The organism is Streptomyces sp. NPDC001920 (assembly GCF_053594495.1).
The window spans coordinates 283,775-341,445 of record NZ_JBSFEP010000011.1; the positions used below are offsets into that span (position 1 = coordinate 283,775).

51 protein-coding genes and 1 tRNA gene (2 of these 52 running past the window's edge) are annotated in these 57,671 nt (G+C 70.2%); 18 read left to right on the forward strand and 34 right to left on the reverse strand.

All coding sequences use genetic code 11. The features are described 5' to 3' along the window. From ACWCPI_RS20900 to ACWCPI_RS20950, 11 genes are all read right to left on the reverse strand, one after another. Positions 1–1,746, reverse strand: the 5' portion of a protein-coding gene (locus tag ACWCPI_RS20900) for a DEAD/DEAH box helicase (RefSeq protein WP_451039513.1). 1,107 nt of this gene lie to the left of the window's left edge; 1,746 of the gene's 2,853 nt are visible here — the first part of the coding sequence; it begins with the start codon at positions 1,744–1,746; its stop codon lies beyond the left edge, outside the window. A gap of 124 nt (positions 1,747–1,870) precedes the next feature. Then, complete coding sequence (tatC, locus tag ACWCPI_RS20905) at positions 1,871–2,818, reverse strand: twin-arginine translocase subunit TatC (RefSeq protein ID WP_388806861.1); 948 nt, start codon at positions 2,816–2,818, stop codon at positions 1,871–1,873. Positions 2,819–2,865: 47 nt separating this feature from the next. After that, on the reverse strand, positions 2,866–3,150 hold the full coding sequence (gene tatA, locus ACWCPI_RS20910; RefSeq protein WP_451039514.1) for a Sec-independent protein translocase subunit TatA: 285 nt from the start codon (positions 3,148–3,150) through the stop codon (positions 2,866–2,868). A 261-nt stretch (positions 3,151–3,411) separates the two neighbouring features. Beyond that, positions 3,412–3,606 (reverse strand): hypothetical protein, encoded by a 195-nt coding sequence (locus tag ACWCPI_RS20915; protein WP_388806859.1) that lies wholly within the window; start codon positions 3,604–3,606, stop codon positions 3,412–3,414. Positions 3,607–3,626: 20 nt separating this feature from the next. After that, a complete protein-coding gene (locus ACWCPI_RS20920) occupies positions 3,627–3,917 on the reverse strand; it encodes a hypothetical protein (protein ID WP_451039515.1) in 291 nt (96 codons plus the stop codon). 52 nt (positions 3,918–3,969) lie between these two features. Then, on the reverse strand, positions 3,970–5,007 hold the full coding sequence (locus ACWCPI_RS20925; protein ID WP_451039516.1) for a helix-turn-helix transcriptional regulator: 1,038 nt from the start codon (positions 5,005–5,007) through the stop codon (positions 3,970–3,972). A gap of 19 nt (positions 5,008–5,026) precedes the next feature. After that, positions 5,027–5,980: a helix-turn-helix transcriptional regulator gene (locus ACWCPI_RS20930; protein WP_451039517.1), complete on the reverse strand. Its 954-nt coding sequence runs from the start codon at positions 5,978–5,980 to the stop codon at positions 5,027–5,029. 170 nt (positions 5,981–6,150) lie between these two features. Next, positions 6,151–6,522: an FKBP-type peptidyl-prolyl cis-trans isomerase gene (locus ACWCPI_RS20935; RefSeq protein WP_451039518.1), complete on the reverse strand. Its 372-nt coding sequence runs from the start codon at positions 6,520–6,522 to the stop codon at positions 6,151–6,153. Positions 6,523–6,578: 56 nt separating this feature from the next. Continuing rightward, a complete protein-coding gene (locus tag ACWCPI_RS20940; protein ID WP_451039519.1) occupies positions 6,579–7,559 on the reverse strand; it encodes an FKBP-type peptidyl-prolyl cis-trans isomerase in 981 nt (326 codons plus the stop codon). 204 nt (positions 7,560–7,763) lie between these two features. Further along, a complete protein-coding gene (pafA, locus tag ACWCPI_RS20945) occupies positions 7,764–9,125 on the reverse strand; it encodes a Pup--protein ligase (protein ID WP_031486669.1) in 1,362 nt (453 codons plus the stop codon). Between the two features lie 9 nt (positions 9,126–9,134). Further along, a complete protein-coding gene (locus ACWCPI_RS20950; protein ID WP_451039520.1) occupies positions 9,135–10,394 on the reverse strand; it encodes an MFS transporter in 1,260 nt (419 codons plus the stop codon). 147 nt (positions 10,395–10,541) lie between these two features. On the opposite strand from ACWCPI_RS20950, the gene ACWCPI_RS20955 reads away from it, so the two are divergent. Further along, positions 10,542–11,558, forward strand: a complete 1,017-nt coding sequence (locus ACWCPI_RS20955) for a LacI family DNA-binding transcriptional regulator (RefSeq protein ID WP_451039521.1) — start codon at positions 10,542–10,544, stop codon at positions 11,556–11,558. 73 nt (positions 11,559–11,631) lie between these two features. Here ACWCPI_RS20955 and prcA read toward each other — a convergent pair whose 3' ends face one another. The 6 genes from prcA to arc all read right to left on the reverse strand — a co-directional run bounded on the left by prcA (position 11,632) and on the right by arc (position 17,829). Continuing rightward, complete coding sequence (gene prcA / locus ACWCPI_RS20960) at positions 11,632–12,393, reverse strand: proteasome subunit alpha (RefSeq protein WP_388806844.1); 762 nt, start codon at positions 12,391–12,393, stop codon at positions 11,632–11,634. 63 nt (positions 12,394–12,456) lie between these two features. Continuing rightward, the gene (prcB, locus tag ACWCPI_RS20965; RefSeq protein WP_451039522.1) at positions 12,457–13,302 is read right to left on the reverse strand and encodes a proteasome subunit beta; all 846 of its coding nucleotides are present in this window, start codon (positions 13,300–13,302) and stop codon (positions 12,457–12,459) included. Further along, complete coding sequence (locus ACWCPI_RS20970) at positions 13,254–13,859, reverse strand: endonuclease VII domain-containing protein (protein ID WP_451039523.1); 606 nt, start codon at positions 13,857–13,859, stop codon at positions 13,254–13,256. Before ACWCPI_RS20970 ends, prcB begins: the two co-directional genes overlap by 49 nt. A gap of 50 nt (positions 13,860–13,909) precedes the next feature. Beyond that, positions 13,910–14,128, reverse strand: a complete 219-nt coding sequence (locus ACWCPI_RS20975) for a ubiquitin-like protein Pup (RefSeq protein ID WP_019757212.1) — start codon at positions 14,126–14,128, stop codon at positions 13,910–13,912. Positions 14,129–14,328: 200 nt separating this feature from the next. Next, entirely contained in the window at positions 14,329–15,840 is a 1,512-nt protein-coding gene (gene dop, locus ACWCPI_RS20980) for a depupylase/deamidase Dop (protein ID WP_451039524.1), read from the reverse strand. Positions 15,841–16,062: 222 nt separating this feature from the next. Then, complete coding sequence (gene arc / locus ACWCPI_RS20985; RefSeq protein ID WP_451039525.1) at positions 16,063–17,829, reverse strand: proteasome ATPase; 1,767 nt, start codon at positions 17,827–17,829, stop codon at positions 16,063–16,065. A 245-nt stretch (positions 17,830–18,074) separates the two neighbouring features. Between arc and ACWCPI_RS20990 the strand changes: the two genes are divergently transcribed. Further along, entirely contained in the window at positions 18,075–18,380 is a 306-nt protein-coding gene (locus tag ACWCPI_RS20990) for a ferredoxin (RefSeq protein WP_451039526.1), read from the forward strand. Positions 18,381–18,438: 58 nt separating this feature from the next. Here the strand turns inward: ACWCPI_RS20990 and ACWCPI_RS20995 are convergent, their stop codons facing one another. From ACWCPI_RS20995 to ACWCPI_RS21005, 3 genes are all read right to left on the reverse strand, one after another. Next, a complete protein-coding gene (locus tag ACWCPI_RS20995; RefSeq protein WP_451039527.1) occupies positions 18,439–19,017 on the reverse strand; it encodes a hypothetical protein in 579 nt (192 codons plus the stop codon). Positions 19,018–19,290: 273 nt separating this feature from the next. Further along, a complete protein-coding gene (locus ACWCPI_RS21000; RefSeq protein ID WP_302001929.1) occupies positions 19,291–20,193 on the reverse strand; it encodes a tRNA (adenine-N1)-methyltransferase in 903 nt (300 codons plus the stop codon). 59 nt (positions 20,194–20,252) lie between these two features. Then, positions 20,253–21,938, reverse strand: coding sequence for a site-2 protease family protein (locus ACWCPI_RS21005; protein ID WP_451039557.1), 1,686 nt, complete (start codon positions 21,936–21,938; stop codon positions 20,253–20,255). Between the two features lie 336 nt (positions 21,939–22,274). On the opposite strand from ACWCPI_RS21005, the gene ACWCPI_RS21010 reads away from it, so the two are divergent. Together ACWCPI_RS21010 and ACWCPI_RS21015 are read left to right on the forward strand one after the other, a co-directional pair. Next, complete coding sequence (locus tag ACWCPI_RS21010) at positions 22,275–23,276, forward strand: RecB family exonuclease (RefSeq protein ID WP_451039528.1); 1,002 nt, start codon at positions 22,275–22,277, stop codon at positions 23,274–23,276. 14 nt (positions 23,277–23,290) lie between these two features. Next, positions 23,291–23,962: a response regulator gene (locus tag ACWCPI_RS21015; protein ID WP_020141342.1), complete on the forward strand. Its 672-nt coding sequence runs from the start codon at positions 23,291–23,293 to the stop codon at positions 23,960–23,962. A gap of 121 nt (positions 23,963–24,083) precedes the next feature. On the opposite strand, the gene ACWCPI_RS21020 is transcribed toward ACWCPI_RS21015, so the two are convergent. The 4 genes from ACWCPI_RS21020 to metH form a co-directional block, all read right to left on the reverse strand. Then, the gene (locus ACWCPI_RS21020) at positions 24,084–25,664 is read right to left on the reverse strand and encodes an ABC transporter substrate-binding protein (RefSeq protein ID WP_451039529.1); all 1,581 of its coding nucleotides are present in this window, start codon (positions 25,662–25,664) and stop codon (positions 24,084–24,086) included. A 99-nt stretch (positions 25,665–25,763) separates the two neighbouring features. Then, entirely contained in the window at positions 25,764–27,368 is a 1,605-nt protein-coding gene (locus ACWCPI_RS21025) for an ABC transporter substrate-binding protein (RefSeq protein ID WP_451039530.1), read from the reverse strand. A 444-nt stretch (positions 27,369–27,812) separates the two neighbouring features. Continuing rightward, on the reverse strand, positions 27,813–28,508 hold the full coding sequence (locus ACWCPI_RS21030) for an HAD family hydrolase (RefSeq protein WP_451039531.1): 696 nt from the start codon (positions 28,506–28,508) through the stop codon (positions 27,813–27,815). 182 nt (positions 28,509–28,690) lie between these two features. Then, positions 28,691–32,206 carry a methionine synthase gene (metH, locus tag ACWCPI_RS21035; protein WP_451039532.1) on the reverse strand — a complete coding sequence of 1,172 codons (3,516 nt, stop codon included), beginning with the start codon at positions 32,204–32,206 and terminating at the stop codon, positions 28,691–28,693. A gap of 294 nt (positions 32,207–32,500) precedes the next feature. Here metH and ACWCPI_RS21040 point away from each other — a divergent pair, with 294 nt between their 5' ends. From ACWCPI_RS21040 to ACWCPI_RS21070, 7 genes are all read left to right on the forward strand, one after another. Then, complete coding sequence (locus ACWCPI_RS21040; RefSeq protein WP_451039533.1) at positions 32,501–33,265, forward strand: IclR family transcriptional regulator; 765 nt, start codon at positions 32,501–32,503, stop codon at positions 33,263–33,265. A gap of 481 nt (positions 33,266–33,746) precedes the next feature. Then, complete coding sequence (locus ACWCPI_RS21045; protein WP_451039534.1) at positions 33,747–34,541, forward strand: MIP/aquaporin family protein; 795 nt, start codon at positions 33,747–33,749, stop codon at positions 34,539–34,541. A gap of 98 nt (positions 34,542–34,639) precedes the next feature. Further along, positions 34,640–36,181 carry a glycerol kinase GlpK gene (gene glpK, locus ACWCPI_RS21050; protein ID WP_451039535.1) on the forward strand — a complete coding sequence of 514 codons (1,542 nt, stop codon included), beginning with the start codon at positions 34,640–34,642 and terminating at the stop codon, positions 36,179–36,181. A 46-nt stretch (positions 36,182–36,227) separates the two neighbouring features. Next, positions 36,228–37,844, forward strand: coding sequence for an FAD-dependent oxidoreductase (locus tag ACWCPI_RS21055; protein ID WP_451039536.1), 1,617 nt, complete (start codon positions 36,228–36,230; stop codon positions 37,842–37,844). A gap of 488 nt (positions 37,845–38,332) precedes the next feature. Continuing rightward, on the forward strand, positions 38,333–38,548 hold the full coding sequence (locus ACWCPI_RS21060) for a hypothetical protein (RefSeq protein WP_451039537.1): 216 nt from the start codon (positions 38,333–38,335) through the stop codon (positions 38,546–38,548). A 136-nt stretch (positions 38,549–38,684) separates the two neighbouring features. Then, entirely contained in the window at positions 38,685–39,356 is a 672-nt protein-coding gene (locus ACWCPI_RS21065; RefSeq protein WP_451039538.1) for a FadR/GntR family transcriptional regulator, read from the forward strand. A 183-nt stretch (positions 39,357–39,539) separates the two neighbouring features. Next, positions 39,540–40,520 (forward strand): PAC2 family protein, encoded by a 981-nt coding sequence (locus tag ACWCPI_RS21070; RefSeq protein ID WP_388806806.1) that lies wholly within the window; start codon positions 39,540–39,542, stop codon positions 40,518–40,520. 359 nt (positions 40,521–40,879) lie between these two features. Here ACWCPI_RS21070 and mshC read toward each other — a convergent pair whose 3' ends face one another. From mshC to ACWCPI_RS21090, 4 genes are all read right to left on the reverse strand, one after another. Beyond that, positions 40,880–42,109, reverse strand: coding sequence for a cysteine--1-D-myo-inosityl 2-amino-2-deoxy-alpha-D-glucopyranoside ligase (gene mshC / locus ACWCPI_RS21075; protein ID WP_451039539.1), 1,230 nt, complete (start codon positions 42,107–42,109; stop codon positions 40,880–40,882). A 232-nt stretch (positions 42,110–42,341) separates the two neighbouring features. Further along, complete coding sequence (locus tag ACWCPI_RS21080; RefSeq protein WP_451039540.1) at positions 42,342–43,160, reverse strand: SCO1664 family protein; 819 nt, start codon at positions 43,158–43,160, stop codon at positions 42,342–42,344. Continuing rightward, on the reverse strand, positions 43,124–43,714 hold the full coding sequence (locus ACWCPI_RS21085) for a DUF3090 domain-containing protein (protein WP_451039541.1): 591 nt from the start codon (positions 43,712–43,714) through the stop codon (positions 43,124–43,126). The genes ACWCPI_RS21080 and ACWCPI_RS21085 overlap by 37 nt, the downstream gene beginning before the upstream one ends. A 106-nt stretch (positions 43,715–43,820) precedes the next feature. After that, positions 43,821–44,507 carry a histidine phosphatase family protein gene (locus ACWCPI_RS21090; protein ID WP_451039542.1) on the reverse strand — a complete coding sequence of 229 codons (687 nt, stop codon included), beginning with the start codon at positions 44,505–44,507 and terminating at the stop codon, positions 43,821–43,823. A 62-nt stretch (positions 44,508–44,569) separates the two neighbouring features. On the opposite strand from ACWCPI_RS21090, the gene corA reads away from it, so the two are divergent. Continuing rightward, entirely contained in the window at positions 44,570–45,568 is a 999-nt protein-coding gene (gene corA, locus ACWCPI_RS21095; RefSeq protein WP_451039543.1) for a magnesium/cobalt transporter CorA, read from the forward strand. Positions 45,569–45,584: 16 nt separating this feature from the next. Here corA and ACWCPI_RS21100 read toward each other — a convergent pair whose 3' ends face one another. Next, a complete protein-coding gene (locus ACWCPI_RS21100) occupies positions 45,585–46,373 on the reverse strand; it encodes a ferritin-like domain-containing protein (protein ID WP_451039544.1) in 789 nt (262 codons plus the stop codon). 267 nt (positions 46,374–46,640) lie between these two features. Beyond that, entirely contained in the window at positions 46,641–47,696 is a 1,056-nt protein-coding gene (locus ACWCPI_RS21105; protein WP_451039545.1) for an LLM class F420-dependent oxidoreductase, read from the reverse strand. A gap of 186 nt (positions 47,697–47,882) precedes the next feature. Between ACWCPI_RS21105 and ACWCPI_RS21110 the strand changes: the two genes are divergently transcribed. Both ACWCPI_RS21110 and ACWCPI_RS21115 read left to right on the forward strand, forming a co-directional pair. After that, positions 47,883–48,866 (forward strand): aldo/keto reductase, encoded by a 984-nt coding sequence (locus tag ACWCPI_RS21110; protein ID WP_388806792.1) that lies wholly within the window; start codon positions 47,883–47,885, stop codon positions 48,864–48,866. After that, positions 48,863–51,163, forward strand: coding sequence for a helix-hairpin-helix domain-containing protein (locus ACWCPI_RS21115; RefSeq protein WP_451039546.1), 2,301 nt, complete (start codon positions 48,863–48,865; stop codon positions 51,161–51,163). The genes ACWCPI_RS21110 and ACWCPI_RS21115 overlap by 4 nt, the downstream gene beginning before the upstream one ends. A 109-nt stretch (positions 51,164–51,272) precedes the next feature. Here ACWCPI_RS21115 and ACWCPI_RS21120 read toward each other — a convergent pair whose 3' ends face one another. Then, entirely contained in the window at positions 51,273–51,959 is a 687-nt protein-coding gene (locus ACWCPI_RS21120) for a hypothetical protein (RefSeq protein WP_451039547.1), read from the reverse strand. A 47-nt stretch (positions 51,960–52,006) separates the two neighbouring features. On the opposite strand from ACWCPI_RS21120, the gene ACWCPI_RS21125 reads away from it, so the two are divergent. Beyond that, a complete protein-coding gene (locus tag ACWCPI_RS21125) occupies positions 52,007–52,195 on the forward strand; it encodes a DUF5703 family protein (protein WP_388806787.1) in 189 nt (62 codons plus the stop codon). An 82-nt stretch (positions 52,196–52,277) separates the two neighbouring features. Here the strand turns inward: ACWCPI_RS21125 and ACWCPI_RS21130 are convergent, their stop codons facing one another. From ACWCPI_RS21130 to ACWCPI_RS21140, 3 genes are all read right to left on the reverse strand, one after another. Continuing rightward, positions 52,278–53,111, reverse strand: a complete 834-nt coding sequence (locus ACWCPI_RS21130; RefSeq protein WP_451039548.1) for a chaplin — start codon at positions 53,109–53,111, stop codon at positions 52,278–52,280. Between the two features lie 144 nt (positions 53,112–53,255). Next, positions 53,256–53,489 carry a chaplin ChpH gene (chpH, locus tag ACWCPI_RS21135; RefSeq protein ID WP_388806783.1) on the reverse strand — a complete coding sequence of 78 codons (234 nt, stop codon included), beginning with the start codon at positions 53,487–53,489 and terminating at the stop codon, positions 53,256–53,258. A 157-nt stretch (positions 53,490–53,646) separates the two neighbouring features. Beyond that, positions 53,647–54,972, reverse strand: coding sequence for a M20/M25/M40 family metallo-hydrolase (locus ACWCPI_RS21140; RefSeq protein ID WP_388806781.1), 1,326 nt, complete (start codon positions 54,970–54,972; stop codon positions 53,647–53,649). A 190-nt stretch (positions 54,973–55,162) separates the two neighbouring features. On the opposite strand from ACWCPI_RS21140, the gene ACWCPI_RS21145 reads away from it, so the two are divergent. The 3 genes from ACWCPI_RS21145 to ACWCPI_RS21155 form a co-directional block, all read left to right on the forward strand. Then, positions 55,163–55,250: transfer RNA gene (locus tag ACWCPI_RS21145), tRNA-Leu, on the forward strand. Between the two features lie 83 nt (positions 55,251–55,333). Further along, positions 55,334–57,442: an McrB family protein gene (locus ACWCPI_RS21150; RefSeq protein ID WP_451039549.1), complete on the forward strand. Its 2,109-nt coding sequence runs from the start codon at positions 55,334–55,336 to the stop codon at positions 57,440–57,442. Beyond that, positions 57,426–57,671: the start of an McrC family protein gene (locus tag ACWCPI_RS21155; RefSeq protein WP_451039550.1), read on the forward strand. The gene runs 1,035 nt beyond the window's last position; the window shows 246 of its 1,281 coding nt (coding positions 1–246); it begins with the start codon at positions 57,426–57,428; the stop codon falls past the right edge of the window. Before ACWCPI_RS21150 ends, ACWCPI_RS21155 begins: the two co-directional genes overlap by 17 nt.

Genomic DNA, 57,671 nt, shown 5'->3' on the forward strand with positions numbered 1-57,671 from the left:
GGCCTCCGCGCGCCGCTGCGCCGCGCCCTGCCGGGCCAGCTCGTTCTCCCGGTCCTTGAGTTCGCGGCGCAGGCGCGCGTACTCCTCGAAGTCCCCGAGGTGGCAGGTCATCGACTCCTTGTACCCGGCCAGCCCCTCCTCGTTGCGCTGCACCTGCCGGGAGATCCCGACGACCGACTTGTCGGCCTGGAACTGCGCGAAGGACGTCTCCAGCAGTTCACGGGAGCGGTGCCGGCCGAACTGCTCGACGAGGTTGACCGCCATGTTGTACGAGGGCTTGAAGCTGGACCGCAGCGGATAGGTGCGGGTGCCGGCCAGTCCCGCCAGGTGCTCGGGGCTCATACCGCGCTGCCACAGCACGACGGCGTGCCCCTCGACGTCGATACCGCGCCGCCCCGCACGCCCCGTCAGCTGCGTGTACTCGCCGGGTGTGATGTCGGCGTGCTGCTCGCCGTTCCACTTGACGAGCTTCTCCAACACCACCGAGCGGGCGGGCATATTGATGCCCAGCGCCAGCGTCTCCGTGGCGAACACGGCCTTCACCAGGCCGCGGACGAACAACTCCTCGACGACCTCCTTGAAGGTCGGCAGCATGCCCGCGTGGTGGGCCGCTATACCGCGTTCCAGGCCCTCCAGCCACTCGTAGTAGCCCAGGACGTGCAGATCCTCGGTGGGGATGGAGGCGGTGCGCTCCTCGACGAGCGCGCGCACCTTCTCCCGCGCCTCCTCGTCGTTCAGCCGGAGTCCCGCGTAAAGGCACTGCTGTACGGCGGCCTCACAGGCGGCACGGCTGAAGATGAAGGTGATCGCGGGCAGCAGCCCCTCGGCGTCGAGGCGTTCGATGACCTCGGGCCGGCCGGGTGTCCACACCCGGGACCGCTGTCTGCGCTCCCGCTCGCGATCGGCCTCCCGCATCGCGCGCCCGCGTCTGCGGTCCTGGTACGACGGCCTGGTCGCCTCCATCCGCGCCAGCCGCGTGAGATCGGGGTTGACGGCCTTCTTGTGGCCCTCGCCCTCCTCGAACAGGTCGTACATCCGGCGCCCGGCGAGCACGTGCTGGAACAGCGGCACGGGCCGGTGCTCGGAGACGATCACCTCGGTGTCGCCGCGGACGGTGTCGAGCCAGTCGCCGAACTCCTCGGCGTTCGACACGGTCGCCGACAGGGAGACGAGCGTGACCGACTCGGGAAGGTGGATGATCACTTCCTCCCACACGGCGCCGCGGAAGCGGTCGGAGAGGTAGTGCACCTCGTCCATCACCACGTAGCCGAGGCCGAGGAGGGTCTGCGAGCCCGCGTACAGCATGTTCCGCAGCACCTCCGTGGTCATCACGACCACGGCGGCGTCGGGGTTGACGCTGTTGTCACCGGTGAGCAGACCGACCATGCCGTTGCCGTAACGGCGGCACAGGTCGGCGTACTTCTGGTTGGACAGCGCCTTGATGGGCGTCGTGTAGAAGCACTTCTTGCCCTGCATCAGGGCGAGGTGGACGGCGAACTCGCCCACGATCGTCTTGCCGGAGCCGGTGGGCGCGGCCACCAGCACGCCCTTCCCCCCTTCGAGCGCCTGGCAGGCCTCGATCTGGAAGGGGTCGAGGCCGAAGTCGTACATCTCGCGGAAGGAGGCGAGCGCGGTGGCCTGCTCGACAGCGCGCCTGCGCGCTGCCGCATACCGCTCGGCCGGAGAGAGATCCTCTGTCATCGTGCTTTCGAGCGTACCGGGCCCCACTGACAACAGGACGATCATTATCGGGATCCGCACTGCGCGAACCCGTGGGTCCGCGCAGCTCACGGCGCTGACGGTGGCGCAACGCAAGCGGCCGGGCGCGCCCCGTGGGCGCCCCGGCCGTGGTGTTCCTGCGAGTGAGCGGTCAGGTCACGTCGTCGTAGCCGTTGACCCGCTCCGTGCTCGCCTGCTCGGGCAGTGCCCTGGCGGCCGGGACGGCCTCGACCTCGCCGATGTCGTCGGGGGTCAGATCCAGGTCGGAGGCCTCGTCGTCGGCGGGCCCTTCCGCGTCGCGGCGGGCGCGGCGCCGGTCGTTGAGGAGTGCGATGCCCGTAGCGCCGAAGTACAGGATCCAGATGGGGCCCGCGAGCGCCAGCATGGAGATCGGGTCGGTGCTGGGAGTGGCGATCGCCGCGAAGAGCGTGATGCCCATGATCATGCCGCGCCACCAGCCGGCCATCTTCTTGCCGGAGAGCACGCCGCTGAAGTTGAGCATGACCAGCAGCAGGGGCAGCTCGAAGGAGAGACCGAAGACGACGATCATCCGCATGATCAGCTGCAGGAGGTCGTCGAGGGGGAGCTGGTTGTCACTGCCGATGATGGCGAACTCGAGCATGACCGAGGCCATCTTGGGCAGCGACCAGTAGGCGAAGTAGGCACCCGTGACGAACAGCGGGAAGCCGGCGCCGACGAACGCGTAGGCGTACTTGCGCTCGTGCCGGTGCAGGCCCGGGGCGACGAACGCCCAGAGCTGGTACAGCCAGACCGGGGAGGCCAGCACGACACCGGACGACAGCGAGACCGTGAGGGCGAGCGTGAACGGACTCAGCAGACCGTTCTGCACGATGCGCGCGCACTTCTGCTCGCTCGTGTTCTTCGCCAGCTCGGCGAAGCTGTAGTCGCATCCCACCGCCTCGAGGATGGGATTGGTGAAGAACTCGATGATGTCTTTGTAGAAGAAGGCTGCGACGATCGTCGTGACGAGGACCGCCAGCAGGCTCTTGACGAGCCGGTTGCGGAGTTCACGCAAGTGCTCCGCGAGGGGCATCCGCCCCTCGGGATCCTTCTCCTGCTTGCGGGCAGACTTCAGCAACCCACGTTCCCATCTCGTGCATCGGGCCGGAGGTCACCGGCCCTGCGTCAGCGCTTGGTCGTGTCCGTCGGCTCGTTGACCGGGCGCGAGCTGGTCACGTCGCCGGGGGCGGCCTGGATGATGCGCTGAGCCTGGGGCTGCTCGTCGTTGTTCGGCGGGTCGGCCGGCGCGGGGGACTTGCCGTCGTCCTTCATCGCCTTGGCCTCGCTCTTCAGGATGCGGGCGGACTTGCCGAGCGAGCGCGCCATGTCCGGAAGCTTCTTCGCGCCGAACAGCAGGATGATGACGACGAGGATGAGAATGATCTCGGGGGCTCCGAGCCTTCCGAACATAAGTCTTTACCTTCTCACCGAGGCGGCTGGGGTGGGGAAGCTGTCCGACCGGTCGGACATATGTCCGAACGATCGTGTAGACAGCGATCGTAGCGCTCAGGGGTGAACGTCAGGCAATCCCCGTGCGTACTCCCTGTCCGCGGACCGGGCCTCGTTCTCCGACCCGCGACCAGCAGCGTACCTGGCCCACACGGCAAGTTGACAGGGCGAAGTGGCCCAAAACGCATGCGACGCAGGACTCACACCCATTCCTCGGCGACGTCACAGAGAGTCCGCGGCTCGGGCCGCGCTCAGGCTCGCCCGCTCCAGGTCCTCGGCCGCCCTGCTGATCCGGCGCGCCGAATCCGCCACCTGGCGGCCCAGGCGCTGCGCCTCCAGGAAGACCCGCACGGCGAGAACACCGAGCACCACAAGACCCAGAAAACCCACGGCTACCGCGAACATCGGCCAGAACATGACGCCGAGCCTAGACCGTCCTACACCGTGGAGTGCAGCCGCAGGGTCCTGACCCCACCGCCCGTGAGCAGCTCGACGATCCGCTCCCCGGCCGGCTTGCGGACGGCGGCGCCGCACTCGGGGCAGGTGAAGGAGTAGAACGTCGTGCGGCTGGTCGCACCGATGGCGAGGCGCAGGGCGCCCGCGGCGAGTTCGAAGGAGCCGCGGCAGTCCGGGCAGCCCGCCCTGAACATCACCGGGGCGACGCTTCTCATTCCGGCGAACGCGGACGCCACCGTCATCTCCCGCACCCCGGACATCGACTCGCTCAAAGCCCCTGCTCCCGCCTGTCGCCCTGCCTGCCCGACACCGTCGAACCTCGTCCTACTGTCCGTCGTGAACCGGATGCGCCATGTGAGCGCCCTGCACCTCGATCCCCTCGGTCCCGTCGTACGCGGCCAGCGCCTCGCGGGCCGCCTGCCGGGCGCTGTCCGCCAGCTCCGGCGGCGACACGATGCGCCCGTCGCGCCCGAGTCGCAGCGCCAGGCGCCGCAGCGACGCCGGGTCGGGGGTCCGCAGAGTGATACGCAGACCGCCGTCCGCAAGCTCATCGGCACTGTCGTGCGGGTAGTACTCGGCGACCCAGCGGCCGCCCGGGCCGACCTCGACGACGACCTCCGGGTCCTCCGCCGCGGGCTGGACCAGCCCCTCGGACAGGTCCCGCAGCTCGATCTCGGGCGGCGCGGACGGCTCGTCCAGGATCTTGATCTCGGCGACCCGGTCGAGCCGGAAGGTGCGTCGCGCCTCGGAGCGGCGGCACCAGGCCTCGACATAGGTGTGACCGACGCTGACGAGGCGGATGGGGTCGATCTCGCGCTCGGTGACCTCGTCGCGGGCCGGCGAGTAGTAGCGGATCCACAGCCGGCGCCGCTCGGAGATCGCGCGGTCGACGTCGGCGAAGACACCGCCCTCGGACTCGAAGGTCACCGACAGCCGGGAGCTGGCACCGGCCGCCTCACCGGCCGCGGCCTCCACCTTGGCGGTCGCCCGCAGCAGCGCCTGCCGGTCGCTCTCGCGCAGTCCGGGCAGCGTGGCCACGGCCCGGGCGGCCACCAGCAGCGCGGTCGCCTCGTCGGCGGCGATCCGCAGCGGCTCGGCCGCTTCCGCACCCAGGGCGGCGGGGTTGTGCCACCAGATGCGCTCGCCGTCGGTGTCGATGTCGAGCAGGTCGCCGCCGCGGAAGCTGGTGCCGCACATGGGCAGCACATCCAGGTCGGAGACCAGCTCCTCCTCGGAGATGCCGAAGGCGCGCGCCACGTCCTCGACGCGGGCACCGGGGCGCTCCCTGAGATACGTCACCAGGGAGAGCATCCGTCTGGTCTGGTCGATGGCGTTGACGGGCCTGACCGGTTTGCCTGCCACTGTGTCGCTCCGCTCCCCCTCAGCCCTTGGCCACGGCACGCAGCCGGTCCACCACGTCGGCCCGCAGCTCCGCGGGCTCCACGACCACCACGTCCGGCCCGAACTCCACCAGCCAGGCATCCAGCCCGTGGCCGTACGGAATCTCCAACTCGTCCCAGCCGTCGCCGAGTTCCCGCACCGCCGTGGCCTTCGCCCGAAGGGGGTACCCGGCGTCCGCACGCAGCCGGATCAGCGCGGACCGGTCGGCGGTCTCCCCCGCCCAACTCGCCACGGTCTCGCGCACGGTGACGACATCGGGCACGGGGGCGGTGAAGCGGCCACTACGGCTGCGGACCTTGCCGGTGATCCGCGACAGCCGGAAGACGCGCTCCGCGCCGCGGTCCCGGTCCCAGCCCGCCAGGTACCAGTGACCGCGCCAGCACTCCAGCGCCCACGGCTCGACGTGCCGGGGCTCGGGGCGGGCGGCGGTGGCCTTGCGGTACTCGAAGACGACCGGACGGCGGTCGCGGCAGGCCAGCATCAGCGGCTCGAACGCGGCCTCGTGCACCGGGATGCGGGGCTCCAGGGCGCCGTGCGCCCCGTACGGGTCGACGTCCTCGGGCAGCCCGGCCGCCCGCAGCTTCTGCAGGGCGCCGCTGGCCGCGCCCGCCAGACGTGCCTGCTGCCACACCTTGGCGGCCAGCCCCAGCGCGGCCGCCTCTTCGGCGTCGAGCGTGATGGGCGGCAGGCGGTTGCTGTCCCGGCGGGCGAGGTAGCCGACCTCGCCGTCGAGGTTCTCGACGGTCTCGATGACCAGGCCGAGCTCGCGCAGATCGTCCTTGTCGCGCTCGAACATCCGGTTGAAGGAGTCGTCGCTGCCCGCTTCGAGATAGGCCTCGATGGACTCACGCAGCTCGCGCTTGCTCAGCGGACGCCGCGTCCCGAGCAGACACAGCGCCAGATTCATGAGCCGCTCGGCCTTGGCAATGGCCATCGACGCCCTTCGCTTCCCTATGGTGCTTACGACCGATGACCGTACCGCCCCGAAGTGGCGTGGCAAAAGCCGAGGGCCCACGCCCGGACAGGCATGGGCCCCAGGTAGTCGGGTCCGGTCGCACGCCGATCAGCCATTCGCCGATCGGGAGGGGCACCGGGACGCGACGATCAGACGCCGAGCAGGTCGACCACGAAGATCAGCGTCTCGCCCGGCTTGATCGCCGGGGTCGGGCTCTGGTTGCCGTAGGCGAGGTGGGCCGGGATGGTCAGCTGGCGGCGGCCGCCGACCTTCATGCCCTGCACACCCTGGTCCCAGCCCTTGATGACGCGGCCGCCGCCCAGCGGGAAGCGGAACGGCGTACCGCGGTTCCAGCTGGCGTCGAACTCCTCACCCGTACTGAAGGCGACACCCACGTAGTGGACGGTGACGGTCTGGCCCGCCTGGGCCACCGGGCCGTCGCCCTCCCAGATGTCCTTGATCTCGAGGTCCTTCGGGGGCTCGCCGCCCGGGAAGTCGATCTCGGGCTTGTCGATGCTCACTTCATCACTCCTATTTGCGTGACCTGAGTCGCGAAACGGTCGCACAGACACCTCGGTCAGGCGACGTCGAGGATATCCACCACGAAGACCAGTGTGTTCTTGGCCAGCTCGCTGCCGGGGTTGTTGCCGTAGGCGAGGGAGGGCGGGATCACCAGCAGCACCCGGTCGCCGACGTTCTTGCCGACGAGGCCCTTGTCCCAGCCCTGCACCACCGAGCCGGTGCCGATCTGGAAGGCGGTCGCGCCACCGTGGTCCCAGGAGGAGTCGAACTTCTTGCCGTCCTCCCACTTGACCCCGGTGTACTGGGCCACGAGGCCCTGACCGGCCTCGACCTTCTTGCCGTCGCCCTTGATCAGCACCTGCTGCTTGAGGTCCTTGGGGGCCTTGGTGTTCTCGGGGATGGTGATCTTCGCCGCCTTCTGCGACGGAGCCTCCACCTCGGGCATGCCCGGCGCCGGGGCCGCCTGCTCACCCTTGACCTCGGCCTTGGGGTCGACCGTGGCGGCGCCGGCCACGTCGAGCACCCAGATCAGCACGTCCTTCTCCTTGATGCCGGAGGAGGGGTTCAGCGCCTCGCCGATCAGGTCACCCGCGGTGCCCTGCACGAGGACCCGGCTGCCCGGCTGCTTGCCCTTGACGGCGTCGAGGACCTTCGCGGGCAGCTGCCGGCTCGGCTTGCCGACCTGTTCCACCGACTGCTGCCGGGGCGCGCTGCCGCCGGTCGCCGGGCCCTGCCAGGTGCCGCCGAGCTCCTTGTCCTCGCCCCACTTCTGAACGGTCCAGTCCAGCCGGACGTAGTCGGAGGCCTTGATCGCGGTTCCGCTGCCCTTCGAGACCGTCTCGACCACGGTCTTCGTGGCCGGCTCACCGTCCTTGGGCGTGGAGATCTCGGGCTTCTCCCCGGCCTTCCCGTCGACCTCGGCGACCGCCGCTGTCTGTGCCTCGTCGCTGTCGCCGTCCGATCCGCACGCGGCGGTGAGCAGCAGGGCGGGCACGGCCAGCAGCGCCGCGACGCGGCGTTTCGTGTTGAAGTTCATCAGTCCCACTGGGCTAGGGGGTGGCGGGCAATGGCCGCCACTTTACGACGTACGCGCTCCCGGCACCGCTCGCCGCCCTGATCGGCGCCTCGGCATGTCCCCGCCGGCCCGGCCGGAAAACGGGGAACGCCCGGTGACCGGAGGTGCACCACCCCCGGTCACCGGGCGTCCCGCACGGGACGGCGCCGGAGCGACCGCGCCCTGTCACATACCGGCGATCAGCTTCTCCACCCGGTCGTCCACCGAGCGGAACGGGTCCTTGCACAACACGGTGCGCTGTGCCTGGTCGTTGAGCTTGAGATGGACCCAGTCGACGGTGAAGTCGCGGCGCTGTTCCTGTGCCCTGCGGATGAAGTCACCGCGCAGCCGGGCGCGAGTGGTCTGCGGCGGGACGGACTTGCCCTCGAAGATCTTCAAGTCGTTGCAGATGCGCGCGGCTTGCCCCTTCTTCTCCAGCAGGTAGTACAGGCCGCGGCGGCGGTGGATGTCGTGGTAGGCGAGGTCTATCTGCGCGACCCGGGGGTGCGACATGGTCATGTTGTGCTTGGCCCGGTACCGCTCGATGAGCTTGTACTTCATCACCCAGTCGATCTCGGTGCCGATGCGGTCGAGGTCCTCGGACTCGATCGCCTCCAGCGTGCGGCCCCACAGCTCCAGGACCTGCTCGACGGTGCCGGTGCGGATACCGCGGCGCTCGCAGAAGTCCACGGCCTTCTCGTAGTACTCCCGCTGCACCTCCAGTGCCGAGGCCTCCCGGCCGCTGGCCAGGCGGACCTTGCGGCGGCCCGTGATGTCGTGGCTGACCTCGCGGATCGCCCGGATCGGGTTCTCCAGGGTCAGGTCGCGCATCACCGTGCCCGCCTCGATCATGCGCAGCACCAGGTCGGTCGCGCCGACCTTGAGCAGCATGGTCGTCTCGGACATGTTCGAGTCGCCCACGATGACGTGCAGGCGGCGATAGCGCTCGGCGTCCGCGTGCGGCTCGTCGCGGGTGTTGATGATCGGCCGGGAACGGGTCGTCGCCGAGGAGACGCCCTCCCAGATGTGCTCCGCCCGCTGGCTGACGCAGTACACGGCGCCTCGCGGCGTCTGCAGGACCTTGCCCGCGCCGCACAGCAGCTGGCGCGTGACGAGGAACGGGATGAGGATGTCCGCGAGCCGGGAGAACTCCCCGTGCCGCGCCACGAGATAGTTCTCGTGGCAACCGTAGGAGTTGCCCGCCGAGTCGGTGTTGTTCTTGAAGAGGTAGACGTCGCCCGCGATTCCCTCCTCGTGCAGGCGTCGTTCCGCGTCTACCAGGAGTCCTTCCAGAATGCGCTCGCCGGCCTTGTCGTGGGTGACCAGTTCGGTCACGTTGTCACATTCGGGTGTCGCGTATTCCGGATGTGACCCCACGTCGAGATAGAGCCGGGCGCCGTTCCGCAGAAAGACATTGCTGCTACGGCCCCATGACACGACACGGCGGAAGAGGTACCGCGCCACCTCGTCAGGCGACAGGCGGCGCTGTCCCCTGAACGTGCACGTGACGCCGTACTCGTTCTCCAGCCCGAAAATGCGGCGGTCCATGACTGAACATTACGCCCGATCCCCTGAGCTGAAACGGGGTTCGACAGCACGGTTTGGATCATTTTCCGATGAAGCCGCAACAACCGCGCCCCTGCCGGGAGCTGCGAGGACCCGCCCCGTGCCCAGCAGGACCAGCAGCGACACCGCCCCCGCGGCACCCGGCACCGCGAACCCCCACAGGGCCCCGCCCTCCTCGACGACCGGCCCCGCCAGTCCCGTTCCGACCGAGGCACCCACGGTGAACGTGGTGACCAGCCACGAGAAGGCCTCGGTGACCGTGCCGCGCGGCGCGTGCCGGTCGACCAGCACGAACGCACAGGCGATGCAGGGGGCGAGGAACACACCGGCGAGCACGCTCAGCAACGTCATGGCCACGGGCCCGGGTACCAGCATCAGGGGCAGGTAACACACCGCCAGAAGCGCCACCAGCACCCGCAGTCGCCGCGCCGGCTCCCCGGCCCACTGCCGCGCCCCGTACACCGTGCCGCCGATCAGCGCACCCAGACCCACGCCCGCCATCAGCCAGCCGTACACCGTGTCACCGCCGTTGTCGTCCGCGTACGACATGGCCGCGACCGCGATCGAGCCCAGCGCCATCCCGATGAACAGGAACGACGCGAGCAGCGCGAGCAGCCCGGCCGACCGCAGCGCCCCGAGCCAGTGCGCCTCACGCGGTGCCGAGCGCCACGCGCGCGAGGGCGGCGACACGACCACCGACAGCGCGCCCAGCACCCCGAGGACGTTCAGGACCAGCAGCGCCGCCTGCGCCGACCACAAGGAAGCGCACAGCGTCAGCAGCAACGGTCCGACGGTGAACATGACTTCCTGCGCCACCGCGTCCATCGCGTACGCGGCATGCACCTGACCCTCCTTGTGGAGGACCGACGACCACAGCGCCCGCAGACCGCCTTCCAGGGGCGGCGTGAACAGCCCGGCGGCCGCCACGGCGGCGTAGGCGAGCGGCAGCGGGCCGATGCCCACGAAGGCGAACACGGCCGCCGCGAGGGCGGAGGCCACGGCGGCGGGCAGCTGCACCCGCGGCTGCCCGTACAGGTCCACCAGCCGCCCCAGTACCGGCTGCCCCACGGCGTTGGCGATCCCGTACACCGCCGCCAGAGCGCCGGCGAGGCTGTAGGAACCGCCCTCCTCCCGCACGAAGAGCACGATCGCGATCGCCGCCACCGCGTTCGGCAGCCGCCCCATGAGCGTGCCGGCGAGCAGCCGGGCGGCGTGCCTCACCCTGAGGATCTCCCCGTATGCGCCCGTCATCCGCCGTGCCGCCCTCCGCCAAGTTTTACGTATAACGTCTTCACTCATACGTACCATGAGCGCTGTTCACGAGTCCAGACGGGGAGCGGGCCGAAGACGGCCGGGGCGACGGCGTCGGACGACCACACGAAGAGGAGCAGGCGGACGGTGGCACACGGCAGCACCCGACCCACCAGCCGGGACGTCGCCCAGGCCGCGGGCGTCTCGCAGGCGGCGGTCTCACTGGTGCTCGGCGACAAATGGCGCGGCCGGGTCTCCGAAGCCACGGCCGAGCGCGTCCGGGAAGCCGCCCGCCGACTGGACTACCGGCCCAACCTCGCCGCCCGCAACCTCCGCCTCGGACGCACCCGGACCGTCCTCCTCGTGGTCCCCGCCCTGACCACCGAGTTCTTCGCCGGTGTCTACACCGGCGCCGCCCGCATCGCCGCCGAACACGGCTTCGGCGTCGTCCTCTACCCCTCCCCCGAAGGCATCGGCCCGGCCCGCGACCCCTTCGCCTCCGCCCAGGCCGCCCTGGACGGCGTCATCGCCTCCTCCATGGCCGCCGACGCCCTCACCGCCATCCGCGGCGACCAGCTCCCGCTCGTCATGCTCGACAGCGACCCCGAGGGCAGCCTCGGCGCGGCCACCGTGAACCTGGACATCGCGGACGGCGTCCGCCAGGTCGCCCGGTACCTGCTGGGTCTCGGCCACCGCCGCTTCCTGCACCTGGCGGCGGACGTCGCCTCCTGGACCTTCGAGGTACGCGCACAGGAACTCGTCACCCGGCTCGCCGCCGTCCCCGGCACCTCCCTGCTCACCGTCCGCGCCCCCATCTCCATCGACGGCGCCCTCGCCGCCGCCACCGCGGCGCTCTCCGCCGAGGGCCCCCGCCCCACCGCGATCGTCTGCGACGACGACAAACTCGCCGCCGGCGCGTACAAGGCCGTACGCCGACTGGGACTGCGCATCCCCGACGACGTCTCCGTGACCGGCCTCGACGACCTCGCCCTCGCCACCGCCCTCGACCCCGAGCTCACCACCGTCCGCCTCGACGCCGAGCTCTTCGGGGAACGGGGCATGCAGGCCCTGCTGGCAGTCCTGGAAGGCCGGGTACCCGTGGACGGCGACATCCCCGTCGAACTCGTCGTACGCGGCTCCACAGCGCCGCCCAGCGCGCCCTGAGCGCCTCCTGAACGCCTTGTGCCCCGGCCGAAGGGCTCGGACCGGGGCACAGCAAGGACAGGACGAAGCAGAACTACTCCTCGGACCCCTCGGAGTCCTCCGCCCCGTCGGCGCTCTCGGCCTCCGTCGAGGCTCCGTCCGCCTCCAGCAACCGCGCCAGCTGACGACCGACGATGCGCTTGAACTTGCGGGACTGCGGACGCGTACGATCCAGCACCGCGACCTCCAGCCGCTCCGCGGGGATCTCCCGCTGCGTGCCGTTCGTGTCACGGGACAGAGCCTGCACGGCGAGCTTGAGGGCGTCGGCCAGACTCATACCGTCCTGATGACGCTGGTCCAGGTAGCTGCTGATCTGCTCGGCGTTACCACCCACCGCGACCGAACCGTGCTCGTCCACGATCGAGCCGTCGTGCGGCAGCCGGTAGATCTGGTCGCCCTCCGGCGTCTCGCCGACCTCCGCGACGACCAGCTCCACCTCGTACGGCTTCTCACCCGCCGACGAGAAGATCGTGCCCAGCGTCTGGGCGTAGACGTTGGCCAGACCACGGGCGGTGACATCATCGCGGTCATAGGTGTAGCCACGAAGATCGGCGTACCGCACTCCACCGATCCGCAAATTCTCGTACTCGTTGTACTTGCCGGCCGCCGCGAAGCCGATCCGGTCGTAGATCTCGCTGAACTTGTGCAGCGCACGGGACGGATTCTCGCCGATGAAGACAATGCCATCGGCGTACTGCAGCACGACCAGGCTGCGGCCGCGCGCGATGCCCTTGCGGGCGAACTCCGCGCGGTCGGTCATCGCCTGCTGAGGTGAGACATAGAACGGCGTCGACACCGGTTATCCGTCCCTTTCTGTCGAAGTCAAAGGATCACCTTGATAAGGCCGAACCGTCGCCGCCTACAGCAGCGCGGCCCGCGGGCCGTCGGGCTGCTCCAGGCGCCGCTCCAGGATCGAACGGGCGATCTCGGAGGACTCGTCGTCGCCGAGCCGGCGGAAACCGTCCTCGGTGATCACGGTGACGATCGGGTAGATCCGGCGGGCGACATCGGGACCGGCGGTCGCCGAGTCGTCGTCAGCCGCGTCGTACAGGGCCTGCACCACGAGCGTCGTGGCCTCGGCCTCGCTCAGGTCCGCACGGAACAGCTTCTTCATCGCGCCGCGCGCGAAGATCGAACCGGAACCGGTGGCCGCATAACCGTGCTCCTCGGAACGACCACCCGTGACGTCGTAGGAGAAGATCCGACCCTTGTCGCGGTCCACGTCGTACCCGGCGAACAACGGCACCACCGCCAGCCCCTGCATCGCCATGCCCAGGTTCGACCTGATCATGGTCGACAACCGGTTCGCCTTGCCCTCCAGCGACAGCTGCGCGCCCTCGACCTTCTCGAAGTGCTCCAGCTCCAGCTGGAAGAGCTTCACCATCTCGATGGCGAGACCGGCGGTGCCGGCGATACCGACGGCCGAGTACTCGTCCGCCGGGAAGACCTTCTCCATGTCGCGCTGCGCGATGACGTTGCCCATGGTGGCCCGCCGGTCACCGGCCAGCACGACGCCTCCGGGGAACGTCACCGCCACGATGGTCGTGCCGTGCGGCGCCTCGATCACCCCCTGCACCGGCGGCAGTTGGCGATTCCCCGGCAGCAGCCGAGGCTGGTGCTCGGAGAGGAAGTCCATGAACGAGGACGACCCAGGCGTCAGGAAGGCAGCTGGTAGACGCCCGGTGCTACGAGTGTTGGCTTCCACGCGATTCCTTCCACATAAGCAGCAGCCCGCCTTGTGACATCGGGCCGATCCTTGAACTGCCCCAGTGCGGCGTTGCAGCTGAAGCACAGTACGCCACGGACCCTACCCGTCTCGTGGCAGTGATCCACATGCGCGGGCACAGCCGCCAAACATATGCAGCGGACGCCGCCTTGAGAGGCAACCAATTCGTCGCGCTCCGCTTCGGTGATGCCGTACTGGCGCTTCAGATGGTCCTGCCGACCCTGGATGGCCCGGCACGCCTTGCACCGCGTCGACAGACCGTCGGATGCAGTGGCGTTGCGATGCCACTCGCTGTGCGGCTTGACCTCACCGCACGTCCGACAGAGCTTGTGCCCGGCCGGCACGTCCACCTTCTCCCGTACCGACTTCCCCACGGCTTCCCGGCGGCGCCGGTAGTGCGCTGCGCTGTACTCCGCCACGCACTCCCGGCACCGCACCTGAAGGCCATCACGCCGGTTCTTGTCCCGTGCGAATGCCTGGGGAGGCAGGTCGCGCGTGCAGCCCGTGCACTGCTTCGCGCTCGGATCCCCAGCCACCCTCGCCCCCCGCTACCTTCGATTCGAAGCAAAAAGTGGCTCGAATTCCTTTACTGGCCACCCTTTTGCACGAATGAGCGCACGAAATCCTCGGCATTTTCCTCGAGTACGTCGTCGATCTCGTCCAGCACCGAGTCGACGTCGTCGCTCAGCTTCTCCTGCCGCTCCTTGAGGTCCTCCGAAGCCTGCGTCTCCGCCGCCTGCTCCTCGACCTCCTCCGTAGAGCGCGTGGCCTTCTGCTGTCCGCCGCCGGTGTCCTTGGTTGCCATATCCCTCACCCCGCTCAGTTCGCCCCGACATGGTCGACAGGTCGGCTTTCCTGCCGATCGGTGATGATCAGACCCTACAAGCCGGGTCTGACATCGGCCCCGCAGTTTCGGCAACGTACGGGGGCCATCTCGATGATTCCCGGACGCCGGGTTTTCCACCCTGCCGGGCCGGCGTCCGCCTCGCCCGGCACGAGTACCCCTCAGTTGCCCGACAGGACCCTGACCAGGTCTTCCGCGGTGCGGCAGCGGTCCAAGAGCTCCTTGACGTGATTTCGCGTTCCGCGAAGCGGTTCGAGGGTTGGGACCCGCTGGAGGGAGTCCCGGCCGGGCAGGTCGAAGATGACCGAGTCCCAGGAGGCCGCGGCGACGTCGTCGGCGTACTGCTCCAGGCAGCGTCCGCGGAAGTACGCGCGTGTGTCCTCCGGCGGCTTGGCCTTGGCCCGCTCGACCTCGTCCTCGCCCAGGAGCCGCTTCATACGGCCGCGGGCCGCCAGACGGTTGTACAGGCCCTTCTCGGGACGTACGTCGGCGTACTGGAGGTCGAGCAGGTGGAGCTTCGCGGCGTCCCAGTCGAGGTTGTCGCGGCGCCGGTAGCCCTCCATGAGCTCCCGCTTGGCGACCCAGTCCAGCTCGCCTGCGAGGCTCATCGGGTCGCGTTCGAGACGGTTGAGGGTGTCCTCCCAGCGGGACAGGATGTCCTTGGTCTGGTCGTCCGCGTCCGCGCCGAAGCGCTCCTCGACGTATTTGCGGGACAGCTCGAAGTACTCCATCTGGAGCTGGACCGCGGTGAGTGTGCGGCCGCTGCGCAGCGTGATCAGGCGCTGGAGCGACGGGTCGTGCGAGACCTGGTGCAGGGTGCGAACGGGCTGGTCGACGGCCAGGTCGACGGCGATGAAGCCGTCCTCGATCATCGACAGGACCAGGGCCGTGGTGCCGAGCTTGAGGTAGGTCGAGATCTCCGAGAGGTTCGCGTCGCCGATGATCACGTGCAGGCGGCGGTACTTCTCGGCGTCGGCGTGCGGCTCGTCGCGGGTGTTGATGATGGGGCGCTTGAGGGTCGTCTCAAGGCCCACCTCGACCTCGAAGTAGTCCGCTCGCTGGCTGAGCTGGAAGCCGTGCTCATGGCCGTCCTGGCCGATGCCTACGCGGCCGGCCCCGGCGAAGACCTGGCGGGAGACGAAGAAGGGCGTCAGGTGGCGCACGATGTCCGAGAAGGGGGTCTCCCGCTTCATCAGGTAGTTCTCGTGCGTGCCGTAGGAGGCGCCCTTGTTGTCGGTGTTGTTCTTGTAGAGATGGATGGGCTGGGCACCGGGGAGCTGGGCGGCGCGTTCGGCGGCCTCGGCCATGATCCGCTCGCCGGCCTTGTCCCACAGCACGGCGTCTCGTGGATTGGTGACCTCGGGCGCGCTGTATTCGGGGTGCGCGTGATCGACGTAGAGTCGCGCCCCGTTGGTGAGGATGACGTTGGCCAGGCCGATGTCCTCGTCGGTGAGCTGGCTGGCGTCGGCGGCCTCGCGGGCGAGGTCGAAGCCTCGCGCGTCGCGCAGCGGGTTCTCCTCCTCGAAGTCCCAGCGGGCCCGGCGGGCCCGGTGCATCGCCGCCGCGTAGGCGTTGACGATCTGGGATGAGGTGAGCATGGCATTGGCGTTGGGGTGGCCGGGGACGGAGATCCCGTACTCCGTCTCGATGCCCATTACTCGCCGTACGGTCATGCGGCCCTCCTTGCCCGGCGGCACCCTCGGTCGTGGGCGCCGCGCAGATACCGCTGGCGCTCGGTTGCGTGTGCGGTGCCCGTCCCCGCACTGCGCGACTCGGCGGTATGGAAGAGCCTAGAACGCCTCTGCGCTGGTGGGGAGATCATTTGCGTCATTGCCTCGCCTGAAAAACAGTGGGCTGCGGGTACCCGTCGAGGGCACCCGCAGCCGCCCTGTCTTTTACAGGTACTGACCGGTGTTGGCCACCGTGTCGATGGAGCGTCCGGTGTCCGCGCCCTGCTTTCCGGTGATGAGGGTGCGGATGTAGACGATCCGCTCGCCCTTCTTTCCGGAGATCCGGGCCCAGTCGTCCGGGTTGGTGGTGTTGGGCAGGTCCTCGTTCTCCTTGAACTCGTCCACGCAGGCCTGGAGGAGGTGGGAGACGCGCAGACCCTTCTGGTTGTGCTCCAGGAAGTCCTTGATCGCCATCTTCTTGGCGCGGCCCACGATGTTCTCGATCATGGCGCCGGAGTTGAAGTCCTTAAAGTAGAGGACTTCCTTGTCGCCGTTGGCGTAGGTGACTTCCAGGAAGCGGTTCTCCTCGGATTCGGCGTACATCTGCTCGACGGCGGTCTGGATCATGCTCTGGACCGTCATCGCCCTGTCGCCGCTGTGCTCCCCGAGGTCCTCGGAGTGCAGGGGCAGGCGCTCGGTGAGGTACTTGCCGAAGATGTCCTTGGCGGCCTCGGCGTCCGGACGCTCGATCTTGATCTTCACGTCCAGGCGGCCGGGGCGCAGGATGGCCGGGTCGATCATGTCCTCGCGGTTGGAGGCGCCGATGACGACCACGTTCTGCAGGCCTTCGACGCCGTCGATCTCGGCGAGCAGCTGGGGGACGATGGTGTTCTCCACGTCCGAGCTGACGCCGGAGCCCCGGGTACGGAAGAGGGATTCCATCTCGTCGAAGAAGACGATGACGGGTGTGCCTTCGCTGGCCTTCTCGCGTGCGCGCTGGAAGACCAGGCGAATCTGCCGCTCGGTCTCGCCGACGTACTTGTTGAGGAGCTCGGGGCCCTTGATGTTGAGGAAGAAGCTCTTGCCCTGGGCCTGGCCGGTGACCTCGGCGACCTTCTTGGCCAGCGAGTTGGCGACGGCCTTGGCGATGAGTGTCTTGCCGCATCCGGGGGGCCCGTACAGGAGGACGCCCTTGGGCGGCCGCAGTTCGTGCTCCTTGAACAGGTCGGGGTAGAGGTACGGGAGCTCGACGGCGTCGCGGATCATCTCGATCTGGTTGCCGAGGCCGCCGATGGATTCGTAGCCGATGTCCGGTACTTCTTCGAGAACGAGTTCCTCGACCTCGCTCTTGGGAACGATCTCGTAGACGTAGCCGGAGCGGGGTTCGAGCAGCAGGGCGTCTCCGGGACGGATGGTGACGCCCAGCAGCGGCTCGGCGAGCCGTACCACCCGTTCCTCGTCGGTGTGCCCGAGCACCAGCGCGCGTTCGCCGTCCTCAAGGATCTCCTTGAGGGTGACGATGTCGCCGACGCTCTCGAACTCCATGGCCTCGACCACGTTGAGCGCTTCGTTGAGCATGACTTCCTGGCCGCGCCTGAGGTCGTCGAGTTCGACGCTCGGGCTGACGTTCACGCGGAGTTTGCGGCCTCCGGTGAAGATGTCGGCGGTGCCGTCCTCGTTGGCCTGCAGGAAGACACCGAAGCCGGCCGGCGGCTGTGCGAGCCGGTCGACCTCCTCCTTGAGGGCCACGATCTGGTCGCGGGCCTCACGGAGCGTGTTGGCGAGTCGCTCGTTCTGGGCGGACACGCCGGCCAGGTTCGTCTGCAGCTCGACGATCCGCTCTTCGAGAATCCTCGTGTGTCGCGGAGAGTCGGCGAGCTTGCGTCGCAGGACGGCGATCTCCTGCTCAAGGTAGGCGATCTGCCCGGCCGGGTCGTCGGACCCTCGTCCCGGGCGGATGCCGCGGTTCATGTCGTCGTCGTGGGCTGCCACGGTCCTCACCTCCTCCAAGGGGAGCTGGACGCTTCCAGACCCTACCTGGGTGGGTGTCGATTGAAACCCCTAGATCACAAAGACTGTCGGGGTGTGTCCGATCTTCACCCTTGCGCTCTCCCTCACGCCAGGGGAATACCCACCGCACATGATTGGAACCCAGGCGGAGGTAGGGTCGAAGCGTTCAACACCCGTCAGAGCTGGCCAAATTCCCGTACGGCTCGGCGTAGGAAACGGCAGGAGAGATGAGCGTGGAGCAGACGGCCGGGGTCGAGGGTGAGGCACTGGAGGTCTGGATCGACCAGGATCTCTGTACTGGTGACGGCATCTGCGCCCAGTACGCGCCCGAGGTGTTCGAGCTGGACATCGACGGTCTGGCCTACGTGAAGAGCTCGACGGACGAGCTGCTGCAGGCCAAGGGGGCGACAACGCCCGTACCGTTGCCGCTTCTCACGGATGTGGTGGACTCGGCGAAGGAGTGTCCGGGCGAGTGCATCCACGTACGTCGTGTTTCGGACAAGGTCGAGGTGTACGGTCCGGACGCGGAGTGACCTTGCCTATACGGGGTGTTACTACTGTCTGATTTCTCACATGTGCCGGTGGCATGGGTCACACGCGTTGGGCGCCGGCGGGTGTGGACCGGACGAACGCGCCGTTCTCCCACTGCCATTTCGCGCTGTCCTTCACGTCCGGGCAGCAGCGGGGTACGTCGTCCGAGGAGTAGCTGAGCAGGCCGGCGAGGACGGCTCCGTCCCGGACCGTGAGGTCACTGACGGTGATGCTGTCCTTCGGGTTGACGAGGGTCGCGACGACGCGTGGGGTGGCCGTCTCGGCGCCCTGGGTGAGGACGTACACGCCGTCGGGCGGGGTGCCCATGGGCGCGTCGCAGTGCACGACCGCGACCGTCTCCGGGTTGCCGTCGCCGTCGAGGTCGCCGGTCGCCTTCTTCACCACGACCGCCTTCACCGGGCCGCATTCGAGACGGAAGTCGACGCGTGCGGGGTCGGGGGGTGCCGCCGCCGCGGGGTTGTTCTTCGCGTCGGTGGCGGGCGCTTGGGCCGCTGTCGCCGCATCGGGCTGCAGGACGGAGGAGAGGGCCACGACTCCGGCGAGGGCTGTGGCGGTGGCGAGCCAGTGGATCGGGCGGGCGTGCGTGTGCGCCAGTTCCGGGACGGCGGGTTGCTGCACTAGGAGCGTCTCCTGTGAGGGCTGTGCCGGTGGGGTGCCCAGCATCGTGCCACACGTCACAGTGCGGGGGAACGGCGGGGTGTGGAGTTGCGGTGCCGAATATCCGTGGTCAGGGCGTACGGCGGTCGTACCGGTAGGCATGTCGTACCGGTGCGCGCGTGGTTGGGCCGGCTGTTGTTGCGGCGTCAACAGAAAGGCGCTGTGGTCGAGTTCCCGGGTGTCCCGGGGAACTCGACCACAGCGCTTGTACGTTGAACGTGGGACGAGACCGTCTCAGCGGCCGGCGCCACCGTCGGCGTTGGGGCCCTCGTAGTCCTCGCCGTAGGCACCCTTGGCGGGGCGGCGGCGGCGCATGGGCGGCTCGACGCCGTCCGCGAGGCGGCGGGCGGTGAGCAGGAAGCCGGTATGGCCGATCATCCGGTGGTCCGGGCGGACGGCGAGGCCCTCGATGTGCCAGTTGCGGATCATCGTCTCCCAGGCGGTCGGCTCGTTGAAGCAGCCGATCTCGCGGATGGACTCGACGGTCCGGGCGAGCTGGGTGGTGGTGGCGACGTAGCAGCAGACGATGCCGCCGGGGACGAGCGCCTTGGAGACGGCCTCCAGGCATTCCCAGGGGGCGAGCATGTCGAGGATGACGCGGTCGACGTCGGTGTCGCTCAGGTTGTCCTGGAGGTCGCCGACGGTGAGCTGCCAGGCGGGGTGGGGGCCGCCGAAGTAGCGCTCCACGTTCTGGCGGGCGATGTCGGCGAAGTCCTCGCGGCGCTCGTACGAGTGCAGCATGCCCTGGTCGCCGATGGCGCGCAGCAGGAAGCTGCTGAGCGAGCCGGAGCCGACGCCGGCCTCGACGACGCGTGCGCCGGGGAAGATGTCGGCGAAGGCGAGGATCTGCCCCGCGTCCTTCGGGTAGACGACGGCTGCCCCGCGGGGCATGGACAGGACGTAGTCGGGGAGCAGGGGGCGCAGCGCGAGGTAGGCGACGTTCCCGGTGGTGCGGACAACGCTGCCCTCGGGAGCGCCGATCAGTTCGTCGTGCGGGAAGGAACCCTTGTGGGTGTGGAAGTTCTTCCCGGCTTCGAGCGTGAACGTGTAGTGGCGGCCCTTGGGGTCGGTCAGCTGAACCTGGTCCCCGACCTTGAAGGGCCCGCGCCTGCGGGCGGCACCGGTCGGTTCGGACATGTGACCAGCCTACCGGGGTTTGTGGGGGCCGCCGACCACGTGTGGGTGCCCGCTGCTCGTCAGCTGGGGCGGGCCATGGCCTTCACGAAGGCCCGCTCCACGTCGGCCGCGGACAGGACGCCGTAGATCTCGCCGGTCTCCTCGACCACCAGGTACTCGGTGGCCGGGGTCGCCCGCAGGGCGTCGAGGAGTTCCTCGCCCGAGAGCTCCGCGGAGACCCGCATGCCGTCCGTGAGTTCCTGGGCGAGGCCGCTGACGGCGACCCAGGGGCGCCGGTGTTCCGGTACGCCGACGATGGCGGCCTCGCGGACGAGGGAGAGCGGGTGGCCGTCGGCGTCGACGACGACCAGGGCGCGGGCACCGGCGGCGTTGGCGCGGCGCAGGGCCTCGGAGAGGGGGGTGTCGCTCTCCACGGGGACGGCGCGGCGGGTGAGGGTGCGGGCGCGCAGCTCGGGGAGGTGTTCGCGCAGGCGGGCCACGCGCAGGCTGTTGCCGGCGCCGGTCCAGATGATCGCGGCGAGGATGGCGGCGAGCAGGGCGTCCATCACGGTGTCCATGCCGACGTTGTCCACGGCGTCGGCGCCGAGCGCGCCGGACTGGGTGAGCCACGGCAGCCCGATGAGGACGGAGACGGCGAGGGCCCGGCCGACCCAGGCGGCGGCGATGGTGCCGGCCATCGGTTTGCCGGTGACCTTCCAGACGACGGCGCGCAGCATGCGGCCGCCGTCGAGGGGCAGGCCGGGGAGCAGGTTGAACACGGCCACGATCAGGTTGGAGATCATCAGGCCGGCCAGCAGGACGCCGGGGACGGTGCCGGGTTCGACGGCCTGCATGGCGCCGTAGAAGACGCCGGCCAGGACGAGGGAGAGGAGCGGGCCGACGAAGGCGAGGACGAACTCGCGTCCGGGGGTCTCGGCTTCCTTCTCGATCTCCGAGACACCGCCGAAGAACTGCAGCTGGATGCGGCGCACGGGCAGCTTGAAGCGGAGGGCGGCGACCGTGTGGGCCAGCTCGTGGACCAGGACGGAGGCGTAGAAGGCGACCGCGAAGAACAGCGAGACGAGGTAGCGGGCGGCACCGAGTTCGGGCAGCACGCGGTCGAGTTGTCCGCCGAATACCCAGGTGATCAGGGCGGCCACGAGGAACCAGCTGGGCGCGACGTAGACGGGTACGCCGAAGGGCCGTCCCATCAGCAGACCGCCACGCGGCTCCGGGGGCCGGGGCGGCTGGCCCTGGGGGCCACCGTGCGCGAAGGTGCGGTCGGTGGGGGTGGGCTCTGGGTCGGTCGGGGCAGGCCCGGGCTCGGTGGGGGCTCGGCGGTCGGTGGCGGCGGCCCGGGGGTCGGCGACGGGGGCGGTCTCGTGGCTGTCGGCCGGCGTGCCCGGGCTCTGCGGCTGCTGCGCGGCGGGACGGTCGGCGGTGCCCTCGGACGGGGCCGGGCCGGGGGTGTGGGCCGGGCGGCCGGTGTCCTGGGCGACCGCGCGCGTGGCCGGTGAGTGGGCTTCGGCGGGTTCGTCTGCGTCCTGCCGGCCGGCGTCCGGCGTCTGCGGGTGGGAACCGTCGGCAGTGGATGCGGGGTGGTCGGCGGGCGAGGTGCCGGCCGGCGTACGGCGGCCGGCGGCGTCCGGGGTGTGCGCCGGGCCGTCGGTGTCGGCACGCCGCGCCTCGGCCGAGCCGTCCTCGGGGCGTGCGGGGGCGTCCGCGGCGGTGTCCTCGCCGGGCAGGTCCGGGCGCCGTACGACCATGGTGGGTTCGTCGGCCGGCGGTGTGGGGGCCTGGTCGGTGCCCGTGACCCGTCGGGGCGAGCCGGAGCGTGTGGGGCCGGGGGCCGGGGTCGCAGGTGTTGCGTGGCGCTCGGCCGATTCCTCGTCGCCGGACCGCGGCTGCCCGCTGCCGCTCTCGTCCACGGTGTCCCCTCGTTCGAAGCGTCTTCCGCACCTGCCGGGCGGAAGGGTCTCGGGTCGATGGTATGCGGCCGTCGCCACGCCTTTCTCCCCGGCACCCCTCTGTTTCCCCAGCTGCCGCGGCCGTAACGGCCACGGTTGGGTCACTGTCAGTGGCGGGCCGTATGGTCTGTGGTCATGGAGACGAGCACGGAGGGGGCCGCGGCGGACCGCGGCAGCGATGCCGCGCCGGCGGCGGACGAGTACCCGGCGGGGGCGGACGGCGCGGTGGCGACGGTCACGGCGGGTGAGGGCGGGGGCAAGGCGGCCGACGTGGCCGCTCCCCGGGTGATACCGCCGGCGTCGCTGTCCCCCTCTCGTGCCAGTGATTTCATGCAGTGTCCGCTGCTCTACCGGTTCCGGGTGATCGACCGGCTGCCCGAGAAGCCGAGCGCGGCGGCGACGAAGGGCACTCTGGTGCACGCGGTGCTGGAGCGGCTCTTCGACGCCCCGGCGGCCGAGCGGACCGCTCCGCGTGCCAAGTCGCTCATCCCCGGCCAGTGGGACCGGCTGCGGGAGAGCCGGCCGGAGCTGCTGGAGCTGTTCGCGGACGATCCCGAGGGCGAGCGGCTGGCGGCGTGGCTGGGTGAGGCGGAACGGCTCGTCGAGCGGTGGTTCGGTCTGGAGGACCCGACCCGGCTGGAGCCCGCCGAGCGCGAGCTGTTCGTCGAGGCCGAGCTGGATTCCGGGCTGCGGCTGCGCGGCATCATCGACCGGGTCGACGTGGCGTCGACGGGCGAGGTGCGGATCGTCGACTACAAGACGGGCAAGGCGCCGCGGCCTGAGTACGCCGAGGGCGCGCTGTTCCAGATGAAGTTCTACGCGCTGGTCGTGTGGCGGCTGAAGAACGTGATCCCGCGCCGCCTCCAGCTCGTCTACCTCGGCAGCGGTGACGTGCTGACGTACGACCCCGTGCTCGCGGACCTGGAGCGGGTCGAGCGCAAGCTGCTCGCGCTGTGGGAGGCGATCCGGCTGGCGACGGAGACGGGTGACTGGCGGCCCAGGCCGACCAAGCTGTGCGGCTGGTGCGACCACCAGGCGCACTGCCCGGAATTCGGCGGCACTCCCCCGCCCTATCCCCTGCCGGTGAGGGCGGCCGAGTCCGGTGGCGGCTCGCAGGGCAGAATGGGGCCGGACTAGCTAAGGAGACTTACGTGGCCATCCGCGTCCTATTGGTCGACGACCAGCCGCTGCTGCGTACCGGCTTCCGGATGATCCTGGAGGCGGAGCAGGACATCGCGGTCGTGGGCGAGGCCGGAGACGGCCTCCAGGCCCTCGACCAGGTGCGGGCCCTGCAGCCCGATGTGGTTCTGATGGACATCCGCATGCCCCGGATGGACGGTGTCGAGGCGACGCGGCAGATCACCGGGCCCGGGCGGGACGGTCCGGCGAAGGTGCTGGTGCTGACCACCTTCGATCTCGACGAGTACGTGGTGGAGGCGCTGAGGGCGGGTGCCAGCGGCTTCCTGCTGAAGGACGCCCCGGCCAACGAGCTGGTGCAGGCGATCCGTGTGGTCGCCGCCGGCGAGGCGATGCTCGCGCCGAGCATCACCCGTCGGCTGCTCGACAAGTACGCGACCCATCTGCCCTCCGGCGACGAGCCCGTGCCGGACACCCTGCACACGCTGACCGACCGCGAGGTGGAGGTGCTGAAGCTGGTGGCGCGGGGCCTGTCCAACGCGGAGATCGCAGCGGACCTGTTCGTCAGCGAGACCACCGTCAAGACGCATGTGGGGCATGTGCTGACCAAGTTGGGGCTGCGTGACCGGGTGCAGGCGGCGGTGTACGCGTACGAGAGCGGGCTGGTGCGCCCGGGCGCGCAGTAGGAGCGTGCGGCCGCTGCGCCTGGCCGGCGCCGGGTGACGGTGTCCACGACGAGACGAAGAGGGCGCCCCCTTCAGGAGAAGGGGGCGCCCTGTGTGCGTGTGGGGCCGGTTCGCCGGTCCGTCAGTCCTTGTCGAGCTCCCAGAAGCGGAACACGGTGGAGGCGTCGAGGCAGTACTCCAGGCCGTAGACGTTCTCGTGGACGACCGCGTACTGCTTGGCCTGCCAGACGGGCAGGACGGGCAGTTCCTTGGCCACGATGTCCTGGAGCTCGCCGAACTCGTCGTCCGTGGCGGAGCGGTCGCTCTCGGCGGCGGTGGTCGGGATGAGCGTGCCGGTGATCGAGTTGTTGCTGTAGTTGTTGCTCAGCACGTTGCCCTTGCCGAAGAAGGGGGCCGTGAAGTTGTCGGCGTCCGGGTAGTCCGGGATCCAGCCCTTCACGTACACGCCGTACTTGCCGGCGGCTATGTCCTTCTCGTACTGGTCGAACGCGACGGACTGCACGTCGGCGTCGAACAGGCCGCTGGCGTTGAGCTGCTCAGCGATCGTCTTCAGGGCCTGGTCGGTGGCGGGGCCGTAGCGGGACGGGGTGGACCAGAGGGTCAGCTTGACCTTGTCGGTGATGCCCTCGTCCCGCAGTGCCGCGGCGGCCTTGGCCTTGGAGGGCCGGGCGCCGTAGGTGTCGAAGAAGGCCGTGTTGTGACCGCCGATGCCCGCCGGGATGATCGAGTACAGCGGGGTCGCCGTGCCCTGGTAGACGTCCCGGATGACGGCGTCCCGGTCGATGAGGTGGGCGATCGCCTTGCGGACGCCGAGCTGGCCGGCGACCGGGTCGTCCATGTTGAAGACGAGGTGCTGGACCTCGGCGCTGCTGCCCTCGACGACCTCGACGCCGGCGTCACTGCCGGCCCTCTCGATGTCGGCGATGTCGCCGGCGGTGAGGCCTCGGTAGGCGATGTCGACCTCGTTGTCGAGGAGCGCCTTCTTCAGGGCTCCCTGGTCGCCGTGGAAGAACTTCAGCGTCACGCCGTCGTTCTGGACCTCGGCGGTGCCCTTGTAGTTCTCGTTGACGGAGAAGACGGCCTCGTCGTCGTCGAACTTGTCGAGCTTGTACGGGCCGGAGCCGACCGCGGCTCCGTCCTTGCGCAGGCCCTCCGCGTCGTACTGGTCCTCGTCGACGATGGAGCCGGCGCCGGAGGCGATCTTGCTGGGGAAGGTGGCGTCGGGGGTGTTGAGCCGGAAGACGACCGTCTTGTCGTCCGGCGTCTCCACCTTCTCCAGGGTGGGGAACATGACCGCGGGGCCGTCGGGGTCGTTGATCTTCAGCACGCGGTCGAAGGAGAACTTGACGTCCGCGGAGGTGAGTGCGTCACCGTTGCTGAACTTCAGGCCGTCCTTGAGGGTGCATTTGTAGACCGTGGCCTTCGCGTCGGAGAAGGCGCACTGCTCGGCGGCCTCGGGCTGCGGCTCGGTGGCTCCCTTGGGGAAGCTGAGCAGCGACTGGAAGACGTTGTTGAACAACAGCCAGGAGCCGGGGTCGTAGCCGGAGGCGGGGTCGGTGGCCAGGACGTCGTCGGACATCCCCATGACCACCGAGGTGCCGGAGCCCCCGGTATCGCCTGTCTCCGTTCCGCAGCCGGTCAGCAGGCCGGAGGCCAGCCCTGCCACGACGGGCAGAACTGGCCACTGGTTGCGCATGTTCACGTACGAGTGCCTTGTCGTCGGTTGTGAGGAACCCGGGTCTGGTCGTGGGCCCGGGCCAGTCCCGGCGCCCAGGGCCTGGGTGCCGGGATCGGAGAGACGTCAGCCGCTCACGCCACGGCCGAGCTCCCACAGCTGAAGAGAGGAGGACGAGTTGAGCACGTACGCCGTGCCCGTGACGTCGTCGCCCGCGGCGACGTACTGCTTGCCCTGCCACAGGGGCAGCACGGGCACGTCGTTCGCGACGATGTCCTGGATGTCCGTCAGGCTGTCGGCCGCGGCCAGGCGGTCGGCCGCGCGGCGGGACTCCGGGATGAGGGTGTTGCGGATCGCGCTGTTGGTGTACGGCGAGCCGAGGAAGTTGTCCTTGTCGAGGAAGGGCGCGAGGTAGTTGTCGGCGTCCGGGAAGTCCGGGAACCAGCCCATCCCGTAGACCTCGTACGCGCCCTTCTGCTCGGCGGGGCGGAACGTGGCCCAGGGGGTGCCCTTGATGCTCACGTCGAACAGGCCGCTGTCGTTGAGCTGCTTGCGCAGCAGCTCGAACTCCTTCTTCGTGGCGGGGCCGTAGTGGTCGGTGGTGTAGTGCAGCGTCAGCTTCACGGGAGTGGTGACTCCGGCCTTCTCCAGCATGGCCTTGGCCTTGGCGACGCTCGGGTCGCCGTACCTGTTGAAGAACGCGTTGGAATGGCCCGTGATGCTGGCGGGGACCAGCGAGTACAGCGGTTCGGCCTGGGAGCCGTAGACCTTGGAGACGAGTTCGCCGCGGTTGACGACCTGGGCCATGGCCTGGCGGACGGCCTTGGTGCGCACGGACGGGTCGTTGGTGTTGAAGGCCAGGTAGCGGATCTCCAGGCCGGACATGTCGACGAGGTCCACGCTGTCGTCGGAGTCGGACGAGAGCTTGTCGATCTGCTCGGGCGACATGGTGCGGGTCATCAGGTCGATGTCGCCGTTGTCCAGGGCGGCGCCCATGGCGTCGGCGTCCGCGAAGTTGCGCAGCTCCACCTTGTCGTTGTTCACCTCCAGACTCCCCTTGTACTCGGGGTTCTTGGTGAACACGGCGGAGACGAGCCGGTCGTCCTCGACCTCGGCCTTGAGGGTGTACGGGCCGGAGCCGTCGACCTCGAAGCCGTCGCGCAGCCTGTCCTTGGCGTAGGTGTCCGGGTCGACGATGCCCGCGACCGGGGTGGACAGCTTGAACGGGAAGGTGGCGTCGGCGGTCCTGAGGTGGAAGATGACCTCGCGGTCGCCCTTGGTCTCGACGGTGTCGATGGTGGACAGCAGGGCGAAGACGCCGCTGTCGGCCTTGAGGGAGCGGGCGCGGTCGATGGAGTACTTCACGTCGGCCGCGGTCACGGGGTCGCCGTTCGCGAACTTCAGGCCCTCGCGCAGGGTGCAGGCGTAACGTTCGTTGCCGCTGTCGGTGAAGCCGCAGCTCTGGGCCGCCTCGGGCACGGGGTTGCCCTCGCCGCGCGGCTGGATCATCAGGGTCTGCACGGTCTGGCGCAGGATGTTCCAGGTGCCGACGTCGTAGGCGTAGGCGGGGTCGAGGGGCGCGGGAGCGTCCTTCGAGACAGTGAACGCGTCCGTGGTGCCGACGACGATCGCGTCGCCGCTGTCGCCGCCGCCGTCGGTTCCGCCGCAGGCGGCGAGAACCGGCGCGAGCAGGCCGATGACGGCCGGCAGCACCAAGGTCTTGCGGTTCATGCTCGGGTTTCTCCAGCTGTCGACTCCGTGTACCCGGCATGCAGGGGTGGCGCAGCGGATCACGGGGTAAGTGCGATGTTCTCGCGACGAGGTTAGTCCGCGCGCACAGGAGGGTTCACAACCACCGGAGTTGAGGTCCCCTCACGGAGCGGAACCGGTCGCGGACTCAACGAAAAACTGACAGTGGAAGGATTAGTGCACCGGTCCATCAATCGGGACACAAAGGAGCACGGGAAGCCCCTCCGGGAGGGGTGGAAGCCCGTCTCGGAGGATCCGGCGAGCCCGATTCGAGTGGTGAACGTCACAAACTGAACGTTCTTGGTACCGCCGGAATTCAGCCACGCCGGTCGTTCGAATTCCTTTCGGAATTTCCCGCGCTATCGATGTTGCACGCTGCGTGAACATCGGGCGCATTTCCGTGGTGGCGGCGTTGCTCGGAGCTTGTCATGCCGCCATCAGGCCGCGCAGAAAAGCAAGATCGACCTCCTCCAGCGAGGTCACCACGGTGCGCCGGGCGGCCGGGGTGATGGGCGCCACCGACGGCACCGCCACCACATGACAGCCCGCGGCCTCGGCCGCCGCCACACCGGTCGCCGTGTCCTCGACGACGGCGCAGCGCGCCGGCTCCGCACCGAGACCGGCCGCGGCCAGCAGGTACGGGTCCGGGTGCGGCTTGGTGCGCGGCACCTCGTCGCCGGCCACGGTGAGCGCGAAGTGCTGCGGGCCGAGCGAGGTGAGCACACGGTCGATGATGCGCCGGTGCGAGGCGGAGACCAGGGCCGTCGGGATCTCGTACGCGGCCAGCTCGGCCAGCAGCCGGGCGGCCCCCGGCATCAGCGGCAGGGTGCGGTCGATGCGGTCCTCGAAGCCCTGGTTGAGCAGTACCGTCAGCTCGGCGAGGGAGATGTCGGCGCCGGTCGCCTCGATCAGGAACCCCGCGCTGCGGGTCATGGGGCCGCCGACCACGACATGGCGCCAGGAGTCGTCCAGGGCGTGCCCGAGGCCGGCGAACACCTCGACCTCGACGTCCCACCAGAAACCCTCGGTGTCCACCAGGGTTCCGTCCATGTCGAGCAGCACGGCTTGCAGGGCCGAGCCCTCGGCCGTGCGGGTTACGGGCGCGGGGACCGTGCTGGTCATCCACATACCTCCTTGAAGGGACGATCAGGCCGGTTCCCCAGAGAGGAACCGGCCTGCGGTGGACCGACCAGTGTACGTCCGTCCCGGGCGAAGCGCCTCGTTTATCCGGCGTGGCCCGGGGCACATCCTCTGTACCGCCAGGGGCCGCTGCGACGTGCGCCGATACGGCCCGGGAAGGTCCGTCAGCGGGCGTTGAAGTACTTCGCCTCGGGGTGGTGGATCACGATCGCGTCGGTGGACTGCTCCGGGTGCAGCTGGAACTCCTCCGACAGGTGGACGCCGATGCGCTCCGGCTGGAGCAGGTCGGCGATCTTGGACCGGTCCTCCAGGTTCGGGCAGGCGCCGTAGCCGAGGGAGAAGCGGGCCCCCCGGTACTTCAGGGCGAACATGTCCTCGATCTCGGACGGGTCCTCCCCGGCGAAGCCCAGTTCCGAGCGCACGCGCGCGTGCCAGTACTCGGCGAGCGCCTCCGCCAGCTGCACGGACAGGCCGTGCAGCTCCAGGTAGTCGCGGTAGGAGTTCGACTCGAACAGCCGGGCCGTCTCCTCACCGATCCGGGAGCCCACGGTGACCACCTGGAGGCCGACGACGTCGGTCTCGCCCGACTCCTGCGGCCGGAAGAAGTCGGCGAGGCACAGGCGGCGCCCGCGGCGCTGGCGCGGGAAGGTGAAGCGGGTGCGTTCGTTGCCGTGCTCGTCCAGGAGGATCAGGTCGTCGTCCTTGGAGACACACGGGAAGTAGCCGTAGACGACGGCAGCTTCGAGCAGGTTCTCCGTCTGGAGCCGGTCGAGCAGGCCGCGCAGTCGCGGGCGGCCCTCGGTCTCGACGAGTTCCTGGTACGACGGGCCGTCTCCGGTGCGGGCCTCCTTCAGGCCCCACTGGCCCTTGAAGAGGGCGCCCTCGTCGAGCCAGGACGCGTACTCCTTGAGCTGGATGCCCTTGATGACGCGGGTGCCCCAGAACGGCGGCTCGGGGACCGGGTTGTCGGTGGCGACGTCGGAACGGACGCCGCCCTCCTCGGGCCGCTCCTCGACCACGGCAGCCGAAGTGGCCCGCACCCGGCGCTGTTTGAGCTCGGGCAGCTTGGCGCCGGGCACGCCCCGCTTGACCCCGATCAGGGCGTCCATCAGGCGCAGACCCTCGAAGGCGTCGCGGGCGTAGCGGACTTCGCCCTCGTAGATCTCGTGCAGATCCTGCTCGACGTACGCGCGCGTGAGGGCGGCGCCGCCGAGGATGACCGGGAAGTTCGCCGCCAGGCCGCGCTGGTTGAGCTCCTCCAGGTTCTCCTTCATGATCACCGTGGACTTCACCAGGAGCCCGGACATGCCGATGACGTCGGCCTTGTGCTCCTCGGCGGCCTCCAGGATCGCCGAGACGGGCTGCTTGATGCCCAGATTGACCACGTTGTAGCCGTTGTTGGACAGGATGATGTCCACGAGGTTCTTGCCGATGTCGTGCACGTCGCCGCGCACGGTGGCCAGCACGATGGTGCCCTTGCCGTCGGCGTCGGACTTCTCCATGTGCGGTTCGAGGTAGGCCACGGCGGCCTTCATCACCTCGGCGGACTGGAGCACGAACGGCAGCTGCATCTGGCCGGAGCCGAACAGCTCGCCGACGACCTTCATGCCGTCCAGGAGGGTGTTGTTGACGATGTCGAGCGCGGGGGTGTCCTGGAGCGCCTCGTCCAGGTCGGCCTCCAGGCCGTTGCGCTCGCCGTCGATGATGCGACGCTTGAGACGCTCCTGAAGCGGCAGCGCGGCCAGTTCCTCGGCCTTGCCCGCCTTCAGCGACTTGGCGGTGGCGCCCTCGAACAGGGCCATCAGCTTCTGCAGCGGGTCGTAACCCTCGCTGCGGCGGTCGTAGATGAGGTCGAGGGCGGTGGTCACCTCCTCCTCGCTGAAGCGGGCGATGGGCAGGATCTTCGACGCGTGGACGATCGCCGAGTCCAGGCCCGCCTTGACGCACTCGTCGAGGAAGACGGAGTTGAGCAGGATGCGGGCGGCCGGGTTGAGGCCGAAGGAGATGTTCGACAGGCCCAGGGTGGTCTGGACGTCCGGGTGGCGGCGCTTGAGTTCGCGGATCGCCTCGATGGTGGCGATGCCGTCCTTGCGGGACTCCTCCTGACCGGTGCAGATGGTGAAGGTCAGGGTGTCGATGAGGATGTCCGACTCGTGGATGCCCCAGTTGGTCGTCAGGTCCTCGATCAGCCGCTCGGCGATCTCGACCTTCTTCTGCGGGGTGCGGGCCTGGCCCTCCTCGTCGATGGTCAACGCGATCAGGGCGGCGCCGTGCTCCCGCGCGAGCGCGGTGACGCGGGCGAAGCGGGACTCCGGGCCGTCGCCGTCCTCGTAGTTGACGGAGTTGATGACCGCCCGGCCGCCGAGCTTCTCCAGGCCGGCCTGGATGACGTCGACCTCGGTGGAGTCCAGCACGATCGGCAGCGTGGAGGCGGTGGCGAAGCGACCGGCGAGCTCCTCCATGTCGGCGACGCCGTCGCGGCCGACGTAGTCCACGCACAGGTCGAGCATGTGCGCGCCCTCGCGGATCTGCTCGCGGGCCATCTCCACACAGTCGTCCCAGCGGCCCGCCAGCATCGCCTCGCGGAACTTCTTCGAGCCGTTGGCGTTGGTGCGCTCGCCGATGGCCAGGTAGGAGGTGTCCTGGCGGAACGGGACGGTCTGGTAGAGGGAGGCGGCGCCCGGCTCGGGCTGCGGCCGGCGCTCCACGGGCGTGGCTCCGCGCAGCCGCTCCACGAGCTGCCTGAGGTGCTCGGGGGTCGTGCCGCAGCAGCCGCCGATGAGGTTCAGGCCGTAGTCCCGTACGAAGTTCTCCTGGGCGTCGGCCAGGCCCTCGGGGTCGAGCGGGAAGTGGGCGCCGTCCTTGGTGAGGATCGGCAGGCCGGCGTTCGGCATGCACAGCAGCGGGGTGCGCGAGTGCCGCGCGAGGTAGCGCAGGTGCTCGCTCATCTCGGCGGGGCCGGTCGAGCAGTTCAGGCCGATCATGTCGATGCCGAGGGGCTCCAGCGCGGTGAGCGCGGCGCCGATCTCGGAGCCCAGCAGCATGGTGCCGGTCGTCTCGAAGGCCATCGACACCAGCAGCGGAACCTCGGTTCCGGTCGCCTCCATCGCACGCCGGGCACCGAGGATCGACGACTTGGTCTGCAGGAGGTCCTGGGTGGTCTCCACGATCAGGGCGTCCGCGCCTCCGGCGAGCAGGCCCTCGGCGTTCGCCTGGAAGCCGTCGCGCAGCGTGCCGTAGCCGATGTGGCCCAGGGTCGGCAGCTTCGTACCCGGGCCGATGGAGCCCAGCACCCAGCGCTGGCGGCCGTCGCGGGCGCCGAACGCGTCGGCCGCCTCGCGGGCGATACGGGCGCCCGCCTCGGACAGCTCGTACACCCGGTCGGCGATGTCGTACTCGGCCATGGCCGAGTGGTTGGCGCCGAAGGTGTTGGTCTCGACGCAGTCCACACCCGACTCGAAGTACGCCTCGTGGACGGAGCGGACGATGTCGGGCCGGGTGAGGTTGAGGATCTCGTTGCAGCCCTCGAGGTTCTCGAAGTCCTCAAGGGTGGGCTCCTGGGCCTGCAACATGGTGCCCATCGCTCCGTCGGCCACCACCACACGGGTGGCGAGCGCCTCGCGGAGGGCGGACACACGGGTCCGGCTGTCGGCTGAAGGGGTCGGTGGCAACGAGGCCATGAAAGGGCTCCCTGGAGTGCGACGGCTGTCGGCTTTGCGCCCTTCGTGGAGCCGTCCACAGCGGGCGCACGCCGCCAGAGTAGCCGGGACCGCCCAGAAATGGTCAGGGCGTCCACGACGCGGGATGACGATGGATGATCAGTCGACTCCGGACAGCAGTGTCACGGGGGGAGTGCACGGATGCCGACGGATCATTAGCGAGAGGTCGGCATCGACTAGTAGTGTTCGACATTGCCGAACAGCGGCAGCGACGTCGCGGGGTCGACGCTCGAAGGGGACGGAGGCAGTACGGCGATGGCACGGAACATCCAGTCGCTCGAGCGGGCGGCCGCGATGCTGCGGCTCCTCGCGGGCGGCGAGCGGCGGCTCGGCCTGTCCGACATCGCCTCTTCGCTGGGCCTCGCCAAGGGCACCGCCCACGGGATCCTGCGCACCCTCCAGCAGGAGGGCTTCGTCGAGCAGGACGAGGCGTCCGGGCGCTACCAGCTGGGCGCCGAGCTGCTGCGCCTGGGCACCACCTATCTGGACGTGCACGAGCTGCGGGCACGCGCCCTGGTGTGGACGGACGACCTGGCGCGTTCCAGCGGGGAGAGCGTCTATCTGGGTGTCCTGCACCAGCAGGGCGTGCTGATCGTCCACCACGTCTTCCGGCCCGACGACAGCAGGCAAGTGCTGGAGATCGGGGCCATGCAGCCCCTGCACTCCACGGCTCTGGGCAAGGTTCTGTCGGCCTACGACCCGGTGGCGCACAGCGAGGCGATCGAGTGCGACCGCAAGGCGTTCACGGACCGGACCGTGTGCGAACTCGACGGGTTCGAGCACATCCTCGACATGACCCGCGCGCGTGGCTACGCGGCTGACGTCGAAGAGACCTGGGAGGGCGTCGCGTCCGTCGCCGCCCCCATCCACGACCGGCGCCGCATGCCGGTCGGCTCCGTGGGCATCACCGGTGCCGTGGAGCGGCTGTGCCGGGACGGCGAGCTGCGTCCCGAGCTGATCGCGGCGGTACGGGACTGTGCCCGCGCGGTGTCGCGGGATTTGGGCGCCGGACGGTTCTGAGGGCGGGCGCGGGGCGGCCCGGGGCCTGCACGGACGCTTCCGGCGGCCCGCGCGGGATGGCTCCGAGGGCTCACTCCAGACGCTTCCCAGGGCTGGCACCGGGTGGCTTCGAGGGCCCGCACCAGACGCTTCCCAGGGTCCGCACGAGACGCTTCCGAGGGCCCGCACTGCAGGAGAACAGCCGCCGGGGCGTCGTACGACGTCCCGGTCTTCGCCATGAGCCGGACTCGATGTTGCCAAGTCGATAAAGCAACACAACCGACAACGATCGCGCATTCGACGACAGAGCTCTTGACGCGCAGCTCACACCGGGACAAGACTCCCGTCCATCGGTCGGCATTGTCGAACACCTACCGGCAATACGCGCTAGAGTGTGACAACGCCAGAGGCCGCCATCGCCCTCACCCCCGAGGGCAACGCGAACCACCGGAGGGACCCGGGGTTCTCGGCTTCCCCTGGACGAAGGACAAAGGAGTCGCGGGTGTCCAGCTCCGACATCTTCATCGGCGAGACCATCGGTACCGCCATACTCATCCTGCTCGGCGGCGGCGTCTGCGCGGCCGTCACGCTGAAGGCCTCCAAGGCCCGCAACGCCGGCTGGCTCGCCATCACCTTCGGGTGGGGCTTCGCAGTGCTCACGGCGGTCTACACCTCGGCGCCGCTGTCCGGCGCCCACCTGAACCCGGCCGTGACGGTCGCTCTCGCGATCAAGGACAACGACTGGAGCAACGTTCCTGCTTATGTCGCCGGACAGCTGCTCGGCGCCATGATCGGTGCGGCTCTGGTCTGGGTCGCCTACTACGGCCAGTTCCACGCACACCTCACCGACAAGGAGATCGTCGGTGGTCCGGGTGCGCAGGCCACGGCGGTCAAGGCCGTCGAGGCCCAGGAGAAGGGCGCCGGCCCGGTCCTGGGCGTGTTCTCCACCGGTCCGGAGATCCGGAACGTGGTGCAGAACCTCCTCACGGAGATCATCGGCACCGTGGTGCTGGTGCTCGCCATCCTCACGCAGGGCCTGAACAACAACGGTGACGGCCTCGGCCCGATCGGCGCGCTGATCGTCGCCCTCGTCGTCGTCTCGATCGGTCTGTCCCTCGGCGGCCCGACCGGCTACGCGATCAACCCGGCCCGTGACCTCGGCCCGAGAATCGTGCACGCCCTTCTGCCCCTGCCCAACAAGGGCGGCTCCGACTGGGGCTACGCCTGGATCCCGGTGGTCGGTCCGCTCATCGGCGCCGCGATCGCCGCAGGCATCTACAACGTGGCTTTCGCCTAAGAGAACCGAGCTTCACCCGTTCGAGTGAGAAGCACCGAAACTCTCAGCGCACGCCGTACGTAAAGCCCCATAACCACGGAACTTTCCAGGAGCAGACAGTGACCGACGCGCACACCGCCGGCCCCTTCATCGCAGCCATCGACCAGGGCACCACCTCCAGCCGCTGCATCGTCTTCGACCGCGACGGACGCATCGTCTCCGTCGACCAGAAGGAGCACGAGCAGATCTTCCCGAAGCCGGGCTGGGTCGAGCACAACGCCACCGAGATCTGGACCAACGTCCAGGAAGTCGTCGCCGGAGCCATCGAGAAGGCCGGCATCACCCGTGACGACATCAAGGCCATCGGCATCACCAACCAGCGCGAGACCACCGTGCTGTGGGACAAGAACACCGGTGAGCCCGTCTACAACGCCATCGTCTGGCAGGACACCCGCACCGACGCGCTCTGCCGGGAGCTCGGCCGCAATGTCGGCCAGGACCGCTTCCGCCGCGAGACCGGCCTGCCCCTCGCGTCCTACTTCGCCGGCCCCAAGGCCCGCTGGCTGCTGGACAACGTCGAGGGCCTCAAGGAGCGCGCCGAGGCCGGCGACATCCTCTTCGGCACCATGGACACCTGGGTCATCTGGAACCTGACCGGCGGTGTCGACGGCGGCAAGCACGTCACGGACGTCACCAACGCCTCCCGCACCATGCTGATGAACCTCCACACCATGGAGTGGGACGAGAAGATCGCCGAGTCGATCGGCGTGCCGCTGCAGATCCTGCCCGAGATCCGCTCCTCCGCGGAGGTCTACGGCGAGATCACCGGTGGCAAGCTGGGCGACCTGCTCGGCGGCATCCCGGTCGCCTCCGCGCTCGGCGACCAGCAGGCGGCCCTGTTCGGCCAGACCTGCTTCGCCGAGGGCGAGACCAAGTCGACGTACGGCACCGGCACCTTCATGGTGATGAACACCGGTGACAAGATCATCAACTCGTACGCCGGCCTGCTCACCACCGTCGGGTACAAGATCGGCGACCAGGACACGGTCTACGCCCTGGAGGGCTCGATCGCCGTCACCGGCTCGCTGGTGCAGTGGATGCGCGACCAGATGGGCCTGATCTCCACCGCCGCCGAGATCGAGACGCTCGCGCTCTCGGTCGAGGACAACGGCGGCGCCTACTTCGTGCCGGCCTTCTCGGGCCTGTTCGCCCCGCACTGGCGCTCCGACGCCCGCGGTGTGATCGCCGGCCTGACCCGGTACGTCACCAAGGCGCACCTCGCGCGTGCCGTCCTGGAGGCCACCGCCTGGCAGACGCGGGAGATCGCCGACGCCATGACGAAGGACTCCGGCGTCGAACTGGCCACCCTCAAGGTCGACGGCGGCATGACCGCGAACAACCTGCTGATGCAGACGCTCTCGGACGTCCTGGACGCGCCGGTGGTGCGCCCGATGGTCGCCGAGACCACCTGCCTCGGCGCCGCCTACGCCGCCGGTCTCGCCGTCGGCTTCTGGAACAGCACCGACGACCTGCGCGCCAACTGGCGCCGGGCCGCCGAGTGGACCCCCCGCATGGACGCGGAGACCCGCGACCGTGAGTACAAGAACTGGCTCAAGGCCGTCGAGCGGACCATGGGCTGGCTCGAGGACGACGAGAACTGACGACCGCCGCCAGCTCTCGAACTCTGATGAGGAGTAAGAACCCGAAATGACCAGTCAGACCACCCTGCAGTCCGTGCCTGCCCTCGGTACGCGCCCGGCCTCCGGCTCCAACCCGAGCCGCGCCGAGACCCGGGAGCAGCTCGCCAAGGCGTCGTACGACCTTCTCGTGATCGGCGGCGGCATCCTGGGCATCTCCACCGCCTGGCACGCCGCGCAGTCCGGCCTCAGGGTGGCTCTGGTCGACGCCGGCGACTTCGCCGGCGCCACCTCCTCCGCCTCCTCCAAGCTCCTCCACGGCGGTCTGCGCTACCTGCAGACCGGCGCGGTGAAGCTGGTGGCGGAGAACCACTTCGAGCGCCGTGCGGTCTCCCGTCAGGTGGCCCCCCACCTGGCGAACCCGCTCACGTTCTACCTCCCCGTGTACAAGGGCGGGCCGCACGGCGCCGCGAAGCTCGGGGCGGGCGTCTTCGCCTACTCCGCGCTCTCCGCGTTCGGTGACGGCGTCGGCCACCTCCTGTCCCCCGCCAAGGCGGCGCAGGACGTGCCCGAGCTGCGCACCGAGAACCTCAAGGCCGTGGCCGTGTACGGCGACGACCAGATGAACGACTCGCGCATGGCGCTGATGACGGTCCGCGCGGCCGTCGAGGCGGGCGCGGTCGTGCTCAACCACGCCGAGGTCACCGGCCTGCGCTTCACCAAGGGCCGGGTGACCGGCGCGGAGTTGAGGGACCGTCTGTCCGGTGACGAGTTCGGGGTGAGCGCCCGCCTCGTGCTGAACGCGACCGGCCCGTGGGTGGACCACCTGCGCAAGATGGAGGACCCGAATGCCGCCCCGTCGATCCGTCTGTCGAAGGGCGCGCATCTGGTCCTGAAGCGGACCGCGCCCTGGAAGGCCGCGCTCGCGACCCCGATCGACAAGTACCGCATCACGTTCGCCCTGCCCTGGGAGGACATGCTGCTGCTGGGCACCACGGACGAGGAGTTCGAGGGCGACCCGGCGGACGTCGCGGTCAACGACAAGGACATAGCCCAGATCCTGGACGAGGCGGCGTTCTCGATCCGGGACCAGCAGCTGGACCGCGATCTCATCACGTACGCCTTCGCGGGTCTGCGGGTGCTGCCGGGCGGCCCCGGTGACACGGCGAAGGCCAAGCGCGAGACGGTCGTGACCGAGGGCAGGGGCGGCATGCTGTCCGTGGCCGGCGGCAAGTGGACCACCTTCCGGCACATCGGCCGCACCATCATGAAGAAGCTGGAGGCGCTGCCCGGCGCCCCGCTGGGCGACGACTTCGAGCCGATCGCCTCGCTGCCGAAGAAGCTGCCGCTGCCGGGCATCGCCAACCCGCGTGCGGTCGCCCACCGGCTGCTGACCGACCGTCCGGCGCCGGGTCCGCGCATGGCGGCCGACACGGCGAGGCACCTGGCGACGCACTACGGCTCGCTGGCCTTCGACATCGCCCGCCTCGCCAACGAGAACCCGGAGCTGGGCGAGCGCGTCCACCCGGACGCCCCGGAGATCTGGGCCCAGGTCGTCTACGCCCGGGACAACGAGTGGGCCGAGACTGCGGACGACGTGCTGCGCCGCCGTACGACGCTGACGATCCGGGGTCTTGCGACGGACGACGTCCGGGCGAAGGTCCAGGACCTGCTCGACAAGAAGTGAGCCTCGAAAGGCGCTCAGGAGGTTTTCGCCGGATGAGCCTTCGACAGCGCCGGGTCCGGCCACTCCCCTGACCGACCGGACCTCACGAGGGCGGCCCCTTCCGCACCGGGGCCGGCCACCATCGGAAGGGGCGGCTCCACGCCGACGGGAGCCGCCCCTTTCGCATGGGCGAGGTGTACGGCAGCCGCTCCGTCGCCCCGGTCTCGCGGGGGACCTGCTCAGGCGTTCCCCGCCCGCCCACGAGGCGCTCGCGGACCTGCTCGCCTGGCTGGGCGGTCGTCGCCCGCGACACGTCGATCCCGTAGCGGGGTGCGTCCCGCTGCATGCCGAACCGACCCTCGCCATGCCCCCGCGGCGAGGCCGCTCCGGACCGCGGCACCTCCCCTGGCACCGACGGCCGCGACAGCCGGGGCCATCCCGCTCCCGAACCCGCCGACAAGTGGGCCGCGACCGGACAGCGGGTACAACCCGCGTGAAAAGAACGGCACATGAGACGGGGGGGAGGCGTGCGCATCGATCTGCTGGTCCATGGTGGTGACGTCCTGACGGTCGACGACGCCGGAACCGTCGTGCGGGACGTGGCCGTTGCCGTCCACGAGGGGGAGATCGTCGCCGTCGGTCCCGCCGACGGGCCGGGGCGGCGGTTCAGGGCGCGGCGCACTCGGCGGACGTACGGGACACCGTCGTCGACGGGCGGGTGCTGATGCGGGACAGGGCGCTGACGACGCTGGACGAGGAGGCGGTGATCGCCGACCTGGAGGCGCTCGTCTGAACAGGCCCCATAATGTGCCCGAGACATCGGACGTCTCGAACGACATCCCGAACGGCAGGGAGGCGGCCATGGCAGTCACCGACGAGGCCATCGAGAAGATCAAGGGCATGATCGTCTCCGGCAAGCTGCGCCCCGGCGACCGGCTCCCCAAGGAGAGCGAACTGGCGGCCGAGCTCGGCCTGTCCCGCAACTCCCTGCGGGAAGCGGTTCGGGCCCTGTCGCTGATCCGGATTCTGGACGTACGACAGGGCGACGGGACGTATGTGACCAGCCTGGATCCGCAACTGTTGCTGGAGGCGCTGAGCTTCGTCGTCGACTTCCACCGTGACGACACCGTCCTGGAGTTCCTGGCGGTGCGCCGCATCCTGGAGCCGGCCGCCACGGCGATGGCCGCGTCCCGGATCAGCGAGCAGCAACTGGCGGCCTTGTCGAAGCAGTTGGACAGGCTCGGCGACGCCCCCTCGGTGGAGGAACTCGTCGCCGGTGACCTGGAGTTCCACCGGGGCATCGTGCAGAGTTCCGGCAACTCGGTGCTGTGCTCGCTCCTCGACGGGCTCTCCGGGCCGACGACGCGGGCGCGGATCTGGCGGGGGCTGACCCAGGAGGACGCGGTCAGCCGGACACTGCACGAGCACCGGGCGATCCTGGCCGCACTGCGGGACCGGGACGCGGAGGCGGCGCGGTCGTGGGCGACGGTGCACATCGCGAGCGTGGAGCAGTGGCTCCGCTCGACGCTGTGAGCGGCCCGCCCTGATCACCTCCTGTGCGGACCCCGGATACAGCTCGGATGACTGCGGGGTGTTCCAGGCCGTTGAACGGGGCAGTGATCCGTTCACCACCCCTTGCAAGGGGGCTGCGGGCGCCCCCGCCACACGCCGTAAAGTTGGGACGTCAAGCGAGGGCACGTCGGAAGGAGGCGCTGGGTGATCGAGCTCGAGGGGGTTCCCGAGCTGATCGACCCGGTCATGGTGGCCGCGTTCGAGGGCTGGAACGATGCCGGCGACGCCGCCTCCACCGCGGTCGCGCATCTGGAGAGGGAGTGGAAGGGCGAGGTGTTCGCGGCGCTGGACGCCGAGGACTACTACGACTTCCAGGTGAACCGCCCCACGGTGTGGATGGACGCCGGCGTCAGGAAGATCACTTGGCCGACGACAAGGTTGTCCGTCGTCCGTGTCGGCGGTGAGAAACCGCGTGATCTCGTTCTCGTCCGAGGCATCGAACCGTCCATGCGGTGGCGTTCGTTCTGCAACGAACTCCTGGGCTTCGCGCACGAACTGGGCGTGGAGCTGGTGGTCATCCTGGGTGCCCTGCTCGGCGACACCCCGCACACGCGTCCGGTCCCGATCAGCGGCACCACGTCCGACCCGGACCTGGCCCGCCGCATGGACCTGGAGGAGACCAAGTACGAGGGCCCGACAGGCATCGTCGGCGTCCTGCAGGAGGCGTGCACGCACGCGGGCGTACCGGCGGTGTCGCTGTGGGCGGCCGTACCGCACTACGTGTCGCAGCCGCCCAACCCGAAGGCGACGCTGGCCCTGCTCAACCGCCTGGAGGACCTGATCGACGTACGCATCCCGCTGGGCGAGCTGCCCGAGGACGCGCGCGCCTGGCAGGTCGGCGTGGACCAGCTGGCCGCCGAGGACAGCGAGGTCGCCGAGTACGTGCAGACACTGGAGGAGGCCCGGGACACCGCGGAGCTGCCGGAGGCGTCGGGTGAGGCGATCGCCCGCGAGTTCGAGCGGTACCTGCGGCGCCGGGACGGCGGCCCCGGCGGCGGGCACGCCACGGCGGACGGCGGGGAGTCCCCCGGGCCGTTCCTGCGGGACAACCCGGGCGGCCGTACGAAGCCGCCCAAGCCGCCGAAGGCGGGCGGCACGGACGACGACGAGTCGTCGGAGGACTGAGGGGGGCGGTGCGCGACCTGCGCACCGCCCCCACTCGTCCCGCCGGCCCGGAGACCACGTCGTACGTCGGCGCCGGCGTGGTCGTCGCCGCTCAGCGTGATCTTCACGACCTCGTCGGGCTTCGGCAGGGCGCCGGTGCGGCAGGGCGTACAGCGCGGGGGGGTAGGAGTCGGCCGACCTGACGGAACAGCCCTGGACGGCCCGACCCCCTCGTGCTTGCTCGTTCCTTCCGAAAACGCGCCGCACCAAGCGGACTTGGTACCGCCGGGGCGTCAGGTCGGTGGCCGACGCCCACCGCGACGCGCGCGGGGCGCCTCCTCCCGCCGGGGAGGAAGCGCCCCTTTCCGTGGCCTCGGCGCCTAGAGCGCCACGCCCAGCAGCGCGTCCACGGCTCGTGAGACGACGCCCGGGGCGCCCGTGTCCGTGCCGCCCTGCTCGTTCTGCACCGTGACCCACCGGTCGACCGCGGCGAGCGCGGCCGGGGCGTCCAGGTCGTTCGCGAGGGCGTCGCGGATCTCCTCGACGAGCGCATCGGCGGACGGCCCGTCGGGCCGGGACACCGCGGCCCGCCAGCGGCCGAGGCGGTCGACGGCGTCCTGGAGCACCTGGTCGGTCCACTCCCAGTCGGCCCGGTAGTGGTGGGCGAGCAGGGCGAGCCGGATGGCGGCGGGGTCGACGCCGTCGCGGCGCAGCTGGGAGACGAAGACGAGGTTGCCCTTGGACTTCGACATCTTCTCGCCGTGCAGCGCGACCATGCCCGCGTGCACGTACGCCTTGGCCATGGGGAACTCGCCGGTCAGCACCTGGGCGTGGCTGGCGCCCATCTCGTGGTGCGGGAAGGCGAGGTCGGAGCCGCCGCCCTGGACGTCGAAGCCCATCCCGAGGTGGTCGAGGGCGATGGCGACGCACTCGATGTGCCAGCCGGGCCGGCCGCGCCCGAGCGAACCGCCGTCCCAGCTGGGCTCGCCCTCACGGGCGGCCATCCACAGCATCGGGTCGAGCGGGTTCTTCTTGCCGGGCCGGTCGGGGTCGCCGCCGCGCTCGGCGGACAGCAGCCGCATGGCGGCGGCGTCGAGGTTCGAGACCTTGCCGAAGTGGGGGTCGGACTCCACGGAGAAGTAGACGTCCCCTTCGAGGTCGTAGGCGGCGCCGGCGTCCCGCAGGCGCTCGACGAGCGGGACGATCCCGGGTATCGCCTCGACGGCACCGACGTACTGCCGCGGGGGCAGCATGCGCAGGGCGGTCATGTCCTCACGGAAGAGAGCGGTCTCCTTCTCGGCGAGGGCGACCCAGTCGATGTTGTCCCGCTGGGCGCGCTCCAGGAGCGGATCGTCGACGTCGGTGACGTTCTGGACGTAGTGAACCTGCCGCTTGGTGTCGAGCCACACGCGCTGCACGAGGTCGAACGCGTTGTAGGTCGCCGCGTGACCCAGGTGGGTCGCGTCGTACGGGGTGATGCCGCAGACGTAGATACGGGCGACGGGACCGGGGTCGAGGGTGACCGGACCGCCGGTCGCGGTGTCGTGGATCCTCAGGTCGCGGCCCTGACCGGGCAGGGCGGGGACCTCAGAAGCGGGCCAGGCATACATGTCATGAGCCTAACCGGACTGATGTTCCGGATACGAACCGGACCAGGCCGAATGGCCGGTTAGCCGTGCTTGTGCGTCACCGGGTGTTGTGCTGCGCGGCATCCGCCATGGCGGGGCCGTACTGCCGGGGCGCAGGGGGCCGTCGTGCCGCACGGTCTGGTACGAGGCGTGCCAGGTGCCGCGGGGCGGGCGGGGCTGTGCTGACACTCCTGGGCCTGTCGTTTGGATCTCCCTAGACCGGAGGCCAGGGAATGGCCGGCCACTCCCCGCCCGGTTCCGGATGCCGCCCGGAGGCGAGCAGCGCCTCGACACGCGCGCGCGTTGCCTCCACCTCCGCGTCGGTGATCAGCCCGGCCAGCCTTACGGCCAGCGCGCCGCCCTCCTTCAGCCCCTCCCGGAGGGCGCCGAGGATCTCGACGGCCTCCGCCGTGAGCGGCTCCCCCGCCCAGCCCCACAGCAGGGTGCGGAGCTTGTTCTCGGCGTTGAAGGTGACGCCGTGGTCGATGCCGTAGAGCCGGCCGCCCTCGGTGGGCAGGAGGTGCCCGCCCTTGCGGTCGGCGTTGTTGATCACGGCGTCGAGGACCGCGAGCCGCCGCAGCCGCTCGTCGTCGGCGTGCACCAGCAGCGCGGTCTTCCCCTCGCCCACCTCGGCGAAGCCGATCGCCTTCCAGCCGGGCCCGGGTTCCTCGTCGTCCACCAGGGCGAGCAGCTCGGCCTCGGCGGTCACGTCGATCCACAGCTGGACCATGCCCTCGCCGTACGGCCCGTCCCGCAGCACGGTCGGCGGTACGAGCCCCCAGCCGGTCGCCTCGGAGACCTCGTACGCGGCGACCTCGCGCTGCGCGAGCGTGCCGTCGGGGAAGTCCCACAGCGGCCGCTCACCGGCGACCGGCTTGTACACGCAGGACGCCTCCTGCCCCTGGTACGCGACCGTGCAGAACAGCGCCGCGTTGGACGCCTCACGGATGCGGCCGCGCACGGTCAGCTCGCCCTCGGTGAGCAGGTCCACCGAGGTCACGCTCCGCGGCGGTATCCGTTCTGGCGCGGACATACGTGTCCTTCCGGGTCGAGGGGGAGGCTGCACAGCGGGCACGGCGGCCGGCCGGCGTTGACGACGTCGAGGGCGCGTTTGGCGAAGGCCCGCGCCTGCGCGCCGGTGAGCCGGACCCGCAGCATCGGGGGCCCGTTCTCCTCGTCCTGGAGGAGGCGCTCCTCGGCCTCGGCGAGGTCCTCCTCGGACTCGGCGTCGAGCTCCACGAGGGCCTGCGCCTCGACGATCATGCGCTGCTCCTCGCCGTCCCAGGCGAGGGCCATGGTGCCGACGCGGAACTCCTCCTCGACGGGGGTGTCCAGCGGGCCCGTGTCGGCGACCTCGGTGGGCGCCACGGCGGGCACGGCGGCGCTGCCGCCGCTGCGCCGTACGACCTCGTCGAGCAGTTCGTCCATGCGCTCGGCGAGGGCGGCGACCTGGGTCTTCTCCAGGGCCACGCTGGTCACCCGGGAGCCTGCGGTGGCCTGGAGGAAGAACGTACGGCGTCCGGGCAGCCCGACCGTACCGGCCACGAAGCGGTCCGGGGGGTCGTAGAGGAACACCTGACGGGACACGTCCTGTCTCCATTGGATTCGTGGGTACGGCGACATCTGAGTACGGCGGCGGCGAATGCGTGCGTGCGGCGCTGCTTCGACCGCTTCACCCTACTGCGCCGGACGATCACGGTGCGCCCGCGCCGCCTCCGACCGTCGCGTCAGCGGCCGGCGGATCCTCGCGCGGGACGAGGGCGGCGAAGTCACCGGTGTCCCCGAGTCGTACGAGGAACGGCCTCAGACGGGTGTAGCGGATCGCGGTGATGGAACACGGTTCAACAGAGATCCTTTGGAAGAGGTCGAGATGAAGACCGAGTGCGTCCGCGACGAGGGACTTGATGATGTCGCCGTGCGAGCACATCAGATACACGGCGTCGGCGCCGTGATCGCGCTCCACGCGCGCGTTCCACTCCCGTACGGCCTCGGCGGCGCGGGTCTGCATCGCCCGCATCGACTCCCCGCCGGGGAACGCGGCCGCCGACGGGTGGGCCTGGACGACCTCCATCAGCGGCTCGTCCGCCAGCTCGGCGAGCTTGCGGCCGGACCAGTCGCCGTAGTGGCACTCCCCGATCCGTTCGTCGGTGTGGGCGGTGAGTCCCGGGCGGGCGTCGAGCAGCGGCCGGATCGTCTCCTGGCAGCGCTGCAGTGGGCTCGCGACGACCTCGGAGATCGGCAGCTCGGCGAGCCGTGCGGGCAGTGCGGCGGCCTGCGCGGCGCCGCGCTCGTCGAGGGCGACGCCGGGCGTCCACCCGGCGAGCAGTCCCTCGGTGTTGGCGGTGGAACGTCCGTGCCGGACCAGGATCAGCGTGGGCATGCCGCCCAGCGTAGGCGTACCGCGGGCTGTGCCCGCGGCGGAAGGACGGGAGAATTCGCTTCGTGATCGTCGACTGCGCCATCTATCGGGACGGGCGCCGGACGGAGGGACCGCAGGACCTCTCCGACGCCCTGGATCAGTGCCGCGTGCGGGCCGACGCCTTCGTCTGGATCGGCCTGTACGAGCCCACGGAGAAGGAGTTCGACCGGGTCACCGAGGAGTTCGGGCTGCATCCGCTGGCCGTCGAGGACGCACTGAAGGCCCATCAGCGGCCCAAGTTGGAGATCTACGACGACTCGCTGTTCGTGGTGCTCAAGCCCGTCGGGTACGAGCCGAAGAGCGACGAGGTCTCCTCCGGCGAGGTCATGGTCTTCATCGGCGACTCCTTCGTGGTGACCGTGCGGCACGGCGAGGAGGCGCCTTTGGGGACGGTGCGCCACCGCCTGGAGCACGAGCCCGAGATGCTGCGGCACGGTCCCACGGCCGTGCTGTACATGATCGCGGACGCGGTGGTCGACCACTACCTGGACGTCGCCGCCGAACTGGGCACGGACCTGGAGGAGCTGGAGGCGGAGGTGTTCTCGCCGACCGTGGGGGGTTCTCGGAACACGGCGTCGCGCATCTACAACTTCAAGCGGCAGGTCCTGGAGTTCCGCCGGGCGACGGTCCCGCTGGCCCAGCCCCTGGCCCGGCTCGCCGGCACGGGCATGATCAGCGCGCGCGTGCCCTTCGTGCACGACGAGGCGCAGCCCTTCTTCCGGGACGTGAGCGACCACCTGACGCGCGTGAACGAGGTGGTGGAGGGCCTGGACCGGCTGGTCTCGGACGTGCTGTCGGCGCATCTGGCGCAGATGAGCGTGCAGCAGAACGACGACATGCGGAAGATCTCCGCGTGGGCGGCCATGGCCGCGGTCCCCACGATGCTCGCGGGCGTCTACGGCATGAACTTCGAGCACATGCCGGAGCTGAGCTGGCGGTGGTCGTACCCGGCGCTGCTCGCGGCCATGGCCGTCCTGGAGGTGCTGCTGTACCGGCTGTTCAAGCGCCGGGGCTGGTTGTAGGGCTGTCGGCCGGGCGTCAGGCGAACTCGGGGGCCGAGGTGGCCGGGCCGCCCAGCGCGTCCCGTCGCTCGGGCATCTTCAGGCTCACCATCCGCCGCCAGCCCGCGATCCGCTCCCAGGCGTACACGGCGTGGATGCCCGCGGCGAGCAGGGCGGCCTTCGGCCGGGACCAGCCGAGGAGGCGGCCCATGTGGTCCATGACGGCGAGGCTGACGTCACGGTAGATCCGGATCTCGGCGAGCGCGCACTCGCGCAGTGTCCGCTGGATGGCCCGGCCGTGCCCCTGGGCCGCGAAGCGCAGGAGTTCCTCGTGGCAGTAGGCGAGGTGGTTGTCCTCGTCGGCCGAGATCATCCTGACCGCGCGTCCGAGGTCGGGGTGGTCGGAGAAGTGTCTGCGCAGCAGTTCCATCTGCTCGGAGGCCCGCTGTTCGGTGACCCTGCTGTGCGAGAGGTAGGTGACGATGTCCTGGACGGTGAGCGGTTCGTCGCCCTTGAGCTTGTCGTGGGCGAGCCCGATGCCGTGCTTCTCCAGCAGCATCGTGTAGTCGGTCTCGGGCGGGACGGCGACGGGTTCGAGCCCGCGCTTCTTCAGCAGGGCGTTGAAGATCCGCCCGTGCTTGTCCTCGTCCGCCCCGTGCCGGGTGATCTTGGGTGCGAGGCCGCGTGCGCTCTCCGGGACGAGCGCGGCGATGCGCGCGTTCTCCCAGCCGCCCTGGGACTCGCCGCTGGCCGCGATGGAGCAGAACAGGCGGAAGGACTCGTCGTCGTCGAGGATCTCCTGGAACAGACTCTTGGCCGAAAGCATCGTGTGGGCACCTCTCTGCAGGACGCAGGATTCCGCGGGCTCCGCAGGATTCCGCAAAGAACGAGTCAAATGCGGCGAGATGGGTGCTGCAACAGTTGTGTCCGACAACTCCGCCGAACGAATGACCCTCGGGGTACGAAGGGGGCGTAACCGCGTGGGCACGCGCGCGTTGTTCTGCGTGACGGCCGTGGCGGGGAAGACCCCCGAGCCCCCACCACGGCCGCAGAAACCTCCGCGGGTGGTACGTCGTACCCGACGCGGTCCGTGTCACGCGAGTCCGGCGCGCTCCAGGGCCTCGGTGCCGGCGCGGAGCGAGGCGAGGCGCTCGTCGAGCGTGAAGCCGGCCGGCGCCAGGCTGAGAGTGGTGACGCCGGCCGCCGCGTACTCCTTCATCCGGTCCGCGATGCGGTCCACGGAACCGAGCAGGGTGGTCTGGTCGATCAGCTCGTGCGGGACGGCGGCCGCGGCGCCCTGCTTGTCGCCCGACAGGTACTTCTCCTGGACCTCGGCGGCAGCGGCCCCGAAGCCCATGCGCTGGGCGAGCTGGTTGTAGAAGTTCTGCTTGGCGCTGCCCATGCCGCCGACGTAGAGCGCGGTGTAGGGACGGAAGGTGTCGGCGAGCGTGGCCACGTCCTTGTCCTCGCCTACGGCCAGCGGGAGCGTCGGGCAGACGTCGAACCCGTCGAGGGTCTTGCCGGCCTTCTCACGGCCCGCGCGCAGATGGCGGATCGTGGTCTCCTCCAGGTGCTCGGCGGAGGGGAAGATCACCAGGGCGCCGTCGGCGATCTCGCCGGTCTGCTCCAGGTTCTTCGGGCCGATGGCGGCGATGTACAGCGGGATGTGCTCGCGCTGCGGGTGCACGGTCAGCTTGATCGGCTTGCCGGGGCCACCGGGCAGCGGCAGCGTCCAGTGCTGTCCCTCGTAGGACAGGCGCTCACGCGTCATCGCCTTCCGTACGATCTCGACGTACTCACGCGTGCGCGCCAGGGGCTTGTCGAACTTGACCCCGTACCAGCCCTCGGAGACCTGGGGTCCGGAGACGCCGAGGCCGAGGCGGAAGCGGCCGCCGGAGAGCGAGTCCAGGGTCGCGGCCGTCATCGCGGTCATCGCGGGCTGGCGGGCCGGGATCTGGAAAATGGCGGAGCCGACGTCGATGCGCTCGGTCTGGGCGGCGACCCACGAGAGCACGGTGGCCGCGTCCGAGCCGTACGCCTCGGCGGCCCAGCACACGGCGTATCCCAGCCGGTCGGCCTCCTGCGCGACGGCGAGATTGTCCGCGTCCATTCCGGCGCCCCAGTAGCCGAGGTTGATCCCGAGCTGCATGGCGGATTCCCCTTACCGATCAGTAACGTCCCTTGTGGGGCCGACCTTAGCGCGGGGCGCCGTCCGCGGGGAGGCCGATGTGGCGGGCATCGCCCCGACAGCCCCCGGCATCCGCGGTCACCGTCCCCGAAACTGCTCGTCCACAGGCCCCCACACGGTAGGTTCTGGCCAGTAATCTCGGCGTTCATGGAGCAGAGGCATCTCGGCCGCACCGGCCTGCGCGTGTCCCGTATCGGTCTGGGCACCCTCACCTGGGGCCGGGACACCGACGAGCACGACGCCGCGGACCTCTTGAAGACGTTCTGGGAGGCGGGCGGCACGCTCGTCGACACGGCCGACGTGTACGGCGACGGAGAGGCCGAGTACCTGCTCGGCCGGCTCATAGAAGGGCTGGTACCGCGCCGGGACCTGGTGATCTCGACGAAGGCGGGCAGCGTCCCCGACCCGGATCGCCGCTTCGACGGCTCGCGCGGCCATCTGCTCTCCGCGCTGGACGCCTCGCTCGCCCGGCTCGGCACGGACCACGTGGACGTCTGGCACATCCACGCCTACGACCCGTCCACGCCGCTGGAGGAGACCCTGCACGCCCTGGACCTGGCGGTCAGCAGCGGGCGCGCCCGCTACGCCGGCGTCTCCAACTTCTGCGGCTGGCAGCTGGCCAAGGCGGCGACCTGGCAGCTCGCGGCACCGGGCGTGCGGACCCGGCTGGCGAGCACGCAGTTGGAGTACTCGCTGCTGCAGCGCGGCGTGGAGCGCGAGGTGCTGCCGGCCGCGCTGGACCTGGGCGTCGGGCTGCTGCCGTCCTCACCGCTGGGCCGCGGTGTCCTCACCGGCAAGTACCGCAGCGCGACGCCCCCGGACTCGCGGGGTGCGTCGGAGCATCTGGCCCCTTTCGTCGCCCCGTACCTCGACGACACCGCCGGCCGCATCGTGGACGCCGTGCAGACGGCCGCCGACGGGCTGGCCGTGACCCCGCTGCAGGTCGCCCTCGCCTGGGTCCGGGACCGGCCCGGTGTGACGGCGCCCGTCATCGGGCCGCGCAACTCACAGCAGCTCACGGCGGCGTTGTCAGTGGAGGACCTTAGTCTTCCTGACGAGATCTGCCGGGCGCTGGACGACGTGTCTGCGCCCGTGCACCGCTATCCCGATCACGACTGGAGCACGCTGTGAGCACGGAGCCGCCCGAGACCGCGGAGAACGCCGAGCCGGGGACACCGGGCGCCGGAGGTGCCGGGGAGGCCCGGGACGCCGCCGGCGGAGCGGACACCGCGCCTGCGGTGGCCGGGGGCGGCGGTGCCGGGGAACCGACGGCCGACGAGGCGGCGGCCGACGGGGACGGGACCGCACCCGAGGCGGCGGACGGAGGCGGCGACAGCACGGACCCCGCGGCCGGCCCGGGCGCCGGCGACGGTGAGGGCGACACAGCGGCCCGGATGTCCGAGGCCGAGGCCGAACTCGCCGCTCAGCGGGTCGAGCGGGAGCGGATCGAGCGGCGCAAGGCCGAGAAGCACAGCCCCCTGGAGAGCGGGGCCAAGCTGAGCGGGAAGGCCGCCGAACTGCTCGCCGCCGTACGGGCCGTGGAGAGCGGCGCGCAGCCGGCGGCCACCGTCTTCGAGGCCCCGGAGCCGCCGCGCCGCCCCGCCCCGGAGCCGGTACGGCGGCCGGAGCCCGTGCCGGCCGAGACGGCCGCGGCCCCCGCGCCGCAGACCGTCGAGTCCGTTCGGCGCGCGCTGGCCGACGGCGGCGCCCCCGAGGCGCTCGCCCCGCAGGTGGCCGCGGCCCTCGGTGACGGCGCGGCCGACCAGCTGCGGGCGGACCCCTGGCAGTTGCTGCGGGTCGGCAGTGTACGGCCGGAGCAGGCCGACGGGTTCGCGCGGGCGCTGCTCGGCGCGGAGTGCGGACCGGACGACGAGCGGCGCGGCCGGGCGGTGACCGTCTGGTTGCTGGAGCAGGCGGCGCTGGCCGGGCACACGGCGCTGGAGCTGCCGACGCTGACCGCGGCCCTGGCCCAGCGGGGTGTGCCGGACGCCGACGCGGCCGTGCAGAACACCCTCGCCGAGGGCGAGGCGCTGGCCTTCCAGGACGCTGTGGAGGAGCCCGGCGCGCCCGCTCGCGGTGACGGCGACACGGAGGAGGACGAGGAGCGGCCCGTCCGCGTCCTGGTCGGCCTGGAGAGGTACGCCCTCGCGGAGGAGAGCCTCGCCGACGGGCTGGCCCGACTGATCAACTCGGCGCCGAAGCACGACGGTTCGGCCGAGGAGTGGGAGCGGGCCGCGGCGGCCGGGGGCTCCGCGGCCGACCTGATCCGCGCGGTCTCGGCGCACGGCCTGGTCCTGCACACCGGCGGCGAGGCGTCCCTGGCCGAACCGGCGGCCCTGCTGCACGCGGCTCGGACGCTGGGCCTGCGGGCCTGGGCGGCCACCTGTTCCCCGCTCGGCCGGGACCGCTTCGCGGCGCTGTCGGCCGGGCTCGGCGACGGGCCGGAGGACCCCGGGCGGACGGGATCCGCGCCCGACGTCGCCACCGTGGCCGGGCTCCTGTCCGGTGCGCAAGGACCCGGGCGGGACGCGGACGGTGCGTTGGACCTGGATCTGCTCGTCGTGCTGGACGCGCCGCAGCTCGACGTCGAGGCGGCGGCGCTGCTCACGGAGTCGTTGCCGGACGGGGCCCGGCTGGTGCTGGCCGGGGATCCGGCGGTGCTCTGGTCGGCCGGGCCCGGGCGGGTGTTCGCGGATCTGCTGGCGGCGCGGGTCTGCCCGCAGATCGCCTCACGGCGGCCCGATCCCGGCCCGCTGGGCGAGCTGGTGTCCGGCATCGGCATCGGTGAGCTGACCCAGGTCGAGGCACCCGGCAAGGAACTCGTGATCGTGCCGGTACGGGACGCGGGCGAGGCCGTGCACCGCACCGTGCAGCTCGTCGTGGACTCGGTGCCGCGCGCGATCGGCGTCCCGGCCGGGGAGACCCAGGTGATCACGCCGGGTCACGGCGGCGCCGCCGGCACCCGCGCCCTCAACGCCGCACTCAAGGAACGCCTCAACCCCGGCCCCGGCCGCTTCGGAGGCTTCGACCCCGGTGACCGCGTCGCCTACTCCCCCACGCCCGGCCGTACCCTGCCGGGCCGGGTGGTGAAGGCGGACGCCGAGGGACTGCACCTGTCCTGCGCCGGCGAGACCGTGGTCGTACCGAGGGAACGGGTGGAGCAGTCCGTACGGCACGGCTGGGCCCTGACCGCGCACCAGGCCGTGGGCGGCCGGTGGCCGGCGGTGGTCGTGGTGCTGCCGGGCGACGCGGCCCAGGCTCTCAGCCGCCCCTGGGTCTACACCGCGTTCGGCCGGGCGGAGCGGCATCTGTCCGTGGTGCACGGCGTCGAGCAGGCCCTGCCCCGAGCGGTGGCCGAGGTGCCGGCCAAGCCGCGCACGACCCGCCTCCCCGTCCTGCTCAGGCCGCAGGTACCGACGACGGACTGACCTGACCGTGCCGGCGATCGGCGTGGAGCGTCGGTGGACGGCCACACGACGACGGCGGTGGTCGCGGAGAGCATCCGTGACCACCGCCGTCGCACGGCCGCGCCTCGCGTCAGCGATCCGCGTCCAGTGGTTCGAGGTCGTCCTCGTCCAGCTCCGTGTCCAGTTCGTCCTCCAGATCGTCGTCGACGTCGTCCGGATCGTCGTCGAACACCGTGCTGACGTCGAAACGGCAGACCACCTGCTGCGGGTCGACCCCCTCGAAGGGCGTCTCCAGCCACTCCCCCGGCTCGGCCGGCTCGTCCGCGGCCGTCACCCACAGCGTGGAGTCGCCCTCATCCAGTCCGAACTCCTTGTGCCGGGAAGCGATCTCGTCCGGTTCGAACTCGCCGAACAGGATGCTCAGCGCCCCGTGGACCGTGCCCGAGGCCTCCGCCCCCTCGTCGTCGTCCGCCGCCTCGACCCGCTGGGCCTGCGCCATCAGCCGCTGCGGCTCCACCACGGCGTAGTCGCGGCGGATCAGCACGCTCAGCGCGTTCGGTTCCTCGGGGCCGGTGTACGGCGGCAGCGCGTCGTCCGCCCCGGGGATCTCGAAGGGCGTGACCTCGTCGTAGCGGTCGTAGAGCAGCTCGTCGTAGGTCTCGGCGGCCGCGGCCAGCTGGTTGAAAGCCTCGTAGACGGCCGGGTCGTCCTCACCCGACCGGCTTTCGACCGCGGCCAGGTGGCGGTCGAGCGCGGTCTTGACCGCCTCGGCGGCGGCGCGTACCTCGGCAGCGGTGGGCTGCACAGCATCAGACATAGTGCAGACGCTATCCGTACCGGGCCCCAGCCCGCACAATAGATGCGATGCCGGAATACGAATTTGTCGACGTGTACGTGCCTCGCGGGGTCTCCCGCAAGGACGCCGCACGCCTGCTGACGGACCATGCCGAGTACGGACACTGGGAGTTGGACCGCCTGAGCCTGCTGCGCGACGGAAGCCGCAAGGTGCGGCTGCGCCGCCGGATCATCCGGCAGGTTCGGGCCACATGGTGAGCAAGGCAGCACAGCCGCAGAAGTGAGAAGCAGCGGGCCCCGCCGACGCGGGGCCCGCTGCGTTCGGGCCCGACGGCCGTCCTTACGCCGAAGCCCGTGCCTTGCGGTAGAGGACCGCGCCCGCGAGCAGCGCGCCCGCTCCGACCGGCAGCGTGAGGCCGAGCGGCAGATCGCTTCCGGTGTGGGCGAGCTCCGCGTCACCCTGCGGCTGCGTCACGAAGTGGGCGCCCGGCTCGTTCCCCTCCGAGCCGCCCGGGTTCCCCGGCGTTCCGGGGTTCTCGGGGCTTCCTGGGTCACCGGGGTTCTCAGGGGTTCCGGGGTTGCCCGGCTCACCGGGGTCGCCCGGCTCACCCGGGTTGCCCGGCTCACCCGGGTCACCGGGGTCGCCCGGATCACCGGGGTCGCCGGGGTTCCCGGGGTTGCCCGGGTTCCCGGGGTTGCCCGGCTCCTCCGGCGAGCCTGGCGGGTTGTGGCTTCCACCTGCGCCGTTGGTGCAGTCGTTGCCCTCGGCCGGGTTGCCGATGCCGATGACGTCGACGCTGTTGCCGCAGACGTTGACCGGCACGTGGATCGGCGCCTCGACGTGGTTGCCGGAGCCGACACCGGGCGAGTCGGTGGCGTGTCCGTCGGACGACGCCCCCGAGCCGCCGTGGCCGCCGGCCGAGCTGCCGCCCTGGTTGGCGCAGCTGTTGCCGCTCGCCGGGTTGAGCACCCCGACGACGTCGACCGTGTTGCCGCAGACGTTGACCGGGACGTGGATCGGGGCCTGCACCGTGTTGCCCGACAGCACACCGGGCGAGTTCGAGGTGGAGCCGTCCGCACCCGAGCCGGTTGCGTGGGCGGCGCCGGCGGCGGCGGCGAGGACGCCGGTCGCGGCCGCCACGGTCATCAGGCCCTTGCGGGTGACCTGTCGCATTGCTGTTTTCCTGCCTTCGACCTTGTTCCGAAATGACGACGTCGGATGGGACCGACGTTCCGAAAAGGCCGGTCGGCCCCGGAGCGCATGGCACGCGCTCCGGGGCCGACGGGCTCAGCCCCGTTCACGGGGCGAGACACAACGTCACTTGTTGATGCAGGTGTTGCCGAAGGCGGGGTTCAGCAGCCCGATCACGGAGACCGTGTTGCCGCAGACGTTCACGGGGACGTGAACCGGAACCTGAACCACGTTGCCCGACAGGACACCCGGGGAGTGCACCGCGGCACCCTGGGCACCGGCGTCGGCAACGGCCAGGCCCGCGCCCGCGAGAACCAGCCCACCAGTGGCAGCCGCAGCAGCGACGACCTTCTTGATCATTATTCCTCCTTGTTGGCAATGCGATCTCAAGTAGCTGATCGCATCACCTGTAACGAGGAGGAACTAATAGGGCTACGACCCTATGAGCGCGTTCACTCTCCCCGGTCACGGCCAGTACGCCTGGCCGAATCGGTGAAGGGCGATTCAGTGGGTCGATTCAGGACGCATCGATGAAGCGGTCGAGCACGCGCACCCCGAATTGCAGCCCTTCCACCGGCACCCGCTCGTCCACGCCGTGGAACATGCCCGCGAAGTCCAGCTCCGGAGGCAGCTTCAGGGGCGCGAAGCCGAAGCCGCGGATGCCGAGGTCGTCGAAGGACTTGGCGTCGGTCCCTCCGGAGAGCATGTAGGGGATCGCCTTGGCGGCCGGGTCCTCGGCCACCAGCGCGGACTGCATGGCTGCCACCAGCGCCCCGTCGAAGCCCGTCTCGACGGCCTTGTCGGCGTGCACGTCCTCGCGCCGCACGTTCGGTCCGAGGATCCGGTCGAGGTCGGCGAGGAACTCCTCCTCGAACCCGGGCAGGAAGCGGCCGTCGACGTGCGCGGTCGCCTCGCCCGGGATGACGTTGACCTTGTAGCCGGCGCCCAGCTGCGTGGGGTTGGCCGTGTTGCTGAGGGTCGCGCCGATGAGCTTGGCGATGCCGCCGAGCTTGGCGAGGGTGCCCTCCATGTTCTCCGGGTCGAGCTCGGTGCCGAGGGCGTCGCCGAGTTCGTCGAGGAAGGCGCGGGTGGTCTTGGTGACCCGCACCGGGAACTTGTGCCGGCCGAGCCGCGCGACGGCCTCCGACAGCTCGGTGATCGCATTGTCCCGGTGGATCATCGAGCCGTGCCCGGCCGTGCCGGCCACGGTCAGCTTCATCCAGTGCATGCCCTTCTCGGCCGTCTGGATCAGATAGAGCCGCCGCTCCTCGCTCACCGTGAACGAGAACCCGCCCACCTCGCTGATCGCCTCGGTGACGCCCTCGAAGAGGTCCGGGTGCTTGTCCACGAGGAACCGGGCGCCGTACGTGCCGCCGGCCTCCTCGTCGGCGAGGAAGGCGAGCACGATGTCCCGCGGCGGCCTGCGTCCGCTGCGCAGCCGGTCGCGTACGACCGCCAGGGTCATCGCGTCCATGTCCTTCATGTCGACGGCCCCGCGCCCCCACACGCACCCGTCCGCCACCTCGCCGGAGAAGGGGTGGTGGGTCCAGTCGTCGGCGTTGGCCGGGACGACGTCGGTGTGCCCGTGGATGAGCAGCGCCGGCCGGGACGGGTCCTCGCCCTCGATCCGCGCCACGGTGGAGGCCCGGCCCGGATGCGACTCGAAGATCTTCGGCTCCAGGCCCACCTCCGCGAGCTTCTCGGCGACGTACTCGGCCGCCTTGCGCTCACCGGGACCCGAGTGGTCGCCGTAGTTGCTGGTGTCGATCCGGATCAGCTCGCGGCAGAGGTCCACGACCTCGTCCTCGCCGGTGACGCCCCTGGCCGTGTCCGTGTCGCTCACGCTGCTTCCTCCCACGCTGTCGCTGCTGGTGGTTCCCCCTCATCCTGCCTCTCCCCCCGTCGCCGCCCAAGACCGGCCGCGTCCCGTCACATGCCGTTCACGCCACGACGGGGGGTGATCGGGCCCCCCTCGAAAGCCTGGTAATGTTTCCTCCGTCGCCGCGAGGGAAACCCCGCACGACAGACACCTTGTCCGGGTGGCGGAATGGCAGACGCGCTAGCTTGAGGTGCTAGTGCCCTTTATCGGGCGTGGGGGTTCAAGTCCCCCCTCGGACACCAGTGAGGGCCCCTGTTCATCAGGGGCCCTCGGCTTTTCCCCGGTTTCCCTGCACCGCCTCCGCCCTTGCGTGGATCATGAACCGGTGGCACACGACAGGACTGTGGAACAGGCGGCCCGGACCTTCGACCGGACGGCGACGGCAGACGCACTGATACGGGCCGAGCGGTCGCGTCAGCAGGTCGTCGAGAGCTTCCCGCTCGGGGACTGGCCGACTCTGCCTCTGCACCGCTACGCGCTCGGCACGGTTCACGCCCCGGCCGCCGGCCGGCCGTTCTGCTGGTTGATGGAGTACGGGAGCGACCCCCTCGGCAGCATCCGGGGCGGCAGTGCGGCGAAGCACATCATCTTCCGCAGTCGGCGCACCGGTGAGTGGCGGCTGCCGGCGCCGCTGCAGAAGACGAGCGTCGACGAGGCGTGGCAACGGGTGCGCGGCGAGTTCGTGGCCGCGTTCGTGGCCGTACGGGGCGGGGACTTCCGCGCCATCGACGACCTGGAGACGCTGTCGTACGGGCAGGCGCTGGTCACCAAGACGCTGGCCACCTATTTCCCCGAGGACTTCCTGCCCATCTACTCGGCGTCCCACATCCGGCACTTCACCGAGCTGCTCGGGGAGACCGGCCACCAGGCCTACGGCAGCGTCCGCTCCTGGCAAGCCAACCGGGATCTCCTCGCGCTGGTACGCCGCAGGCCCGAGTTCGAGGGCTGGCACCCGCTGGAGGTGATGCGTTTCCTGTACGGGGAGTTCTCCCCGAAGCCGCGGCGGCGCGAGACCCTGAAGATCGCTCCGGGGCCGGGGGCCCGCCTGTGGCAGGAGTGCCGGGCGGGTCAGCACATCCGGGTCGGGTGGGACGAGATCGGTGATCTCGGCGAGTACGAGAGCGACACCGACCTCAAACGGGCGCTGGACAGCGTCTGGCCGCAGTCGGCCGGCGGCAATCTGCGGCTCGCCCGGCAGCTGCTGGCCTACCGCGATCTGGAACCCGGTGACCGCGTCGTCGCCAACCGCGGCAAGTCGGAAGTCCTCGCGCTGGGCGAGGTCACCGGCGGTTACACCTACGACGAGGAGTACGCCGAGTACCGGCACAAGGTGCCCGTGGCCTGGGACGAGAGTTATGCCCAGGTCTTCGAGGCGCCCGAGAACGCCTGGCAGCCGACGTTCGCGAAGGTTCCGGAGAAGCTGCTGCGGCGCATCCGGGACGGACGCGAGGTCACCTCTCCCGTGCCGGTGGAGGTTCCCGGTGCGGTCCAGGACGTCATCGACGCACTGAAGCACAAGGGCCAGGTGATCCTCTTCGGCCCGCCCGGCACCGGCAAGACCAGGTTGGCCCTCAGTGTCGCGCTGGCGCTGGCCGAGCGGGCGGACGCCATCGACGCGCCGCCTGCCGAACGCGCGTCCGTGCTGGCCGGCTTGCTGCCCGCTCCCGGTGCCTCGGAACCGACGGGTGTGTCCATGGTGACCTTCCATCCTTCGTACGCGTACGAGGACTTCGTGGAGGGGTACAAGCCCGAACCGAGCGCCGACCAGGCCGGCCTGAACCTCAAGTGGCGTGAGGGGATCTTCCTGCGGATCTGCGCGGCGGCCGAGAAGGCTCCCGACCGGACGTTCCTGCTGATCATCGACGAGATCAACCGGGGTGACCTGCCGCGCATTCTGGGCGAGCTCGTCACGCTGCTGGAGACCGACAAGCGGTGCATCCCGGTGACGCTGCCCATCAGCGGGCGCCAGGCCGCCATCCCGTCCAACGTGCGGATCATCGGCACCATGAACACCGCCGACCGCAGCATCGGCCACCTGGACGCGGCGATCCGGCGGCGCTTCGCGTTCCTTGAGGTACCGCCCGACCTGGACTCGGTCGAGGGTTCGGTGGGTGCGCTCGATCTCGCGGTGTTCCTCGCCGGGCTGAACGCCCGCCTCGCCCGGGAGTTCGGTCCCGACCATCAGATCGGTCAGGCGTTCCTGCTGCGGGAGGACCGTCCCGTCAGTTCCGAGGAGGAACTCAGCGCGGCTTTCTACCACGACATCGTGCCGCAGATCGAGGATCACGGCATGGGCAGGCCCGAGCCGTTGCGGGCCGTCCTGGGCAGCCTTGTGGATCCGGAGACCGGCCGCGTGGCCCGAGTGCCGCCCCAGGATCTGCCCAACGCGCTCGCCGCCGAGTTCGCGGAGCCGGACGATGCCGTCGAGCGGTGAGCGCCGGTTCGGGCTCCGGGACGTCGTGCTCGATGAACACGAGTCCGCCCAGCTGGAGCCGGACGAGCTCACCGAGGCGGATCGCCGGGTCCTCGCTCCGCTCGTCGACGGCAACCGGCTCCGACTCCAGCGGACCCCGGCCGGGTGGAACGTGAAGGCCAGATCCACGGTGGGGATCCTCAGGCTGGAGCGCGTACGCCTGATCATCGCGCCGAAGATGACCATCTCC

Excerpts from the sequence above, each read along its gene's own strand:
- pafA (WP_031486669.1), bottom strand. The coding sequence starts at position 9,125 with ATGGACCGCCGCATTTTCGGGCTGGAGAACGAGTACGGCGTCACGTGC.
- ACWCPI_RS21060 (WP_451039537.1), top strand. The coding sequence starts at position 38,333 with ATGAGACGGGGGGGAGGCGTGCGCATCGATCTGCTGGTCCATGGTGGT.
- chpH (WP_388806783.1), bottom strand. The coding sequence starts at position 53,489 with ATGATCAAGAAGGTCGTCGCTGCTGCGGCTGCCACTGGTGGGCTGGTT.
- ACWCPI_RS20950 (WP_451039520.1), bottom strand. The coding sequence starts at position 10,394 with ATGACGGGCGCATACGGGGAGATCCTCAGGGTGAGGCACGCCGCCCGG.
- ACWCPI_RS21120 (WP_451039547.1), bottom strand. The coding sequence starts at position 51,959 with ATGTCTGATGCTGTGCAGCCCACCGCTGCCGAGGTACGCGCCGCCGCC.
- ACWCPI_RS21110 (WP_388806792.1), top strand. The coding sequence starts at position 47,883 with ATGGAGCAGAGGCATCTCGGCCGCACCGGCCTGCGCGTGTCCCGTATC.
- ACWCPI_RS21030 (WP_451039531.1), bottom strand. The coding sequence starts at position 28,508 with ATGACCAGCACGGTCCCCGCGCCCGTAACCCGCACGGCCGAGGGCTCG.
- ACWCPI_RS21090 (WP_451039542.1), bottom strand. The coding sequence starts at position 44,507 with ATGCCCACGCTGATCCTGGTCCGGCACGGACGTTCCACCGCCAACACC.
- ACWCPI_RS21105 (WP_451039545.1), bottom strand. The coding sequence starts at position 47,696 with ATGCAGCTCGGGATCAACCTCGGCTACTGGGGCGCCGGAATGGACGCG.
- ACWCPI_RS20930 (WP_451039517.1), bottom strand. The coding sequence starts at position 5,980 with ATGGCCATTGCCAAGGCCGAGCGGCTCATGAATCTGGCGCTGTGTCTG.
- ACWCPI_RS21000 (WP_302001929.1), bottom strand. The coding sequence starts at position 20,193 with ATGTCCGAACCGACCGGTGCCGCCCGCAGGCGCGGGCCCTTCAAGGTC.
- ACWCPI_RS21100 (WP_451039544.1), bottom strand. The coding sequence starts at position 46,373 with ATGCTTTCGGCCAAGAGTCTGTTCCAGGAGATCCTCGACGACGACGAG.
- dop (WP_451039524.1), bottom strand. The coding sequence starts at position 15,840 with ATGACCGTACGGCGAGTAATGGGCATCGAGACGGAGTACGGGATCTCC.
- ACWCPI_RS21055 (WP_451039536.1), top strand. The coding sequence starts at position 36,228 with ATGACCAGTCAGACCACCCTGCAGTCCGTGCCTGCCCTCGGTACGCGC.
- ACWCPI_RS21005 (WP_451039557.1), bottom strand. The coding sequence starts at position 21,938 with ATGGTCGTACGGCGCCCGGACCTGCCCGGCGAGGACACCGCCGCGGAC.
- ACWCPI_RS21125 (WP_388806787.1), top strand. The coding sequence starts at position 52,007 with ATGCCGGAATACGAATTTGTCGACGTGTACGTGCCTCGCGGGGTCTCC.
- ACWCPI_RS20975 (WP_019757212.1), bottom strand. The coding sequence starts at position 14,128 with ATGGCAACCAAGGACACCGGCGGCGGACAGCAGAAGGCCACGCGCTCT.
- ACWCPI_RS20990 (WP_451039526.1), top strand. The coding sequence starts at position 18,075 with ATGAGCGTGGAGCAGACGGCCGGGGTCGAGGGTGAGGCACTGGAGGTC.
- mshC (WP_451039539.1), bottom strand. The coding sequence starts at position 42,109 with ATGTATGCCTGGCCCGCTTCTGAGGTCCCCGCCCTGCCCGGTCAGGGC.
- ACWCPI_RS20940 (WP_451039519.1), bottom strand. The coding sequence starts at position 7,559 with ATGAACTTCAACACGAAACGCCGCGTCGCGGCGCTGCTGGCCGTGCCC.
- ACWCPI_RS21025 (WP_451039530.1), bottom strand. The coding sequence starts at position 27,368 with ATGAACCGCAAGACCTTGGTGCTGCCGGCCGTCATCGGCCTGCTCGCG.
- ACWCPI_RS21080 (WP_451039540.1), bottom strand. The coding sequence starts at position 43,160 with ATGTCCGCGCCAGAACGGATACCGCCGCGGAGCGTGACCTCGGTGGAC.
- ACWCPI_RS21040 (WP_451039533.1), top strand. The coding sequence starts at position 32,501 with ATGGCACGGAACATCCAGTCGCTCGAGCGGGCGGCCGCGATGCTGCGG.
- metH (WP_451039532.1), bottom strand. The coding sequence starts at position 32,206 with ATGGCCTCGTTGCCACCGACCCCTTCAGCCGACAGCCGGACCCGTGTG.
- ACWCPI_RS21010 (WP_451039528.1), top strand. The coding sequence starts at position 22,275 with ATGGAGACGAGCACGGAGGGGGCCGCGGCGGACCGCGGCAGCGATGCC.
- tatA (WP_451039514.1), bottom strand. The coding sequence starts at position 3,150 with ATGTTCGGAAGGCTCGGAGCCCCCGAGATCATTCTCATCCTCGTCGTC.
- ACWCPI_RS21065 (WP_451039538.1), top strand. The coding sequence starts at position 38,685 with ATGGCAGTCACCGACGAGGCCATCGAGAAGATCAAGGGCATGATCGTC.
- ACWCPI_RS21130 (WP_451039548.1), bottom strand. The coding sequence starts at position 53,111 with ATGCGACAGGTCACCCGCAAGGGCCTGATGACCGTGGCGGCCGCGACC.
- ACWCPI_RS20915 (WP_388806859.1), bottom strand. The coding sequence starts at position 3,606 with ATGTTCTGGCCGATGTTCGCGGTAGCCGTGGGTTTTCTGGGTCTTGTG.